The organism is Orrella sp. JC864 (assembly GCF_037026685.1).
Lineage (GTDB): Bacteria > Pseudomonadota > Gammaproteobacteria > Burkholderiales > Burkholderiaceae_B > Orrella.
The window spans coordinates 1-54,799 of the sequence record NZ_JBANET010000002.1; the positions used below are offsets into that span (position 1 = coordinate 1).

Here is a 54,799-nt window from a genome sequence, read left to right on the forward strand (position 1 = left end):
GCGGCAAAAAAAACGCCACCTCGGCGGGTGGCGTTTTGTCCTGCGTCTTGATTCGGCAGGAAAAATTCTTGGTGGCGCATCCCTGATTCGAACAGGGGACCTGCGGATTATGATTCCGTCGCTCTAACCGGCTGAGCTAATGCGCCATGCGGCAGGGCAAGCAAAAGACGCTAAGCTCAAGTTGCCCCAGCAGCAAAGAAAAAAATCATACCATAAATCCCGGCGCCGGTTCAAAACCCGCCTGCGTTCGGCCGGCTGCGGCGAGTGCGCGCGCCGGTCCGCCCCGCTGGCCCGGGCCGGGCGCAGTGTCGTCAGCTTGCAACAAAATTGCTTGGCCGGGCGGCGATGCCTGCCGCGCAGGTCGGCGGCGATACAGGCACTTACGGCTGGTAGCCAAAGCAAAGCCTGCCGGGGCCCGGCGTAGGCACAATGAATCCCGTCGTTTCCACGCCCCGGCTGGGAGCCGGCCCTATTGGCCGAGCTTGGCCGCGGGCACGGTCAACCAGGAGGATAGGTATGTTCAGCCGAAGCAAGAGCAAGTGGGACCAGGGCCGGGACCAGGCCCAGGAAAGCTTCCAGGAACTGGTGGAGCGCGCCGAACGCTTGCTGCGCTCGACCGCCGATTACGGCGGCGAGGAAATGGACAGCGCCCGCAAGACGCTCAAGCGCCAGCTGGCCAGCGCGCGCAGCGCCGCGCGCGAATGGGAGGACGTGGCGCGCGAGCGCACCGGCCGGGCCGCCCGCGTGGCCGATGCCTATGTGCACGAGCATGCCTGGACGTCGCTGGGCGTGGTGGCCGTGGCCGGCGTGGTGATCGGCTGCCTGGCCGCCTGCGCCTGCCTGAGCCGGCGCTGAGCCGCCGGCCGGCCAGGGACGATGACAAGGAGTCGGACATGTCTTTGATCGTGGCAGCACGTTTCGATACTTTCGATGCCGCCGAGGCGGCGGCGGGCCGCTTTTTCGAGAAGGGCTGGCCGCAAGAGGCGTTGAACATCTTTTTCGTCAATCCGCCCGGCGCTCATGCGCGCTATCCGGTAGGCGGGGACCGTGCCGCCGATCCGGACGCGCGCGGCGCGCAAAAGGGCGCCTGGCGCGGCGCCGGCCTGGCCGGCGCCGTGGGGGCGGCGCTGGCCGCCGGCGTGATGATCGCGGTCGGCTACACCGGCTGGCTGGTGGTGGCGGCCGGCGCGGTGGGCGCCTACCTGGGCGCGCTGGCCGGCGCCTTGTCGCTGGCCGGCAGGGCCAAGCGGGCGTTCGCCGATAACGCCGGCCAGTCCGCTTCGCCGCCGGTGCGCCCGTCCGGCGTGCTGCTGGCCGTGCATATCGAGGCGGGGCAGCAGACCGAAGTGGCCGAGATGCTGCGCCAGTGCGGCGGCAAGGACGTCGAGCGCGCCCAGGGGCGCTGGCGCGAAGGCCGCTGGGCCGACTTCGATCCCATCGCGCCTCCGCGGCCGGTCAGCCCCGGCGATGCGCCGGCCCAGGCCGGCGCGCCGGTGCGCCATTGAGCCGCCGCGCAGGCAGCAGCAAAACCCCGGGGCGCGGCCTGCCGTGTGCGGCGCGCCTGCAGCAGGAGAGCACCATGAGCACCTTGAAGAAAACCCCCGCCGAAAAAGACCGCGACGCGCAACGCAAGGAAACCGAAGGCCCGGGCTCCTTCCCCCAGGAGTTCGAGGAAACGGGCGATGTGCAGGACCTGCAGCACGGCGGCTACCAGCGCGGCGAACAGGGCGGCTACCAGGGCAGCTACGACGAAGCCAAGTTCGAGCAGCATCCCCTGGCCGAGTACAAAAAAAAAAGCGATGATGCCCCCAAGGCCGGGGATGCCAGGCTGATCGAGGATGTCCGGGCGCAATTGGCCGAAAACGGTCCCTACCTGGACGCGCACGACCTGTCCGTGGACGTGCGCAACGGCGTGGCCACGCTGCGCGGGCAAGTCCGGAAGGAAAGCACGCGGCAGGACATCGAAGCGGCCGTGGGCTGCTGTGCCGGCCTGACCGGCATCGACAACCGGATCGTGGTGGCCGGGACATGACCGCCGGCCGTTGGGCCGGGGCAGCCGTTGCCTGCCTGGTCCTGGCCTGCTGCGCCACCGTGCCCAGCCCCCGCGAACTCTCCGAACAGCGTGCCCAGGTGCGCGCGGCGCAACAATACGGCAGCCAGGGCTACCGCGAGAGCCGCGACATCGTGGCGCGGGCCGGCCCGGCGCACGGGCAGGATTTCCTGCGCTATCACCTGCAGGTCGAGCAGGCCGTCAGCAAGCAGCCGCTGACCCCCGGCAACCAGGTGCGCCTGCTGACCGACGGGCCCGCCACCTATCGCGCCATGCAGCAGGCCATCGCCCGGGCGCGCCACTACATACGGCTGGAAACCTACATCTTCGACGACGACGAGGTCGGGCAGCTGTTCGCCGACCTGCTGATCGAGCGTGCGCGCCAGGGCGTGGACGTGGCGGTGATGGTCGATGCGGTGGGCACGCTGACGGTGGGGCAGCGCCTGTTCGAGCGCATGCGCCAGGCCGGCATCCCGGTGGTCGTCTTCAATCCCGTGAACCCCTTGCGCGCCCGGGCGGGCTGGTCGCCCAACGAGCGCAGCCACCGCAAGATCCTGGTGGCCGATGGCGAGGTGGGATTCCTGGGGGGCATCAACGTCAGCGGGGTCTACGCCTCATCGGCCCTGGCCGGCGGATCGGCCGGCTCGGGCAGCGCGGGCGGCTCGGGCGGCTCGGGCAGCCTGCATGGCCGCACGCCCTCCAGCGACCAGGCGCCCTGGCGCGATACCCACATCGAGATCCGCGGACCGGCGGTGGCGCGTATCGACGAAGTCTTCATGGACGGCTGGCTGGAGCAGGGCGGCCCGCCGCTGGCGGTGCGCCAGCGCCTGGCACCGCCCGGCGAACAGGGGCCGCTGCATGTGCGCATCCTGGCCAACCAGCCCGGCGAGCAGGACGGCTATTCGGTCTACCTTACGCTCATGTCCGCCATCCAGAGCGCGCAGCGCTCCATCCATGTGACGATGGCCTATTTCGCACCGGATCCGGCCTTCGTGCAGGCGCTCGAGGATGCCGCCCGGCGCGGCGTGGACGTGGTGCTGGTGTTGCCGGGCTTTACCGATTCCGCGCTGGTGCTGCATGCCGGCCGCTCGCACTACGCCGGTTTGCTGCGGGCGGGCGTGAAAATCCACGAAAGGCGCGATGCCCTGCTGCATGCCAAGACGCTGGTGGTCGATGGCGTGTGGTCCACGGTGGGATCGAGCAACCTGGATTGGCGCAGCTTTGCCTTGAACCACGAGATCAATGCCGTGATCCTGGGCGCCGACTTCGGCGCGCAGATGGAGGCGGTGTTCCGTCAGGACGTGCAGGCCGCCGAACCGGTGACGCTCGAGCAGTGGCAAGCGCGCGGCCTGGGCCAGCGTTTCATGGAGGGTTTCTCGCGCCTGTTCGAACGCTGGCTTTGACGGCGTGCGGCGTTCGCCGCGGCGATACACTTTCCCCTTGTTCGATACGAGGAGGAAGGCATGCGGCAGCCGGCAACGGTGAACGTGATCCTGGGCGCCTGGGAAGGCAAGCTGCGCGAGGACGCCAGCGCGGTGCGCGTACAGGTGTTCGTGCGCGAGCAGGCGGTGCCGCCGGCGCTCGAAATGGACGACATGGACGCGGTGTCCGTGCATGCCGTGGCCTATGGCCAGGACGGCCAGGCATTGGGCACCGGCCGCCTGTTGCCCGATGGCCATATCGGCCGCATGGCGGTGCATGCCCATGCGCGCGGCCTGGGCGTGGGCAGCGCCATCCTGCAGGCGCTGGTGGAGCGGGCCCGCGCGCTGGGCTACCGGCGCCTGGCGCTCAACGCGCAATTGCAGGCGCTGGATTTCTATGCGCGGCATGGGTTCGTCGCGCAAGGCCCGCAGTTCATGGAGGCGGGCATCGCCCACCGCGAAATGGCGCTGGCCCTGGACCCGGACTAGCCGGTGCGCCGCAGCAGCTGCGCGTCGATGTCTTGCACCGTGCCCACGCCCAGCAGGCCCATGTCCCGGTGCACCTCGTCGATGATCAGGCGCAGCGCGTGCGCCACGCCGGCTTGTCCGCCGACGGCGGCCGCATAGTTGAACGGCCTGCCGATGAAGGCGCAGCGCGCGCCCAGCGCCAGCGCCTTGAGCACGTCCGTGCCGCGCCGCACGCCGCTATCGAGCATGATCTCCAGGCCATGCGCGGCCTGGGCGATGTCGGGCAGGGCGGCCAGCGATGCGATGCTGCCGTCGAGCTGGCGTCCTCCGTGGTTCGAGACGATGATGCCGTCCATGCCGCGCTGCTTGGCCAGCGCGGCATCGCGCGGGCTGAGGATGCCCTTGATCACCATCGGGCCGCGCCAGCGCCTGCGGATGGCCGCGACGTGTTCCCAGTTCAGGTGGCCGCGGTCCGAGAAATCGCGCAGCACGTTGGCCGACAGGATGGGTGCGCCGCGCTGCGCGTAGTTGTTCTCGAAGTGCGGCATGCCGTGGCGCAGCAGCGTGCGCAGGAAGGTGCCGAACAGCCAGCGCGGGTGCGTCAGGCCCTGCCAGGCCAGGCTGGCGCTGGGGCGCAGCGGTGTGGAAAATCCCGCGCGCACATTGTTCTCCCGGTTGGCCGCCACCGGCGTGTCCACGGTCAGCACCAGGGTTTCCACGCCGGCGGCCTGGACGCGCGCGATCAGGGCATCGATCTGCTCCTGCTGGCCGGGCAGGTAGGCCTGGAACCACGTTTGCGGGGCGGCCTGCATGACTTCCTCGAGGCGGATCAGCGACGAGCCGCTCATGATGCACGGCACGCCGGCCGCCGCCGCGGCGCGGGCCAGCACCAGGTCGCCGCGGTAGCTCGACAGCGCGGTGATGCCCATGGGCGCGATGCCCACCGGCGCCGCGTAGGATTGCCCGAACAGCGTGATGGCGGTGCTGCGGCCCGAGACGTCCACCAGCGTGTTGGGCACGAAGCCGTACTGCGCGAACGCCTGGCGGTTCAGCCGTTCGGACAGGCCGTCCTCGACGGCGCCCGAGACGTAGGCATAGATGGGCCGGGGCAGGATGCGCCGCGCGGCCGCTTCGAAGTCGTGCAGGCAGAGTATGGAGCGCAGGGATTTGGGCACGGCAAGGGGTCCTTCAGGCTATGCATGCGCCGCGCGGCGGGCGCTTGGCGGCACGGGGCGATGGGCAGCACTATAGGGGGAGGGGAACTTGAAATAAAGCGAATTTATCGACACTGCCTCGTTCGATTTTTGTCGCGCGCCGCCGCCAATGGCGCAGCCGCCGCACGCAAGCGGCTGGCCCGGCTATTCGAGAAAGCGCGGGTAAGGCCTACGCCGTGCCTGGGTCGATGCCACGCTCAAGTCCAAGGGAGTGCTGTAGCTTGCGTGCCGGCAGGGTGGTGGGTGCTACAGGGGTCGAACCTGTGACCTACGCCTTGTAAGGGCGCCGCTCTACCAACTGAGCTAAGCACCCCTGCGCGACCGTCCCGGCGCAGGTCCAAGGCTTTGCATCCAAGGCCTTGGCGTTGCATGCCGCAAGCGTGCGGCGCGCCGGGAAAAAGAAAAGCGCCTGCCATAAATGGCAACTGCGCGGCCAGGATTCTACCGGACCGCGCAGCTTCAGGCAAACCGCATGGCATCGAGCCAGCGGCGCTGGCCGTCGATTTAGTTGACGGCGTCTTTCAGGGCCTTGCCCGGGCGGAACTTGGGCACCTTGGCCTTCTTGATCTTGATGGTCTCGCCGGTGCGCGGATTGCGGCCGGTGCGAGCGGCGCGCGCCGACACGGCGAAGGTGCCGAAGCCGACCAGCGTGACGGTGCCGCCCTTTTTGAGCGTAGTCTTGACCGCGCCGATCAGCGCGTCCAGGGCACGACCGGCAGCAGCCTTCGAGATATCCGACTTGCTGGCAATGTGGTCGATGAGTTCGGTTTTGTTCATAAAGGATTACCCCTCAAGGTAAGGAAGGTTTGTCGTTTAGCGTTGCCGGCCCCTTCCGTCGTCCGATGAGGGGGAACAGGCGGAGTCGGGCCGCGTTGTTCGCTGCCAAGCAAAACACCGAAACAAGCTGCGCCGACAGCAGGCTTACCGCGCAAGAAACCGTCGGGCGGCGCAGTTGCGTATTAGGCCTCGCCCCCAAGCGGCTGTCAAGCAAAAAGCACACCATGACCCGCATGATTGCTGGCTTTGCGGGGTGTTGTGCTTTTTCGCGACGTCCTGCATCGAGGCGGATATGAGCGCTTGCGCTGCCGCTTATGACCCTGCCTTGGAAGCCGGCGGGCACGCTTGCAGCGCGGCATCGAAATCGGCGATGAGATCGGCCTCGTCCTCGATGCCGACCGACACCCGGATCAGGCTGTCGGCGATGCCCATCTGTGCGCGCCGCGCCGGACCCATCTCGTGGTAGATGGTGTGCGCGGCCGGCAGCGCCAGCGTGCGGGTGTCGCCCAGGTGCGTGGCCAGCACCACGACCGAGAGCCGGTCCAGGAAATCGAAGCAATCGATGCCTTCGGCCAGTTCGATGCCCATGAGCGCGCCGTAGCGGCCGCGAAACAGCTGGCCGGCGCGCTCGTGCTGCGCATGTCCGGGCAGCCCGGGGTAGTGCACGCGGGCGATGCCGGGATGGCCTTGCAGGTGGCGCGCCAGCGCCAGCGCGTTGGCGCAGGCCCGGTCCATGCGCAGCGCCAGCGTTTCGGCGCCCACGGCGATGCGGTGCGCCGGCTCGGCGGCCAGCGTGCCGCCCATGTCTCGCAAGCCCTTTTTCTTGATCTGCGTCAGGCCCCAGGACGTGGACGGGCCCTTGCGATAGGCCTCGAAGATATTGGGATGGCCCTGCCAGTCGAACAGTCCCGTATCGGTGACCGTGCCGCCCAGCGCATGGCCGTGGCCGCCTATGTACTTGGACAGCGAGTTCATCACCAGGGCCGCGCCGGCGTCGCGGCCCTTGAACAGCCAGGGCGAGGTCAGGGTGTTGTCGATCACGTAGACCAGCCCCGACTGGCGGCACAGCTGGCCGATGCCCATGAGGTCGGCCACCTGGGTGCCGGGGTTGGCGATGGTCTCGGTGAACACCATGCGCGTGTTGCCTTGCACGGCCGCGGCCACGTTGCGCGCGTCGGTCGCGTCCACCAGCGTCACTTCCACGCCCAGTTCCTGGAGCGTGCCCAGCAGGCTGTTGGTGTTGCCGAAGATGTGCTGGCTGCAAAGCAGGTGGTCGCCGCGCCGCAGCAAGGTGGTGAAGATGGCAGCCAGCGCGGCCATGCCGGTGGCGAAGCTGACGGTGGCCACGCCGTCTTCCATGGCCGTGACCTTGGCCTCCAGCGCGGCCGTGGTCGGCGTGCCCTGCCGCGCATAGGTAAAGCCGGCCTTGCCCTGGAATACGGCCGCCAGCTCGCGCGATTGCGCGTAGGCGTATTCCGAGGACGGGTGCATGGGCTTGTGCACGGCGCCATGCTCGACGTCCAGGCGGCGGTCCGAATGCAGGATGGTGGTGGTGAATCCGTTCTTCTTCATTTGTCGTTCCAGGCGATCTACGCGCGGCGCTGCCGCACGGTTTCGTACAGGCACACGGCGCTGGCGACGCTGACGTTCAGGCTCTCGACCGCGCCCAGCATGGGAATCTGCACCAGCGTATCGCAGGTTTCGCGCGTCAGGCGGCGCATGCCTTCGCCTTCGGCGCCCATCACCCAGGCGGTGGGCACGGTGGCGTCGACGTCGTGGATGGTGCGCTCGGCCTGGTCGTCGGTGCCCACCAGCCAGACGCCGCGTTCTTTCAAGGCGCGCAGCGTGCGGGCCAGGTTGGTCACCATCAGGTAGGGCACGGTGTCGGCCGCGCCGCAGGCCACGCGCGCCACCGTGCTGTTCAGCCCTACCGCGCGGTCGCGCGGCGCAATGACCGCGTGCACGCCGGCCGCATCGGCGGTGCGCAGGCAGGCGCCCAGGTTGTGGGGATCGGTCACGCCATCCAGCACCAGGAGCAGGGCGGGGCCGCCGGCCGTCTCCAGCACTTCGTCGATGTCCACGGCCAGGCTGCGCGCCTGCGCCAGCGCCACCACGCCCTGGTGGCGGGTGCCGCGCGCCAGGCCGTCAAGGCGCTGCGCATCGACCGCATGGACCGGGCGGCCTGCGCGCTGGGCCTGCTCGAGCAGCGCCAGCATGCGCTTGTCGCGGCGCTGGCCGTCGTAGTAGATGTCCTTGACCGAATCAGGCGCGTGGCGCAGGCGCGCCAGCACGGCATGGAATCCGGCAAGTACCTGGGATGCCGACATATGGAAAACCTCTAGGCGTGTAGCGGAAGGGCCGGGCCGCATCGCGGGGCGCGCGGCCCGGCCATGCGCGGATCATACTGCCCGCGCCGGCCGGCCGCGCCGCGCCCGCCTTCAGGAACGGCGCTTGCGGGCCGCCTTCTTGCCCGCCGCGCCGGCCGGGCGGGCGGCCTGCTGCGCGCTTTTCTTGGCTTGCGCGCGCCGCTCCTTGGCGGTGGTGCCGCGCAGGGCCGCGGGCTTGGGCGCGGCGGCCTTCTTGGCGCGGCGCGGCGGCGCATCCTCGGGCCGCGCCGCGGCGCGGCGCAAGGACTCGTAGCTAGTGCCCTTGACCAGGCGGAACTCGATCCGGCGCGCTTCCAGGTCCACGCGCGAGACCTGCACCTGCACGGAGTCGGTCAGCCGATAGCGCATGCCCGTGCGCTCGCCGCGCAGCTCGTGCAGGGCCTCGTTGAACTGGAAGTACTCGCCGCCCAGCTCGGAGACGTGGACCAGGCCCTCGACGTGCAGGGTCTCCAGCGTCACGAAGATGCCGAAGCTGGCCACGCCCGAGACGCGGCCGCTGAAGCTCTCGCCCACGCGTTCCTTGACGAACCAGCACTTGAGCCAGGCCTCGACGTCGCGCGAGGCCTCGTCGGCGCGCCGCTCGTTGGAGGACAGCACCAGGCCGAGCTTTTCCCAGATCGCGTGCTCCTGTTCGCGGGCGGTGCTGCCCACCGCCACCACGTGCTGTTCGAGCTGCGGCACGTAGCGCCTGCCTTCGAGCAGCGACTTGATGACGCGGTGCGTCAGCAGGTCGGGATAGCGCCGGATGGGCGAGGTGAAATGTGTATAGGCCTCGTAGGCCAGGCCGAAGTGGCCCACGTTGTCGGGGCTGTACATGGCCTGCTGCATCGAGCGCAGGCACATGGTCTGCAGCAGGGCATAGTCCGGGCGCGAGCGTGCCGACTCCAGCAGCTGCAGGTAGTCCTTGGCGCTGGGATCGTCGCCGCCGCCCAGGCTCAGGCCCGAGGTCTTCAGGAACTCGCGCAAGGCCTGCAGGCGCTCGGCGCTGGGGCCCTCGTGGATGCGGTACAGGCCGGGATGCTTGCTGCGCGCCATGAAATCGGCCGCGCAGGTATTGGCCGCCAGCATGCACTCCTCGATGAGCTTGTGCGCGTCGTTGCGCACATAGGGCGCGATCTGCTCGATGCGGCCCAGTTCGTTGCACACGATCTTGGTCTCGACCGTATCGAAGTCGATGGCCCCGCGGGTACGGCGCGCCTGCGCCAGCAGCTGGTACAGCGTATAGAGATCCTGCACGTGCGGCAGCACGCCGGCCATCGCGCGGGCGGCCGGGCCCTCGGGCTGCTGCAGGGCTTCCCAGACCTGGGTATAGGTGGTGCGCGCGTGCGAATGGATCACGGCGTTGTAGAACTGGTAGGCCGTCACGATACCGGCCTTGGCGCCCGAGGCCGGGATCACCATGTCGCATACCAGCACCAGCCGGTCGACCTCGGGGTTGAGCGAGCACAGGCCGTTCGAGAGCTTCTCGGGCAGCATGGGGATCACGCGCCGCGGGAAGTACACGCTGGTGCCGCGCTCGAGCGCATCGGCGTCCAGCGCGTCGCCCGGCCGCACGTAGTGGCTGACGTCGGCGATGGCCACCAGCAGCCGCCAGCCGGGGCGTTTGCGCGCGCCGGTGCCCAGGTTGACGGCCTCGCAATAGACCGCATCGTCGAAGTCGCGCGCGTCCTCGCCGTCTATCGTGATGAAGGGGATATCGCGCAGGTCGATCCTGCCCTTCAGGTCGCCGCGGCGCACGCTGTCGGGAAGCCGGTCGGCCTGCTTGAAGGCGGCGTCGGAGAACTCCACCGGCACGTCGAACTTGCGCACGGCGATCTCGATCTCCATGCCGGGATCGTCGATCTCGCCCAGCACCTCGGCCACGCGGCCCAGCGGCTGGGTGTGCCGGCTGGGCTGCTCGATGATCTCGACGGCCACGACCTGGCCATGCTGCGCCTGGCCCGTTTCGCTGGGGGGGATCAGGATGTCGTGCTTGATGCGCTGGTCTTCGGGCACCACGATCGAGAGCCCGCGCTCGTTCAGGAAGCGGCCCACCAGCTTGTTGGTGCGTCGCTCGATGACCTCGACGATCACGCCGTCGGGCTTGCCGCGGTATTCGCCGGTGGGCTTGACCAGCACGCGGTCGCCGTGCAGCACTTTCTGCATTTCGCGCGGCGACAGGAAGATGTCCGGGCCGCCGTCGTCGCGGATCAGAAAGCCGAAGCCGTCGCGATGTCCCTGGACCTTGCCGGCGACGAAATCGAGCTTGGTGGCCAGCAGCAGCACGCCCTTGCGGTTGGGCAGCAGCTGCCCGTCGCGCTCCATGGCCGCCAGCCGGCGTTCGAAGCCCTTGAGCGTCTCGGGGCGGGTCAGGTTGAGCCGGGCGGCCAGCTCGGCCGGCTCCAGCGGCGCTGCTGCCTCGCGCAACGCGGCCAGCAGGGTTTCCCGGCTCGGGACGTCCGGATCAAAATCGGGCGGCGGGTCCGACGCCACCGGGGCGGATCTATTCTTGTTGACTTCTTTGTTCGATCGATTTGCCAAAATTGAAAGTTCTCTTATATAATGCGCAGCTTCGGAAGTTTAGCGCGAGAAGTTAAAGCGCGACGTTACACACCGGACTGACGCTACCGAATTGATGCCACCGAACGCGACGCGGGGCAGGTTTTTGCCTGGTTCTTGTTGCGGGTTGCGGTTTTTGGCGGCGGTTTTGCCGGTGTCTGTCTCGGTCTCATGTCTGGCCTTTTGCTTTGGCTGGCACGAGGCCTGACATGTTCAAGCGCAGTGCTTACTATACAAGGTACTGCTGTTCTTTACATGTCAGAGGCGGCCTGTTCCATCAGGCGACGTTGCGGCGGCTTTCGAACCGGCCTTCGGGCCGGCTGGTAGACGGTCCGGTTCAGGCTAGCCTGGCGGGATCCAAGCCGGGACCCAAGCTTTAGAGCCCAGGTGGCGGAATTGGTAGACGCGCATGGTTCAGGTCCATGTGCCGCAAGGTGTGGAGGTTCGAGTCCTCTCCTGGGCACCAAGTTCTAAGGCTGGCCGGTCCCCGGGAATGCAGCGTGCTGCATGCAGTGCCCAGGTGGCGGAATTGGTAGACGCGCATGGTTCAGGTCCATGTGCCGCAAGGTGTGGAGGTTCGAGTCCTCTCCTGGGCACCACCAGATATCCGGCTTTGGCCCACGCAAGGGCCAGGGCCCGGCGGCAAGAGCAAAAAACGGTCTGCGCAGGCAGGCCGTTTTTTTTTCGCCCGCGCATTCGCCAAGTCCTCCCCGGGAAGCGCAGTAACTTGTTTGCGAATAATTCGTATTTAAATTACTATGGCTGGCTCGATACATAGGCCTTCGGCAAGGCGTCTTGCCGCAGCCGCTTTGATCTTCAGCTTGCATGCCTCATTCCCCTAACGCCTGGGCGACGACGCAGTCTTCTACCGCGCTGCGCATCGGCGCGGGTATCGCAGTCGTTGCCTTGCACGCCGCGGTGGTGGGTGCCCTGTTCATGGCTCCCGAACCCCCGGAGATGGAAGAACCCGAAGCGGTGATGGTCCGGTTCGTCGAGATCGGGCCCGAACCCCAGCAAGCCGAGGGCGAACCCTTGCCCGAGCCGCCGTCGCAAGCCGAGCCCGAGCCGGAGCCCGAACCGGTGGTCGCGCCCGAGCCGGAGCCCGAACCCGAGCCGGTGGTCGAACCCGAACCCGAGCCCGAGCCGGTGGTCGAACCCGAGCCGGAACCGGAGATCGTGCCTCCCCCCGAGCCCGAGGCGCCCAAGCCCGAGCCCAAGCCGAAACCCAAGCCCAAGCCCAAGCCTGAACCCAAGCCTGAACCCAAGCCCAAGCCTGAACCCAAGCCCAGGCCCGAGCCCAAGCCGCAACCCAAGCCCGCGCCCCAGCCGCCCGCGCCTGCCCCGGCGCCCACGCCGCCCAGCGGCACGCCGCAGGGTACGGGCAAGCCGCAGGGGCCGCAGCAAGGCCCGCCGCCGGACCAGCCGCGCCTGATCGGGCAGGTCGATTTTGCCGGCAACCGCCCGCTGCCCGTGTATTCGCGCGCCTCGCAGCTGCGCCGGGAAGAAGGGCGGGTGGTGGTGCGGGTGCTGATCAACACCCAGGGCGGGGTCGACCGCGCCACCATACAGCGCTCCTCGGGCTACGAGCGCCTGGACCAGTCCGCGCTCGAGGCCGCGCGCAAGACCCGCTTCAAACCGTATACCGAGAACGGGGTGCCTTATCCGGCGATGGCCGATCTCCCCTTCGATTTCGTCATGAGGAACTGAGATGTCCAATATCGTGCTCGATGCCTTCCAGCTGTTGCAGGCGACGCTGGCGCAGGCCGCGTCCCCGGCGGGCGCGCCGGCCGCCGGCGGTCCCGCCGACCCGGCTGCGCCGCAGGCCGCGGCCGAATCGGCCGCGCCTGCGGCCAACGCGGCGCAGCAGGCCGCAGGCGCCGCCACGCAGGCCGCCGACGCCCTGGGCGGGGCAGGGCCCGCCATGCTGGGTCCGACCGGCGACGCCGGCGCGGCCCAGGCCATGGGTTTCATGCACTTCATCGCCCAGAGCGATTTCGTCGGCAAGGCCCTGTTCGTCGTGCTGATCCTCATGTCGCTGGTGACCTGGTACCTCATCGTGGTCAAGGCCATCACCAACATGCGCGTGCGCCGCCGCTCGGAGAAGTTCCTGGCCACCTTCTGGAACGCCACTTCGCTCGAGAGCGTCGAGAACGAGATCCGCACCCACGGCGCCAACGACCCGTTCTCGCACCTGACCAGCCACGCCGTGCACGCGCGCACGCACCACGCCAAGTACGGCGCCACGCGCCTGGAGGAGATCGGCTCGAACGGCGAATTCGTCACCCGCACCATGCGCAAGGTGATCGACGAGGAGACCGCCAAGCTGGAGAACGGCCTGACGGTGCTGGCCTCGGTGGGCTCGACCGCGCCCTTCGTGGGCCTGTTCGGCACGGTGTGGGGCGTCTATCATGCCCTGGTGGGCATCGGCATGTCCGATGGCATGACCATCAACCGCATCGCCGGGCCGGTGGGCGAGGCCCTGATCATGACCGGCCTGGGCCTGGCCGTGGCCATCCCGGCCGTGCTGGCCTACAACACCTTCGTGCGCAGCAACCGCGTGCTGCTGGCGCGCCTGGACGCCTTCGCGCATGACCTGTTCGCCTTCCTGTCCACCGGCCAGCAGGTGGTCATTCCCGACGGCAAGGTCCGCGCGCTGCGCCGGGCCCAGGCCGACTTCAAAGGGAGCGAGTGATGGCTTTCGGCAGCTTCGACAGCAAGTCGAGCGGCGGGGGCGCCATGTCCGAGATCAACATGGTGCCGCTTATCGACGTGATGCTGGTGCTTCTGGTGATCTTCATGATCACCGCGCCCCTGATGGCGCACTCGATCCGCATCAACCTGCCGCAGGCCAGCGCCGAGCAGGTCGACGAGAAGCCGGTCACCATCGACCTGGCCATCGACGCCAACGGCCAGCTGTTCTGGGACGAGCAGCCGGTCGCCATCGAAGGGCTGCCGGCCCGCTTTGCCGGCGTGGCGGGCAACAAGCCGCAGCCCGAGCTGCGCATCCGTGCCGACCTGAACACGCGCTACGAAGTGCTGGCACAGGTCATGGGGGCGGCCCGCCGCGCGGGCATGGCGCGCATCGGCTTCATTACCCAGCCCGCGCCCAGCCAGGCCGGCGCGGCGGCAGCGGGCGCGCCGGCGCCGCAAAGCCCGGCCGGCGCGCCGCTGCGCACGCCGGCCACGCCCTGAGCCGGCGCCGCCATGCTGGGCGAGCCGGGGCGATCGCGCTAGAATCCCGTCGATGCGAGTACTGGTAATCGAAGACGACACCACCCTGGGCCATGCGCTGCAGGAATTCCTCAGCGACCAGGGCTATGCGGTCGACTGGCTGACCGAGGGCGAGCCCGCCCTGGGCGCGCTGTCGGGCCAGCCCTACGACCTGCTGGTGCTCGACCTGAACCTGCCTGGCATGGGCGGCCTGGAGATCCTGCGCCGGCTGCGCGCCGACGGCAACAGCCTGCCCGTGCTGATCCTGACCGCGCGCGACGGCCTGGAAGACCGCGTCGCCGGCCTGGATGCGGGCGCCGACGACTACGTCACCAAGCCCTTCGACCTGCCCGAGCTGGCCGCCCGCGTGCGGGCCCTGGCGCGGCGGCGCGCCGGCCAGGTCCAGCCCCTGCTCGAGATCGGCCCGCTCACCTTCGATACGGTCGGGCGCGAAGTGCGCGTCAACGGCGAGCGCCTGGCCTTGTCCGTGCGCGAGCTCTCCGTGCTCGAGATGCTGATGGCGCGCGCCGGCCGCGTGGTCACCAAGCGCCAGATCGTCAATTCGCTGTCGGCCTGGGACGCCGATTTCAGCGAGAATGCGGTCGAAGTCTACGTCTACCGCCTGCGCAAGCGCCTGGAAGGCACCGGCGCGGGCATCCAGACGGTACGCGGCTTCGGCTACCTGCTCGACGTCGAATCGGCGGCCTGAGCCGGTGCGCGCGCCGCAAGGAGGCCGCATGCCGACACGATCCTATCGTTCGTCCGGGGCCGCCGAGGGCACGGCCCAGGAAGCGGCGCCGCGCGGCCGCATCCCCTGGCTGCCGCCCGGCTCGCTGGCCCGCCATCTGGTGGTGCGGCTGCTGCCGGCCATCCTGCTGCTGGTGGTGCTGGACCTGGGCGCGACCTGGGTCATCACCCACAAGCTCGATATCGCGAGCTGGATGCTCGAGGACATCTTCTGGATGATGGTGCTGGGGCAGGTGCTGCTGCTGGCGCTGTTCGCATGGGTGGTGGTCTCGGGCGTGCGCTCGGGCCTGCGCGGCGTCAACCACCTGTCCGAGGCCATCCGCCAGCGGTCGGCCGACGACCTGCAGCCGCTGGAGGCCGCCGGCCTGCCCACCGAGATGACCCCGCTGGTCGCGCGCACCAACGAGCTGCTGTCGCGCCTGGAAGCCTCGATGGCCGCGCAACGCCGTTTCGTCGGCCATGCCGCGCACCAGCTGCGCACCCCGCTCAGCGGCCTGAAGCTCGAATCCGAGCTGATGCTGGCCCGCCCCTTGCCCGAGGACGTGCGCATCCGCGCCGAGCGCATCAAGTCCGTCACCGACCGGATGATCCGCCTGGGCCAGCAGCTGCTGGTGCTGGCGCGCGCCGATCCCGGCGTGCGGCCGCAAGACAGCTTCGAGCGCATCGACCTGTGCGAATGGGTCAGGCTGGCCGGCGCAGAATGGCTGGCCCGGACCCGCGCGGCCGGCATCGAACTGGAGCTGAACGCCCCGGACGAGGCTGTGCTCATCGATGCCGACGTGCTGCTGCTGGGCGAGCTGCTGGGCAACCTCATCGACAACGCCTTGCGTTATGGCACGGGCGCCACCCGCATCGGCCTGCAGGTCGGCGCCAACCCGCCCTCGCTCAGCGTCGAGGACAACGGCGCGGGCATCGACGAGCAGGAGCAGCAGCGGGTGTTCGAGGCGTTCTACCGCGCGCCGGGCGCGACCGCCGGCGGCTCGGGCCTGGGCCTGGCCATCGTGCGCGAGATCGCGCACGCGCACGGCGCATGGTGGAAGCTGGCCAGCCGCCCGGACTTCGCCGGCACGCGGGTGACGGTGGTGTTTCCCGGGCCGCGCATCGGCGCGCAGCTGACGCGGGAGCGGGGAGGCTGAGGCCATGCCCGGCGCACAGTCCCCGGCCGCGCCGGATGCCGGCGCGCATCGGCCAGCGCCCGCATGCCGGGCCAGCCTGACCTTCGTCAACCACGCCTCGGTCCTGCTCTCGGACGGACAGGTGGGCGTGCTGACCGATCCCTGGTATTTCGGCGAGGCCTTCCATCGCGGCTGGTCGCTGCTGGCCGAAAACGGCGATGCCCAGGTGCGCGAAGTGCTGGCGCGCACGCATTACATCTGGATCAGCCACGAGCACCCGGACCATTTTTCGCCGCCGTTCTTTGTGCGCTATGGCGAGCTGCTGCGCGAGGCGGGCGTGCGCATCCTGTTCCAGCGCACGCGCGATGGGCGCGTGGCCGCCTACCTGCGCAGCCGAGGGTTCCAAGTGACCGAAATGCGGCCCGGGCGGCAGTATCGGCTGGGCGCGCGTTTTTCCGTCAGCGTGGCCAAAAGCGATCTCTACGACTCGGCCTTGCTGGCGCAGATCGACGGCTTGCGCATCTTTAACCTGAACGATTGCCCGATCGGTTCGCACGCCAAGCTGGCGCGGTTCGTCGCGCGCCACGGCCGCTGCGACCTGCTGCTGGCGCAGTTCAGCTACGCGGCGTGGAAGGGCGGGCGCGCCGACAAGGCCTGGCGCGAACGCGCTGCCCGGGCCAAGCTCGATGCCCTGCGCCGCCAGATCTCCCATTTGCGGCCCGCCGCCTGCCTGGCCTTTGCCAGCTTCGTGCGTTTCTCCAACCAGGACAACGCCTATATGAACGATGCCGTCAACACGCCAGACGCGGTCTTGCAGGCGCTGCAGGACGCCGGCGCGCCGGTGGTGTTCATGCAGCCGGGCGAGACGCAGGATGCGGCGCGGCTGTGCCAGCGGCCCGAGAGCCTGCGGTTCTGGCGCGACCGCTACGCGGCTATCGCCGCGCTGCCGCTGGCGCGCTACGGCGAAAGCTGGGACGTGCCCGCCCTGGCGCAGGCCTTGCGCCAATACCGGGAACGCATGCTGCGGCGCAACGGGTCCGTGCTGATGCGGCTGGCGCGACGGGTGCTGCCGCAACGCCCGTTCGCGCCGGCCCGCGTGCGGCTGACGGACCTGGGCCTGACGGTGAAGGTGGACGTGCTGGCGCGGCACGGCATGGAGCAGGTGCCCGATGCGCAGGCCGACGTGGCCATGCATTCGGCCTCGCTGGCCTACGTGCTGCGGCACGACTTCGGGCTGGATACGCTGGTGGTCAACGGCTGCTTCGAGGCCGCGCACCCGCAGGGCTTTGCCCGTTTCGCCAAGTGCATGGCGCTGGGCAGCCTGAACGCCATGGGCGTTTACGTCGGGCCGGCCATCCTGGGCCAGCGCCAGGCGCTTGCCCTGCTGTGGGACAAGCTGCGCTCGGTGCGGCGCAATGCCGCCGCCACGCGCGATGCCGGGGCCGGGGACTGAAGCGTCCGCCGATCCCCGGTTGCGGGCTTACTTGTCCGAGCCGTCCTTGAGCTGCGGCAGGGCGGTGCCGCTGCCGGCCGCCAGCAGGCCGGTCTGCACGTAGGTGACCAGCTTTTCGCGGGTGTCGGCGATGTCCAGGTTGCGCATGGTCAGCTGGCCGATGCGGTCCTGGGGCGAGAAGGTGGACTCGCCCTTTTCCATGGTCAGGCGCTCGGGCTTGTAGGTGAGGTTGGGCGAGCTGGTGTCCAGCAGCGAATAATCGTTGCCGCGGCGCAGCTCGATGGCGACCTCGCCGGTGACCGCGCGCGCCACCCAGCGCTGGGCCGTCTCGCGCAGCATGATGGCCTGCGGATCGAACCAGCGGCCCTGGTAGAGCAGGCGGCCCAGCTTGCGGCCGTTTTCGCGGTACTGCTCGATGGTGTCCTCGTTGTGGATGCCGGTCACCAGGCGCTCGTAGGCGATGAACAGCAGCGCCAGCCCGGGGGCTTCGTAGATGCCGCGGCTCTTGGCTTCGATGATGCGGTTCTCGATCTGGTCGCTCATGCCCAGGCCGTGGCGACCGCCGATGCGGTTGGCCTCGAGCATCAGCTCGACCGGATCGGCGTATTCCACGCCGTTCAGGGCCACCGGGCGGCCTTGCTCGAAGCGCACGCTGACGGTTTCGGGCTTGACCACCACGTCTTCGCGCCAGAACGCCACGCCCATGATGGGCTGCACGATCTTGATGCCCGTGTTCAGGTGCTCCAGGTCCTTGGCCTCGTGCGTGGCGCCCAGCATGTTCGAGTCGGTGGAGTAGGCTTTCTCGGCCGACATCTTGTAGTCGAAGCCGGCCGCGCGCATGTATTCGGACATCTCGGCCCGGCCGCCCAGCTCGTCGATGAAGGCCTGGTCCAGCCAGGGCTTGTAGATCTTGAGCTCGGGGTTGGTCAGCAGGCCGTAGCGGTAGAAGCGCTCGATGTCGTTGCCCTTGAAGGTGCTGCCGTCGCCCCAGATGTTGACGTCGTCTTCCTTCATGGCCGCCACCAGCATGGTGCCGGTGACCGCGCGGCCGATGGGCGTGGTGTTGAAGTAGGTGATGCCGGCGGTGGAAACGTGGAAGGCGCCGCTTTGCAGCGCGGCGATGCCTTCGGCCACCAGCTGCTTGCGGCAATCGATCAGGCGGGCTTTTTCCGCCCCGTATTCCTTGGCGCGTCGGGGGATCGCTTCGTAGTCCGGCTCGTCGGGCTGGCCCAGGTTGGCCGTGTAGGCATAGGGGATCGCCCCCTTGTTGCGCATCCACAGCAGCGCGGCGCTGGTATCCAGGCCGCCGGAAAAAGCGATGCCGACCTTCTGGCCGGAAGGAAGATGGGGAAGAATGGTGGTCATGAGCGATGCCTGGCGCAAGAAAAAAATGCGCCGCGGCCGGCTGCCGGGCAAGCCCGGACCCAGGACGCGGGCGCGTGGTCCAACCTTCTATTCTAGCGTCTTTGGGCAGGCTTTGAGCGCCGGCGCGCCAGACCGGCCGCCGTGTTCCTCAATCGGCGCGTGCCCCCGACATCTCCACCAGCCGCCGCCACAGCACCACCTCGTCATCCAGGAAGGCCCGGAACTGCGCCGGCGTGCTGCCCACGGCCGCCGAGCCCTGTTCCTCGATCTGCCGGCGCGTCTCGGGCAGGGCCACGGCCTTGACGATGGCCTGCGAGAGGATGCCGATGCGCTCGGGCGGCGTGTCGGCAGGGGCGAAGACGCCGTTCCAGGTAGCCACCTCGAAGCCGGGCAGCAGATCGGCGATGGGCGCCACATCCGGCACCTGCGGGGCGCGCCGCGTCGTGGTCAGGCCCAGCGCCTTGACCTTGCCGGCGCGGATGAAGCTGAGCGCGTCGATCAGCGGGGCGAACATCACCTGGATGCTGCCGCCCATCAGGTCGGTGACCGCGGGGGCCGCGCCCTTGTAGGGCACATGCGTCATCTTGACCTGGGCCAGGTGCTCGAACATCACGCCGGCCAGGTGCTGGGAGGTGCCGGCGCCGCCCGAGCCGTAGTTCACCCGGCCGGGGTTGGCCCGGGCGTAGTCGATCAGCTCGCGCACCGTGGCCGCCGGGAAATCGAGGTTGGTGATCAGCACCAGGGGCGTGTGCACGATCTGCGAGACTGGCACGAAGTCCTTCTCGATATCGAAGGGCAGCTTGCTGAACAGCGCGATGTTGGCGATCGAGGTGCTGGTGCCCATGAACAGCGTGTAGCCGTCGGGCTTGGAGCGCGCCACGTAGTCGCCGGCGATATTGCCGCTGGCGCCGGCCTTGTTCTCCACGATCACCGGCTGGCCCAGTTCGCCGGTCAGGGCGTTGGCAAGCAGCCGGGCCACGATGTCCGTGCTGCCGCCGGGCGAGAACGGCACGACGATGCTCAGCCGCCGGTCCGGATAGTCCTGGGCGCCGGCATGGCCGGCCACGAGCGCCAGCAGCAGGGCCGGCGCGGCGAGGTACCGCTTCAATGAGCGTTTCATGGTGTCTCCTCCTTCTTGCTGTGCGGGTCTTTAGCGCAATACCGCCACCTGCTTGCGCTTGATGAGGTCGAAATCGATGGCCGCGCCCAGGCCCGGCCCGGTGGGGGCGTACACATAGCCCTGCGCGTCGGCGGCAATGTCCTGTTGCAGGCCGTACTTCTGCGCGCCGTCGGGCAGGAGCACCTCGAAGAATTCGGTGTTCTTCAGCGCCATGATGACGTGCAGGCCGGCCACGTTGTTCAGCGAGTTGCCGCCATGGTGCACCTCGTAGTTCATCCGGAAACTCTCGGCCAGGTGGGCGGCCTTCATCATGTTGGTGATCCCGCCCTTGAGCGCCACGTCGCCGCGCAGGAAGTCCGTGGCGCTCTGGCGTACCCACTGGGCGTAGCCGTCCAGGCCGACGGCGGGAAACTCGGTGGCCATCAGCGGGATGTGCAGCTGCTGCTTGAGCTTGACGTAGTTGTAGATGTCGGCGTCGTGCAGCGGGTCCTCGTACCAGTAGTAGTCCAGCTCCTGGATGGCCCGGCCCACGCGCACCGCTTCGGGATACTGGTAGCTCCAGGCCGCGTCCAGCATCACCAGGTAATCGTCGCCCACGGCCTTGCGCACCGCCTCGCATACCTTGATGTCCTCTTGCCAGGGGTGGGGCGGATGGATCTTGTAGGCGGCCCAGTTCAGCGACTGGTAATGCTGCGCCTCCTCGGCATAGGCCTGCGGCGAGTCCAGGATCATCGAACTGGCATAGGCCTTGACCTTGTCGCGGTAAGAACCGAGCAGGCGATGGATGGGCAGGTTGGCGACCTTGCCCGCGATGTCCCACAGGGCCACGTCGCAGGCGCCGATGGTACGCACCGTGGTGGTGCGCGCGCGCCGCCACAGCGCCTGGAACAGCCGCTCGCGGTCCAGCGGGTTCTGTCCCACCAGCAGGGGCTTGAGATACTTCACCAGGTTGGGCCCGTCCAGGTCGGCGCCGTAGTAGGCCGAACCCAGGAAGGCATGGCCGGTCACGCCCTGGTCGGTCTCGACGGCCAGCAGGCCGATCTTGCTCGAGCCCGAGAACTTGCCGGTGTGGGCGGCATAGCTGGTCGGGGGAATGTCGTCCCAGGCGAACAGGGTCAGGGACACGTCGGTGATCTTCATTTTTTCTCCTTGGAGCAGCGTCGCCGCGAAAGCGCGGCGCTAAACGTAAGCGGGGCCGTCGATGACCGGGTGGGCGGCCAGGAAGTCCTCGTCCACCTGCACGCCCAGGCCGGGCGCCTCGGGCGCATGGACCTTGCCTTCGGCGTCCAGGCCGTCCACCCGCGTGGTCAACGCGTCGCGAAACAGGTTCTCCCTGGCCACGTCCGCCTCGAAGTACCCGCCGCTGTCGATGGCGGACAGCAGGTGCAGGCTGGCGGCCATGTTCAGCCCGCTGGCGGATGTGTGCGGGCAGATCGGCAGCTTCCAGGCCGAAGCCAGCGCGGCGATGCGCAGGGCTTCGGTGATGCCGCCCGCCTTGGACAGGTCCGGTTGCAGGATGCCGACGGCGCCGTCTTCGATCAGGCGGTTGAATTCATAGCGGGTGTAGTGGTTCTCGCCCGCGGCCAGGGGCACGCCCAGGCAGGCCGCCGCATCGCGATAGCTGCGGTGGTCGTGCGGCGCGAAAGGCTCTTCGAGCCAGAGCACGCGATGCTCGGCCAGGGCCGGCGCCACGGCGCGCACGTCGGCCGGCGTATAGCCGACGTTCGCATCGACCATGATTTCCACCGTATCGCCCAAGGCGCGCCGCACCGCGGCCAGCCGGGCGATGTCGCGCGCGGGCGTGTCGCCAACGCGCAGCTTGAGCGCGCGATAGCCCTGGCCGCGCAGGGCCGCCGCTTCTTCGGCCAGCGCGCCGGGCTCCTGAAAGCCCAGCGAGATGCCGCCGGCATAGGCGGGGATGGCGCGGCGCGTGCCGCCCAGCAGGCGGTACAGCGGCCAGCCTACCGCCTTGCCGCGGATGTCCCACAGCGCCTGGTCCAGGCCGCTGATGGCCAGGGCGGCGGCGGTGCCCATGCCGTGGCTGGCAAGCTGGCGCTGGTACAGGCGCGACCAGACGCCGACCACATCGGCGGCCGACATGCCGCAGGCCAGCTGCCGAATGGTGGTGTTGAGCAACTGCCCGATCGCGCCGGGGCAGCGTCCGTGGTGCGCTTCGCCCCAGCCGACCAGGCCCTGCTCGGTGGTGACCTTGACGATGACGCAATCGCGCTTGACGGCCCGCCCTATGCCCAGGGTGACGCCGTCGCGCACCGGGACCGAGGTGGGATAGGCCCGCACGTCAACGATGCGCAAGGGATCGTGCTCAGGCATGGTGCCCTCCTTGCGGGGCAGGCCGGTTCCAGACCTGCGGATTGACGAGGTTGTCGGGGCGCTGGCCCGCAATCATCTGCAAAAGGCGCTGGGCGGTGCCCACGCTCATGGCTGCCGTGCTGTCCTCGGTCAGCCCGGCCACGTGAGGCGTGAGCAGCAGGCCGCGCGCCTGCAGATAGGGGTGGCCGGCCTGCAGCGGCTGGCGCTCGAACACGTCCAGGGCGGCGCCGGCCAGGTGGCCGCTGCGCAGGGCGGCAAGCAGGTCCTGCTCGACCACGATCGGACCGCGGGCCGCGTTGATCAGGATGGCGCCGCGGCGCAGGCGGGCCAGCGTGGCCGCATTGACCAGCCCGCGGGTGGCCTCGGTCAGCGGGCAGCACAGCACCAGCACATCGGCGCCGGCCAGCAGCGCGTCCAGCGCGACGCGCCGCACCACGTCCGGGGCCGGGCGCTCGTCGGGCTGGTAGCCCAGCACCTGCATGCCCAGGCCGTGGTGGCAGGCCAGCGCCAGGGCGCTGCCTATGGTGCCCAGGCCCACCACGCCCAGCGTCTTGCCGCGCAGCTCGCCGCAGCCGGCAGCCAAGGTCCGGGCCGCCGGCCAGCCTTCGCTGCGTAGCATGCGGTCCATCGCGGCCAGCGGGCGGCGCAGCTGCAGCATGGCGCTCAGGCAGTACTCCACCACCGCCTGGGCGTTGGCGCCGGGCACGTTGGCCACCGCGATGCCATGCGCGGTGGCCCGCTCGAGCGGGATGAAGTCCAGCCCGGTTCCGTGGCGCACCACGCCGCGCAGGCGGTTGGGATGCTCGAACACGTCCGGCGGCAGCATCGAGCGCACCACCAGGTAGTCCGCCTCGGCCAGGGCTTCATAGAGGGTGCGGGGCTGCTCATCGGCCAGGACCAGCACCTGGTGGCCCTCCAGCAGCGCGAGCCCGGCGTGGTGCATGGGCTGGGTGCACACGATCTTCATGCCTGCCGCTCCGCGCCGTAGGCCGGCCCGTCGGCCCAGGGAGAGAAGGGCGCGGGCACGAGGATCTTGTTCTGCTGGGTCAGGACCAGCGGCTGCACCTTGGCGGCATATTGCCGCCAGGCCGGATCGGCATGCAGGCGGGCCCGCCGGCGGGCCCGGTCGGCCAGGTCCTGGTAGGCCCACATATGCACGACCTGGTTCAACTCGCCGATCTCGGAAGTGAAGTAGCCCACGAGGTGGCCGAGGATGGGGCGCTGGATGGCCAGGCCCTCCTGCTCGTACATGGCCACGTACTGTGCCGCCTTGGCGCAATGGCAGGTGTAGATGCGTTCCTCCACGATCACGGTCGTCTCCTTCTGTTGTGGTTTATATTCCTAAATAACTATAGTCCTATATAGGTATTTGTGCAAGCGACGACGTGCGCACCCACCCCGGCGATTGCCTGCCAGGACTCACGGATAAACTAACGCCCATGACGCCCCCCACCCCTGTTTCCCGCCTGGAACTGGCCGGACCGCCCGGTTTGCCGAAGTACCTGATGCTGCGCAACGCGCTGGCCGAACAGATCGACAAGGGCCGCTGGGCGCCGGGAGAAAGATTGCCCGCCGAGGACGTGCTGGTGTCCATGTCGGGCCTGAGCCTGGGCACGGTGCAGCGCTCGCTGCGCCTGCTGGTTCAAGAGGGCAGGCTGATGCGGCGCCACGGCTCGGGCACCTTCGTGACCGAGCAGCCCGCCCGGCTGGGCGGGCCCTTCCAGCACTTCCGCTTCCTGGATGACGCAGGCACGGGGCTGCTGCCGATCTATACCAAGGCGCTGCGGCGCTTTGCCGTGCAGGCGCCGGGGCCCTGGGATCAATGGCTGCCGCGCGAGCAGCTATGGTGCATAGACCGGCTGTTCTCGATCAACCGGGAGTTCGACGTGTTCGTGCAGGTTTATTTCTGCGGCGAGCGCTTCGCGGAACTGCGCGAGATCGACCTGGAGCAGTTAAACGGCGTCAGCTTCAAGGACCTGATCGCGCGGCGCTATCACCAGCCCACCGCCAGCTATACCGAGAAGATGCGCCTGGCGCCGCTGCCCGATCCGGTCGCCGAGGCGGTCGGCGTCGCGCCCGGCACCCCGGGTGCGCAGATGGAGATCATCGCCCACGACGATCTGGGCAAGGCGATCTACCTGCAGCATGCCTACTTTCCGCCCAATGGCCGGCAACTGCTGATCCAGCCGTGAACCGCGGGCCGGGCCGGGCCAGGCCCGGCACGTGCCCGTGGGCGCCCGGCCTGTCCTACGCGGCCTGCTCCGCGCGGCGCGAGGCGGGCGCGGGCGGCTGGCCCGATTCCAGCGATTCGGGAAAGCGCCGGGACAGGAAGCCGTGGAACATCTCCTGCTTCTCGCGCGAGACGGGCTTGCCCAGCAGCGATACCGTGTAGAACACCGCGGCGCTGGCGATCAGCGCCCACATGGCCGGGCCGATGGAGCCCGGCAGGTAGGCGCGCAGGCCGAATTGCGCGCCCAGCATCACGACGGTGCCGGCCAGCATGGCCCAGAAGGCCCCCGCTTCGCTGGCGCGCGGCCAGAACAGGGCGCCGATCAAGGGCATGAGGAAAACCAGCGCCAGGCCCACGCCGATGGAGGCCAGCGGCACCAGCAGCTGGCGGCCGGCATCGGACAGCGCGAACAGGATCAGCAGCACGATGAAGGCCGATTCGAAGCGCCGGCTCACGCGCAGCACGGCCTGGTCGTCCACCGGCGCCTTGCGATGGCTGTAGTAGTCGCGCGCGAATACCGACGCGGCCGAGATCACCTGGCTGTCCAGCGTGGACATGCCCGCGGCGAATACCGCCACCACGATGGCCGCGCCCGCCAGCGGCATGAAGTTGGCGTACAGGAAGGGCACCAGCGCATCGGAGGTGAAGCCGCCGGGCAGCGGCAGGTCCATGCCCATGGCCAGAAAGCCGATCACCGCGCCGGAGAAGGTCACCACGAACAAGGCCAGGAAGGAGGCGATGACCGAGCTGGTGACCAGCGTCTTGGCCGAGCGGGCCATGTACAGGCGCTGCCACAGGTGCGGGGTGAGGATCCAGCCGAACGTCCACAGCAGCATCAGCGTCATGTAGTTGCCCGCGTTGGCGTCGGCGCCGAAGGCGAATTTCTGCGGCTGGGCGGCCACGGCGCGGCTCCACCCCTCGGTCCAGCCGCCGCTCCAGGACACCACCAGCATGGCGGTGGCCACCAGGAACAGGGCGAAGATGACGCCCTGTATGGCATCGGTCCAGACGATGGCGCGGCTGCCGCCCAGCAGGGCATAGATGGCCACGCAGACCGACAGTCCCACGATGCACATCTCGTAGGTGATCAAGCCGCCCGAGATGCTGGCCACGGCGATCGAGATGCCCGAGAGCTGGATGGATGCGTAGGGAAACAGCACGATGATGCATACCGCCGCGGTCAGCCAGCGCAGCCGGCGGCTGTCGTCGTAATAGGCGGCCAGCAGGTCGGCCGGCGTGATGAAGCCGTATTGCTTGCCGAGCTTCCAGATGCGCGGGCCCACCAGCATGACCAGCACCGGGCCCATCGAATTGAAGAAGCCGAACAGCAGCCAGTTCACGCCGGTCAGGTAGTAGGTGCCGGGCCCGCCCAGGAAGGCGAAGGTGCTGAACCAGGTGGCGAACAGCGTGCCCACCAGCATGAAGAGATTGGTGTCCCGGCCCATGAGGTACCAGTCGGTGGCGTCGCCGCCGCGGTTGCGCCGATAGGCGCGCCAGGCGATGAAAAAGACCAGGAGCATGTAGACGGCGATGCCGCCCAGCGTCAGCAAGGTGGCGGCGCTCATTGGGACGCCTCCGCACGGTCGAGCCCAGGCGCCTGGACGGCGCCGCGGTCCTCGCGTTCGGCCCAGCCGCGCGCGCGGCACAGGTAGAAGGCCAAGCCCAGCAGGCAGTTCGAGCAGAACACCGCATACGAATAAAGAATGGTCAGCGGCAGGATGCCGGCCACCATGCGGCTGCCGTTGCCGATGCCGGCCAACAGCGGCAGCACCGTCAGGACGATGTTGAGCGCGGCCCAGGCCAGGACGATCCGGCCCAGGCGGCTGCGCGGGATGATGCCCAGCATGGGCTGGCATGGCGTGTAGTCGGTTTGCATGAGTTTTTCCCCTTGGTTTTGATATGCGTGGGCAGGTGCGGCAGTGTCATTCCGATAGGCGGGCCTCCTCGCAGTCGGGCGCCGCGGCATCGGCATGGCCGGCCGGCGCCGCGCCGCCGGTCCAGGTCACCGGCGCGGTGCGCTGGCGATGGACCTTCAGGTCGAAGATGTCGAAGCGGTTGTAGTAGCCGACGATGTCGTGGAACTGCTTGGGTTCTATGCAGGCCGACAGGTCGAAGGTGGCGTAGGCGATGCCTTCCTCGTCGCGCAGCACGTCGCCGATCTGCGCGCCGGCCGGGTCGATGAACATCGAGGCCGCGCGCGGCGAGCCGTCCAGCACGTCGGCGATGGAAGGATCGCGCGCGACCAGGAACTCGCGCATGGCCGCGTCCATGTAGCCGGCGCAGACGATGCCGAACAGCTTGCCCTCGAAGGAGTGGGCGGCGGCGCGGATCCGGTTGGCGTTCAGGTTGTCGTAGTTGCTGCCGCTATCGGGCGCATGGGTCGGCCAAAGCGGTGGCCAACTCGAGACGTGGATCTGTTCGCCTTGGGCGATCAGGGCGAAGCGGGCCAGCGGATTGGTGTTCTCGCCGCAGATCAGCCCGCCCAGCCGCCCTATGCCGGTGGATACCACGCGCAGGCCGTCGCCGTCGCCCGGGGCCCAGACCAGCTTTTCGAAGAAGGTGGGCACCAGCTTGCGGTGGTGGTTCAGCAGGTGGCCGTCGTCGCTGAACAGCGCGTAGGCGTTCCAGAGGCAGCCCGCGCTGGCCGGGCTGCTTTCGCTGAAACCCATCATCACGTAGACCTGGTGCTTGCGCGCGGCCTGGGCGATGCGCCGCATTTCCTCGCCGTCCACCCGTATGCTTTGCTCGGCCATGGCGCGGAACAGGTCGTGGTTGTGCATGGGCGCCCATAGCGCGGCCCAGACGGGAAAGGCGGGTATGTACGATTCGGGAAAGACCACGTAGCGCGCGCCGTGGGCGGCGGCCTCGGCGATGAGGGCGACGGCCTTGTCCGTGGTGGCGCGGGCGTCGAGAAATACCGGGGCCGCGTGGACGGCGGCGACGGGAACGATGGGATGTCCGGTCATGGCTGGTGGCGATCGGGTGGATGACGCCAGCCAGCTTACGTGAGCCCCCCGCGCGCAGGAACTGCAAAAAAATGCACGGGCGCTTGCAAAAATGCCCAGCCCTTGCGCCGTGGTCCAGGCTTGCGCCGCGCCGGCACAGGCCTAAAATGGGTGGGCGCAGGCGGCCGGCCATAAGGCCGCGCGCAAGGGGAAACGGGCATCGGGCCCGAGGGTGGCGTCATACAAGAGCAAGATCCCGCCATGATTCCGTTCAACCATCTCGACTGGGACGACCTGCGCTACCTGCTGGAGGTCGCGCGCGCCGGCAGCCTGGCCGGCGCGGCCAAGCGGCTGCGCGTCGATCACTCCACCGTCAGCCGGCGCATCGCCCAGCTCGAGTTCCATACCGGCGCCAGCCTGTTCGAACGGCGCCCGCAAGGGCTGCGCGCCACCGAGCGCGGGCTGATCCTGTTGCAGTGCGCCGAGGCGGTCGAGGCCAAGCTGCTGCTGGCGCGCGAGCGCTTCGAGTCGCCGCGCGACGATCCCTGCCCGAGGGTGCGGCTGGCCAGCATGGAAGGCATCGCCTCGCTCTACCTGGCCCGCCGGCTCGAGCGCCTGCGCCAGCACAGCCCCGACGTGACGCTGGAGCTGGTGACGTCCACCCAGCTGGTCAGCGTGGCCCGGCGCGAGGCCGATCTGTTCCTGAGTTTTTTCCAGCCCGAAGGCAAGGGATGGGTGTCGCGCAAGCTGGGCGAGTTCAAGCTGGCGCTATACGGTTCGCCCGGGTATTTCGCCCGGCATGGCGTGCCGGGCAGCGTGCGCGAGCTGGGCCGGCATCGCTACGTTACCTACGTGGACGACCTGATCAACCTGGACGCGGTGCGCTGGCTCGACGAGGTGCTGACGCAGCGCCGGGTGGGCTTTCACAGCACCAGCATGATCGCGCAGATGAATGCCGCCGCCAGCGGCGAGGGGCTGGTGCTGCTGCCGGTTTTCGCCGACGAGCAGACGCCGCTGGTGCCGGTGCTGTGGCCGCAGGTGCAGGCCACCCGGGAGGTATGGCTGAGCGTGCATGCCGAGCTGCAGTTCGCCCCGCGCATCAAGTCGATGAGCGAGGCGCTGGCGGCCTTGTTCGCCGCCGACGGGCAGTACCTGGCGGCGCCGCATGCCGAGCCGGCCCGGCGCAGCCGGGGCCTGCGCGCCGACGCTGCCTAGTCCTGGTCGAGCCGGCCCAGCAGCAGGAACTCCATCAGCGCCTTTTGGGCATGCATGCGGTTCTCGGCCTCGTCCCACACCACGCTTTGCGGCCCGTCGATGACCTCGCCGGTGACTTCCTCGCCGCGATGGGCGGGCAGGCAATGCATGAACAGGGCCTGCGGGTCGGCCCGGGACATCATGTCCGCGTCCACGCACCAGTTGGCGAAGGCCTTGCGCCGCGCCTCGTTTTCGGACTCGTAGCCCATGCTGGTCCAGACGTCGGTGGTGACCAGGTGCGCGCCTTCGCAGGCCTGGCGCGGATCGTCGAACTGGCTGAGCACCGAGGCGGCCGTGCCGATGCGCTCCTGTTCGAGCTCGTAGCCCTTGGGCGTGGACACATGCAGCTTGAAGCCCAGCAGTTCGGCGGCCTGCAGCCAGGTGTAGGCCATGTTGTTGGCGTCGCCGATCCAGGCCACTGTCTTGCCGGCGATGTCGCCGCGATGCTCGATGTAGGTCAGGATGTCGGCCAGGATCTGGCAGGGATGGAATTCGTTGGTCAGGCCGTTGATCACCGGCACCCGAGAATGCGCGGCGAAACGCTCGATGCGCGTCTGTTCGAAGGTGCGGATCATGATCACGTCGACCATGCGCGAGACCACCCGGGCGGTGTCCTCGATGGGCTCGGATCGGCCCAGCTGCGAATCGGAGGTGGTCAGGTTGATGACCGAGCCGCCCAGCTGGTACATGCCGGCCTCGAACGAGACGCGCGTGCGGGTGCTGGCCTTCTCGAACACCATCGCCAGCGTGCGGTCGTGCAGCGTCATGTGCGGCTGGTATCGCTTGAACTTGTCCTTGATGAGCGCCGCGCGGCGCAGCACGTAGTCGATCTCGTCGCGGTTCAGGTCGCGCAATTGCAGGAAGTGGCGCAGCGGGCCGGGCTGATTCGAAGCTTGGGTCATCGTGGATCCGTTGTTGCGGGTCGGCGGCCGCGGGTGGCGGCCGCCGGTGGGGCGGGTCAGGCCTGTTCGGCCAGGAATTGCTTGATGAGCGGCACGAGGATGTCGGCCAGCTGGTCGGCCTCGGCCTGGGTAATGACCAGGGGCGGCAGCAGGCGCACCACTTTCTCGCGCGTGACGTTGATCAGCAGGCCGGCATCCAGCGCCTGGCGCGCCAGCACGCCGCAGGGGCGCGCCAGCTCGATGCCCAGCATCAGGCCGCGGCCGCGCACTTCCTGCACGCCTTGCACGCCTTGCAGGTCGTTGGCCAGGCGCTGCTTGAGGTATTGGCCCACGGTGTGCGCGTTCTCGAGCAGCTTTTCTTCTTCGAGGGCATTGAGCGTGGCCAGCGCAGCCGCGCAGACCAGCGGGCCGCCGCCGAAGGTGGTGCCGTGGTTGCCCGGGCCGAACACGCCGGCCGCGCGGCCGGCGAAGGCCGCCGCGCCGATGGGCACGCCGCCGCCCAGGCCCTTGGCCAGGGTGATGACGTCCGGCCGGACATCGGCCCATTGGTGGGCCAGCCACTTGCCGGTGCGGCCGATGCCCGATTGCACCTCGTCGATCATGAGCAGCCAGCCGCGCTCGTCGCACAGCGCGCGCAGGCCCTGGATGTAGGCCGCGTCCGAAGGCCGGATGCCGCCTTCGCCCTGCAGCACTTCCAGCAGCACGGCCACCACGCGCGGCTCGGCGTCGCCGGCGCGGCGCACCGCGTCCAGGTCGTTGTACGGCACTTGCGGAAAGCCGCCGGGCAGGGGGCCGAAGCCGGCGCGCGCCTTGTCGCTGCCCGTGGCCGCCAGCGTGCCCAGCGTGCGGCCGTGCCAGGACGATTCCATGACGATGATGTGGGGAAACTCGTTGCCCTGCTTGTGTCCGAAGTAGCGCGCGGCCTTGATGGCGGCCTCGTTGGCTTCCGAGCCGCTGTTGGCGAACAGCACCTCCTGCATGCCCGAGATCTGCACGATGCGCTCGGCCAGCGCGGCCTGCTCGGGCACTTCATAGAGGTTGGAAGTGTGGATCAGCCTGGCGGCCTGCTCGGCGATGGCCTTGACCAGCTTGGGGTGCCCGTGGCCCAGGCACGAGACGCCGATGCCGGCCATGCCGTCCAGGACCTTTCGGCCCTGGCTGTCCCAGAGCCAGACGCCCTGGCCATGAGTGAAGGAAACCGGCAGGCGGGCATAGATGTTGGCCAAGGGCGAGGACATGCGAGGGCTCCTGAAAAAACGGGCGCCGCACCCGGGTGCGCTCAGGGGGGCGGCATGACGAAAGGATCAATCATATACAATCCGCGACTAGGCAGCGGCCCGCTCCGTTACGGTATTTCATGACACAGAAAGTCAGGCAGATCATCATCCACGGCGTCACAGAAGAAGGCGGCCGCTTTCGCCCCAGCGACTGGGCCGAACGGCTGGCGGGCGTGATGGCGTCTTTCCGTCCGCCCGGCGCCGCTGGCAATCACCTGACCTATTCGCCCTATGTGGTGCCGGTGCTGCTCGAGGGCGAGCGCTGCGTGGTGGTGGACGAGCGGCTGCGCGAGCTCGAGCCGCTGGCCTGGAAGTTCGTCTTGGACTTTGCCCGGGACAACCGCCTGAAGACCAGCGAGCGCCAGGCCTAGGGCCTGCCCTCAGACCGGGGTGACGACCTTGCCCGTCTCGAAGAAGCTGCGCAGGTTGTCGAACACCACGTTGGCCATTTCCTCGCGCGTCTCATAGGTGGCGCTGCCGATGTGCGGCAGCAGCACGACGTTGTCCATCTGCTTGAGCGCGTCCGGCACCTTGGGTTCGAACTCGAACACGTCCAGGCCGGCGCCGCCCAGCTTGCCGTCGGACAGGGCCTGTACCAGGGCCGTTTCGTCGATGACCGGCCCGCGCGCGATGTTCACGATCATGCCCTCGGGCCCCAGGGCCTCGATGACCTCGCGCGAGACCAGGTGGCGCGTGGCCGGGCCGCCCACGGTGGCCACCACCAGGTAGTCGGCCCATCGAGCCAGGGACACCAGGCTGGCTTCGTAGCCGTAGTCCACGTCCTGGCGCTGGCGCCGGTTGTGGTAGCGCACCTGCATGTCAAAACCCAGGCCGCGCCGGGCGATGGCCTCGCCGATGCGGCCCAGGCCCACGATGCCCAGCTTCTTGCCGCTGACCCGCGTGCCCAGCGGGAAGATCCCATGCACCTGTCCCCACTGGTTGGCGCGCACGTAGCGATCGCCCTGGGCGATGCGCCGGGCGGTGGCCAGCATCAGGCCCCAGGCCAGGTCGGCCACGCAGTCGGTGAGCACGTCGGGGGTGTTGCTGACCAGCACGTTGCGGGCGCGGGCCGCCTCCACGTCGATGGTTTCGTAGCCCACGCCCCAGCTGCAGATGGCTTGCAGGTCCGGCAGGGCGTTGATGATCTCGGCCGAGCAGCCGGCCGTGGCCGTGGTGACCACGGCGCGCACGCCCTTGCCTTCGCGCGCGAGGAAAGCGGCCTTGTCCTGTTCTTTCCAGAGCTCCAGCGGCGTGTATTCGGCGTTGAGCCTGTCTTGGGCGGTGGGGGAGCCGGCCAGCGGGCCGACTTGCAGGACGCGCGGTTTGGTAGTCATGGCGTGTATCTGTCTCGCTCGGGGTGGATGAAGCTCGATACTTTAACCGAGCCATCCCGCCCGGGCGCAAGCCGGCGGGGAAATACCCTGCCGCGCGCGAGCCCGCGGCGCGGGCGGGGCCGCCACAAAAACGTCGACACGACGCCAAACGGCGCCAGAACAAAAAAGTGCCGGTGTCAAGTCTTTCGCGCAAATCACGCAGGGCTTGAAACCGTATATGGGGCAGTAGGTTAGCTCTTTTCGGGGCCGCTTTGCAGAACCGCGGCTTCGTCGGCTAGGAGCCACATAAGAGCGTCGGGAGAGAAAGCCGCATCGCACTGTGTCGTGCTGGATTGCCGAGGAACGGCGGGCCTGTCGCGTCATCATAGCCCAAGAGGCTTGGCGGCCTCCAGAATGAAGAACGCGCAGCTGAGGGCTGCGCGTTCGATGGATGCCGTTGGAATGCGATGCCATCATGTAGGCTTTGATGGCGCGCTCCGGGTCGTCGTGCCCTTCCTGAATCCCCGATCCCCCGCCATGAACGCCTCCAGCATGTGCGGGATCAACTTCTCTGCATCGACTGCTTCGCCATATGCCTGCGCGTGCAGCGCGGCGTAGCGGTCGAGGTCGGCTTTCAGGCTGGCCGGGCAGGCAAAGGTCAGCTTGACGTTCTCGGTCTTGGGCAGCGGCCCGAGCCGCAGCTTCTTGGTCGCGCTCATTGCGAAGCTCCCCGATTGAAGAACAGCGGCTGGTAGGGCCGCAGCACTAGATCCCGGTTGACGATGATCCGCACCGGCAGGCCCGGCCGCTCGGTCAGCGTCGGCTGGATGTTCATGTTGCGCCGGGTGATCTCCTGGCCGACCTGATTGATGCCGTCCTGGGCGCTGTCGCGCCCGGCGATGACGATGCGGTTGCCGTCCTGGCGGTTCTCCGGCGCGGCCAGCTCGGCTCCGACGCCCAGCAGCGTCGTCAGCACCGCGCCCGCGACGATGCGATTCCAATGCCAATCCACGTCATCCTCTAGACCGGAATAGCCGGCTGGATCGGTGCCGACAAGGTTGTCGAGCGTCAGCGAGGACGTGTCGGGCAGGATGATCCGGTTCCACACCACCTGCACGCGGCTCTGCCCGTAGCTGACCTGGCTGTTGTAGCGCCCGAGGATGCGCGACCCCTGCGGGATCAGCAGGTACTTGCCTGTAGCCGTGTCATAGACCGGCTCCGTCACCGTGGCGATCACGTCGCCCGGCAAGTCCGACTTGATGCCCGTCACCAGCGCGCCCGCGATCACGGTTCCAGCCATCACCTGATAGGGCGACGCCGGCAGCGCCAGATTGCCGGAATTGCGGGTTTCCGTAGAACCGGCTTTCAGGAACGCCTCCTTCTGGTCTTGCCGGTTCTGCACGGCGGTCGGGTCGCCAGGCTGCGCCGCCGTCGAGGCCGACCCGGCTGCGAGCGGGTCGAAGGCCGCGAGCGCGCTTGCACCACCAGGCGCACCCGGCGTCGCCTGCGCCACCGCGGCGGTGGGGCCTTGGCCGCCCGAACGGAAGAACACCGACGAAGCCGCAGCGGCTTCTTCCTCCTTGCGCAAGGCATCGTTGGGATGGTGGCCGGGGGCCGCGTAAGCGGCCACGGCCGGCTGCTGCGAGTTCACGATGGCCGGGCCAAGATCGCCCGGCAGCGGCGGCCCCAACTCGGGCACCTTCGGCTGCAGCTTCGAGTAGTCGGCCGGCAGGCCGTCCAGCCCTTCGGACTTCGAGACGCGATCGACGTTGTAAAGCTCGGGCTGCTCGCCCGCGCTGCGCCGCTGCGGTTGCAACGACCAGATCGTGGCTCCGAGCACGGCGACCGACAGGCCGCCGACGAGGATGGCCAGCGTGCGCCGGTTCAGGCGCGTGACCGGGCGCGGCTGGGCGCGCAGCGCCAACGCCTCGGGCGCGACCTTGCCCGCTTGCGGCCTGGCGAGGTCGGGGGTGTCGTCCTGGATCATGGTCAGTTCCTCCGTGCCACGCCATCCGTGCGCTCGATCCGCACCATGGCGCCCTTGTCGCCGCCCAGGCGCAGCTCTGCCGCGCCAAAGAGGCGATCCACGATGTAGTACGGCGAGCGGAAGCGGTAGTTCACCAGTTGCCCGTCGCCTTCCGGCCCTATCACGAACAGCGGCGGCAGCTCGCCTTGCGCGATGCCAGCGGGGAACTGGATATAGACCTTCTGCCCGTCGTCGAAGGCGCGCAACGGCTTCCACGGCGGATTGCTGCCGCTGATTGCGTAGCGGAAGCGCAGGTTCTCTAGCGCCAGCCCGGCATCGACCGGCGCGGCGGCATTGGCCGCCTGCGCTTGGCGCTGTAGCGCCAGCATCCGGTCGCGCGGGTACTCCCAGGACACCGACGCCATCCACGTCTTTTCCGTCGAAGCCAGCTCCAGCAGGTACGTCCTGCGGCTGGTGGTGATGACGAGATTGGTCTTGAGGCCTGAGCGAATCGGCTTGACCAGCACGTTCACGCGCAGATCGGCACCGCTGCCGCTGGACGTGTCGCCCACGATCCAGCGCACGGTATCGCCAGCGGCCACCGTCACCAGTTCCTCGCCCGGCTGGAGCGAAACCACGGTCACGCGGCCCACGGCCGCATAGACCTGATAGAGCGCCCCGTCCGTGAAGGGCCAAACCTGAATCGCATTGACGTAGCCCTCGCGCGTGGGGGCTACGCGGGCCTCGGCATTGGCGCGCGAGACGCGCACCTTCTCGTCAGCCGGCTCCGGCGCAGGTTTGGCGTCCTCAGCTTCGGGCAACGGCTTCAACTGCGCCGGCATCGGTAGAACCTCGGGCACGGCCACCACCTCCACCGGCGCGGGCGGCTCCGGCAGCGGCTGGGCCTGCACCGGCTCATCGAGCGAGATGGTCGGCGGTGGCTTGCCCTGCGAGGCGCAGCCCACGAGGGCAAGCAGGATCACCGGCAAAGCGGATTTACGGAAAAGATCATTCATGGCTTGGCTCCTTCGGAAGAATCCAGTTCGCGGCTCCACGACAGGCCGTTGACGTAGATGCCCAGGGGGTTCTTGCGCAGGCGTTCTTCGGTGCGCGGCGGCTGGAGCACGATGGACACCACGGCCGTCCACCGCTCCAGGCCCGCCGCGGCGCCGTTGACGTAGCGGCGTTCCGTCCAGCGCACGTTGAAAGACGTGTCGCTGGCGCGCACGACGCTGGTGATCTGCACCGTCACCGACTCCTTGCCGATGCGCGCGAACGGGTCGTTGACTCGCGCGTAGTCGTTGAGCACGGCCGCGCCCTTGTCGGTCGTGTAATCGTAGGCGTCCAGCCAGTTCTGGCGGACGACGATGGGGTCGATGGACAGCGAGCGCACCAGCGTCACGAAGCGCGCGATGTGGTGCGCCGTCTGTGCATCGTTGGGCCGGTACGGCGTGGCGGCTTCGCCCACGGCGCGCACCTGGCCCGCGTTGTCCACCTCCACGACGTAGGGCGTCACGAAGGACTGCGCCGAGCGCCACACCAGGCCGCCGGCCATCAACAGCGCGAGCGTCAGACAGCCGAAGGCCATCAGGCGCCAGTTCTTCGCCTGCACGCGCGGCGAGCCGATACGGTCGTCCCACACCTGGCCGGCAGCTTGGTACGGCGTGGCAGGCTGCGGCGTGTCGGCATAGCGCACCTGCGGTTTTCTGAATCGCATGGTCAGTTCTCCTTGTGAATCGCTTTACTCGTCGGAGCCGCGCAGGCTCGGGCCTTGCCCCGAGCCGCCACCGTCACCGCCGCGCAGCGTGTGCGCGGCGGTGGTCGCGGCGTGGGTGAGTTGCTGGCGGCGATGCAGCCGCTTGGCCCAGGCGGGTTGTTCCGGCTTCTGTGCAGCGGCGTCGCCTGCGGGGGCTTCTCCTGCGGAGGCTTGGCCGGCTGACGCGCCAGCGTCGGCCATCGAGCCATTCCAGCCAGCACGGAACGGAGCGGCCATCCGCTGCCCGGCAGCGGAAGCACGGGATGCAGCCGCGTATCCGGCGGCCTGCGCGCCGGTCTTGGCGACGTTGCCCAGGCCCGCCATCGCGCCCTTTGCGCCGCCGCCAGCGGCGGCGGAACCGGCCTGGAACGCCGACTTCGCACTGCCGGCCGCCGTCGTGGCGGCGCGCGCACCGCTTCCGGCCAGCTTGGCGGCAGCCGGGGCCATGCGCGCGCCAGCAGCCACGGCGCCACCCACGCCCGTCGCGGCGGCGCCGATGGCGACAGCCGTGCCGGCAGCGCCGACAGCAGCACCGGCCATTGCGCCAGCGCCGAGCTGCGGCGCACCGGACACGAGGCCCGTGGCGACGCCGGGGCCGAAGATCCCCAGCGCCAGCAAGGTGAGCGAGGCCAGCATGATGACCAGCGCGTGGTCGATGGACGGTTCGGCGGGATGGACTTGAAACTGCGCGAACAGGCCCGAGCCGATGCCCACGATCACGGCCAGCACCAGTACCTTGACGCCGGACGACACCACGTTGCCCAGCACCTTCTCGGCGAGGAAGCTGGTCTTGTTCCACAGCGCGAACGGCACCAACACGAAGCCCGCGAGTGTGGTCAGCTTGAACTCGATCAGCGTGATGAAAAGCTGGATCGCCAGCACGAAGAAGCACAGGACCACGACCAACCAAGCGAGGAACATCACCACGATGGGATCGAGGTTCACGAACACCTCGGGAAACCCGGCCATCTCGCCGATCTGTTCCAGAATTGGCGCCCCGGCGTCGATGCCGGTCTTGGCCAGCCGGCCCGGCTGGAGGAAGTTCTCCATCGTGATGGCCGAGCCGGTGGCGGTGATGCCCAACCCGGCGAACGAGCGGAACACGATGCTGGCCAGCCAGTTGAAGTTGTTGAGGATATAGGCGAAGGCACCGACGTAGAGCACCTTGCGCAGCAGCTTGGCGATCACGTCCTCGCCCTGGCCGGTGGCATGGCTCATGGCCCAATACAGGCCGGCGATCGTCATGTCGATGACGATCAGCGTGGCCGTGAGGAACGCCACTTCGCCCCGCAGCAGTCCGAAACCCGAGTCGATGTAGGTGGCGAAGGTGTTGAGGAACTGGTCGATGATGGTCACGTCATTCATGGCGTGTCCTCCGGTTCGACGGGAACGGCCGGCGCCATGCCATCGGCCGATTCCTCGAAGCTCGGCGGGATCGGCGGCAGGTCGGGCAGCGTCAGGTATTCATCAGGCCCGGCCTGGCCAGAAAAGAAGCGCCGCCGGAAGGCTTCGGTAGCGGCGCGGCAGGCGTCCTCGCCCGTAGCCTGTCGGTCGGCCGCGCATTGCGCGCGCAATGCCTTGAGCCGCACGGGATCGGCGGCCAAGGCATCGGCAAGATTGTCGGCCGGCTGCTCGCTGCAAGCGGCCAGCAGCACAGCACACAGGACGAGGACACATCGCATGGCGGCCTCCCGTCAGTCGCGGTAGAAGTTCACGGTCTGCGGCGTGTACGGCGTGCCTTCGCCCAGGAAGCGCCGCCGCACTTCGCGGGCACGTTCCGTGGCCGCCGCCTGTCGCGCCAGCTCCAGCGAGGCGGCCCGGTCTTGTGTGATCTGGAGCCGTTGCGCCTGTATCGATTGCTTGGCCTGCAAGGCGAGCAACTGATTCATGGCCTGCATGGCCTGCAATGCACCGTGGGCCGACTGGCTCTTGCTCACAAGGTCGGCCAGCACGCTTTCGTCTTCGCCCAGGTTCTGCGACACCTGCGCCTGCATCTGCATGGTGGTCTGCAAGCCGTTGAGCGTGTTCCGCCAACGCTCCTGCGCGTCGCGGTACATCTGGTCGCCGCTGACGGTGGCGGCGTACTGCTCGGGATACAGGCGCGCGAACTCCCGATCGAGGTTCGTCACGTCGTAGGCCAAGCCGCGAGCCTGAGCGATCAGCCGCTCGGTCGTCGCCAGATTGGCGCGCAACTGGTTCACCACGCTGGACGGCAGGCTGGCGAGGTTGCGCGCCTGGTTCATCAGCATCTGCGCTTCGTTCTGAAGCTGCTGGATCTGGTTGTTGATCTGCTCCAGCGTGCGAATCGCGGTCAGCGTGTTCTGCACGAAGTTGGACGGATCGAACACCGTGATGGCAGATGCCGGTTGTACGGCCAGCAGCGATACCGACAGCGCGGCGGCGAGAGAAATGGAAAGCGCACGGATCTTCATAGCTGGTTCTCCAATAGGTGGTCAGCGGTACGGAGGGAACCCGGCGCGAGGCCGGGGAACGAGGGCAGCAGATCGGCCGCCCAATCGAGGCCGCAATGGCGCAGCCAGCCGCCTGCGAAGCCGGGCGTGCCGGCGTCCAGCAGCACGCGGTCCATGTCGCGCTGGTCTTGCGGCGTGGAAGCGCCCGCAAAGGCCAGCGTCGCCGGCCCCAGGTCGAGGTCGAATAGGCGGTTGCCGAAGCGGGATTGGTAGTAGTAGTCGCGCTTGGGCTGCGCGGTGGCGACGATTTCGATCTGCCGTGAGTTCAGGCCGAAGCCCTCGTAGATCGTACGAATCTGCGGCTCGGTCGCCTGCGGGTTCGGCAGGAAGATGCGGCTTGCGCAGCTCTCGATGATCGCGGGTGCGATGCTCGAATCCTTGATGTCCGCCAGCGATTGCGTGGCGAAGATGACACTGACGTTCTTTTTCCTGAGCGTCTTGAGCCATTGCCGGATACGCGCGGCAAACACCGGGTCATCGAGGAACAGCCACGCTTCATCGAGGATCAGCAGCGTGGGCGCACCGTCGAAGCGTTCATCGAAGCGCGCAAAGAGGTAATGCAGCACGGCCATGACGGCGGCCTTGTTGTGCATCAGTTCCTCCATCTCGAAGCACTGCACGTCGGCCATGCCTAGCCGGTCATGGTCGGCGTCCAGCAGCTTGCCGTGGGCACCGCCGAGCACATAGGGCGACAGCGCCTGACGCAGCGTGTTCGATTGCAGCAGCACGGAAAGCCCCGTCATCGTGCGCTGCTCCAACGGCGCACCGGCGAGGCTTCCCAGCGCCGACCAGATAGCCGCTTTCTCGTCGGGACCGACCGCCACGCCTTCATGCAGCAAGCGGCCTTCGATCCATTCGGCCGCCCAGGTGCGGTAGCCCTCGCGGTCGATGTGTGCCAAGGGCTGGAAGGCGATTTCGCCGTCCGTCCCGAGGTCGTAGTGCTCGCCGCCCAGCCCGAGAACCGTGGCGCGCATCGAGCGGCCCATGTCGAACGCGAAGATGCGCGAGCCGCGATAGCGGCGGAACTGCATTGCCAGCGTGGCGAGCAAAACCGACTTGCCCATGCCGGTCGGCCCCGCGACCAGCGTGTGGCCCACGTCGCCGATGTGAGTGACCAAGCGAAAAGGCGTGGCGCCATCGGTGCGCGTGACGATCAGCGGCGGGCCGTCCAGGTGCTCGTCCTTTTCCGGCCCGGCCCATACCGCCGACACCGGCATCATGTGAGCCAGGTTCAGCGTCGAGACGATGGGCTGCCGCACGTTGGCGTAGGCGTTGCCCGGAATGGACGACAGCCACGCATCCACGGCGTTGAGCGTTTCCGGGATGGTGATGAAGCCGCGTCCCTGAATGACGCGCTCAACCATGCGCAGCTTCTCGTCGGCCACGGCCGGGTCGGCATCGAGCACCGTCACCGTCGCGGTGAGGTAGCCGAAGGCGACTTGATCGCTGCCCAGCTCCTGCAAGGCCGCGTCTGCATCCGCCGCCTTGTTGCTGGCGTCGGTATCCACCAGCGGGCTTTCTTGCTGGAAGATCGTTTCGCGCAGCAGCGCGATGACGTTCTTGCGCTTGGCGAACCACTGGCGGCGCAGGCGCCCCAACTCCCGTTCCGCCTCGGCTTTGTCGAGGCACAGGAAGCGCGTGCTCCAGCGGTAGGCAAAGCCGAGGCGGTTGAGGTCGTCCAGAATCCCCGGCCAGGTCGAGGTCGGGAAGCCCCGCACCGACACCACGCGCAGGTGCTGGTCGCCCAGCATCGGTGCCAGGCCACCGACCAGCGCGGAATCGGTCAGCAGCGCGTCGATGTGGAACGGCACTTCGGGCACGCCGACGCGATAGCGCCGCGTCGAGATGGTGGCGTGTAGGTAGGTCAGCGTCTGGCTGTCATCGAGCCAGGTGATTTCCGGCATCACGCCATCGAGCAGGTCAAAGACGCGATCCGTCTCCGCGACGAAGGCTTGCAGGCGCTCGCGCCAGTCCACGCCATTCGTCGGCGTGTTCTCGTAGAGCATCTTGGCGGCACGGGCGCGCGATTCCTCGGGCGGCAGGTACACCAGCGTCAGGTGATAGCCGCTCTCGAAGTGGTTGCCCGAGTCCTCGAAGGTGGCGCGGCGTTCCTCGTCCACCAGCCACGACAGTGGCTCGGGAAACTCCGAGTGCGGATAGTCGGCGGCGGGTCGGCGCTCTGCTTCAATGAACAGCGCCCAGCCCGAACCCATGCGGCGCAGGGCGTTGTTCAGGCGTGCCGACGTGGCGATCAACTCGCCTTGCGTCGCGCTGTCGAGGTCAGGCCCGCGAAACCGGGCCGTGCGCTGGAAACTGCCGTCCTTGTTCAAGACGACGCCCGGCGCAACCAATCCAGCCCACGGCAGCCAGTCGGCGAGCAATGCGGGTCGCTGGCGGTATTCGGCAAGGTTCAGCATGGCGGCGTCCCCTCACACGTCCAGCAGCGGGCGGTGCTTGATGTGCCGGGCGAACACGGCCATGAACTGCGGATCGACGCGCGCGCCCCATACCGCCAGCGAATGGCCGACGATCCAGAGCACGACGCCAGGAATCCACAGTTGCAGGCCTAGCCCGACGGCGGCGGCCAGCGTGCCGTTGGCGATTGCCACGGTGCGCGGCGCACCGCCCAGCAGGATCGGCTCGGTCAGCGAGCGATGCAGCGGCACCTCGAACCCAGCCGCGAAGGTATCCGGGCCGCTCATACGACGGCCCCGCCGGAGAAGCTGAAGAACGACAGGAAGAAGCTCGAAGCCGCGAACGCGATGGACAGGCCGAACACGATCTGGATCAGCTTGCGGAAACCACCCGACGTGTCGCCGAAGGCCAGCGCGAGGCCGGTTGCGATGATGATGATGACCGCGACGATGCGCGCCACCGGCCCCTGGATGGATTCGAGGATGGATTGCAGCGGGCCTTCCCACGGCATCGAGGAACCGGCGGCCTGCGCGGTGCCGGCCAGGAACAGCAGCAGCGCGGCCAGCAGCAGCCCTTGCCCAGCAGGGCGGGCCAGGCTACGCAGCCGTGCAAGGCGCAAAGCCGGATTTACGGAAACACGGAAAGCAGAAATGGTCATCTGCGTCATGGCAGTTCTCCAGGTTGGTCAGGGGACGGGGAAGTCGCCGCAGCGGATGCGGCATCGGGGATCGGCAGTAGCTCGGGAAACGACGTTTCCAGCGCGTCCGCCAGTTGGTAGCCCACGCCGTCGAAGCCGACGACGCGGGCGATGCTCTCGATGCGGCGCTTGCGCCCGCGCCCGACGATGTGGATCACCACGTTGACCGCCTCGGCGATCAGCGCACGGGGCGGATTCACGGCCACTTCGAGAATCAGTTGTTCCAGGCGCAGCAGCGCGCCCAGCGCGGAGCCGGCATGGATCGTGGCGATGCCGCCGGGGTGGCCCGTGCCCCACACCTTGATGAGATCCAGCGCCTCGGCGCCGCGCACCTCGCCGACGACGACGCGATCCGGCCGCAGGCGCATGGACGAGCGCACCAGTTCCGTCATGGACACCACGCCTGCGCGCGTGCGCAGTGGAACGTGGTCGCGCGCCGCGCATTGCAGTTCCACCGTGTCTTCGAGCACCAGTACGCGGTCGCCGGTGGCGGCGATCTCGGCCAGCAGTGCATTGGCCAAGGTCGTCTTGCCGCTGCTGGTAGCGCCGGCGATCAGCACGTTCTGACGCTCGCGCACGGCGCGAACGAGAAAGCCCGCTTGGGCGCTGGTCATCATCCCGTCGATGACGTACCGCTCCAGCGGAATCACGCCGATGGCGCGCTTGCGCAGCGCGAAGGCCGGCCCCGGTGCAGCAGGCGGCAAGATGCCCTCGAAGCGTTCGCCCGTCTCGGGCAGCTCCGCCGACAAGAGCGGCTGGCCGCGATGGACTTCCGCGCCGACATGGGCCGCGACCAGGCGGATGATTCGCTCGCCATCAGCCTCGGGCATCTCAACGCCCATCGGCGCGCGGCCCGACGACAGGCGATCCACCCAAAGGGTGCGATCCGGGTTGAGCATGATTTCCACCACGTCGGGGTCTTCGAGCGCAGCGGCGATCAGCGGCCCCATTGCCGTGCGCAGCATCTGGATGCGGCGGTCGAGCGACGTGGCACTCATGGACTGCGGAACGGCGCTCATGACGCACGCTCCTGCGCTTGCGCGGCTGCCGCCGCGTCCTCCATCTGCATCGGGTCGGCATGCAGTTCCTCCACCACGTCGCGCACCAGGCTGCGGCCCCGCAGCAGGTTGCGGCCAAGCTGCTCGGTGAACTGCTCGAAGCGCGCCTTGCCCTGGGCGCGCGCCGCCTCCTGATGGGCCTCCGGCACCGGCGTGCTGACGGTCAGGTAGTAGCGGATGAACAGTGCCAGCGTCTCGATGGCGATGTTCTGGTCGCGCTCCATGCGCTCGGCCTGACGCGACAGGCGATCAAGCCGCTTGGCGATGGCCGCCTCGCGCTGGTCGGCGGCATCGGGCGACAGCCACGATGCGAGCGCCGCCGCGACGATGGACGACTTGGACACGCCTTTCTTGGCGGCCAGCTCGTCCAGGCGCTTGGCGTGCTCCGGCTGGATAAAGAGATTCAGGCGGTAGTGGCTCATAGCTCGATTCCGTCGTTGGGGTCGAGGGAAGCCAGCCGGGCCGTGCGCTGCATGGCCGGATTAAGCTGGCGAGGAAGGGGAAGCGGCAGGTCGTCGTCGTCATCGAGCAGGTCGAGGTCGGCGGTGCTCGCGGCCAGCTCGGGGGCGTAGGCGACGGTTTCGGAGAGTTCGGGTTGACGGCGTGGGCCACCGTCGTCGGTCGAAGCGCCGAAGCCTTCGGCGGCATCGGCCGCAGGCGCGGCGGGTACAGCAGGAATCGCCAGGCCGCTCCAGTCGTCCGGGCGCACCGGCGGCGCGTCGGCGTATCGGCCGTCCGCCAGCACAGGAGGCGGCAGCACGCGCCGCTTGAAATTGGCGTCCGCGTAGTAGCGCAGCTTCTTCGCCTTGATCGGCGCCACGCTCGACACCATCACCACCGCCACGTCAGGCGGAAGCTGCATGACTTCGCCGGGCGTCAGCAGCGGGCGCGCGGTTTCCTGACGCGACACCATGAGGTGGCCCAGCCACGGAGCCAGCCGGTGGCCTGCGTAATTGCGCTGGGCGCGCAGTTCGGTCGCAGTGCCCAACGTCTCGGAAATGCGCTTGGCGGTGCGCTCGTCATTCGTCGCAAACGTCACGCGCACATGGCAGTTGTCCAGAATCGAATGGTTCTGGCCGTAGGCTTTGTCGATCTGGTTGAGCGACTGCGCGATGAGGAAGCTGCGGATGCCATAGCCCGCCATGAAGGCTAGGGCCGTCTCGAAGAAGTCCAGACGCCCCAGCGCTGGGAACTCATCGAGCATCAGCAGCAGCTTGTGGCGGCGTGCGATGCCGTCGGAGCCATCGAGCGACTCGGTGAGGCGCCGGCCGATCTGGTTGAGGATCAGGCGGATGAGCGGCTTTGTCCGCGAAATGTCCGAAGGCGGCACCACCAGATATAGCGATACCGGATGCTCGGCCGCGATCAGATCGGCGATGCGCCAGTCGCAACGCGAGGTGACTTCGGCCACCGTGGGATCGCGGTACAGGCCGAGGAACGACATGGCAGTGCTCAACACGCCGGAACGCTCGTTGTCCGACTTGTTGAGCACTTCGCGCGCCGCCGATGCGACGACCGGATGCGGCCCATCGCCGAGGTGCGGCGTGGTCATCATCCGATGCAAGGTCAGCTCGAACGGGCTGGCCGGATCGGAGAGGAAGTTGGCGACGCCGCGCAGCGTCTTGTCTTCGCCCGCGTAGAGGACATGCAAGATGGCCCCGACCAGCAGCGCGTGGCTGGTCTTCTCCCAATGGTTGCGCTTCTCCAGCGCACCTTCGGGATCAACCAGAATGTCCGCGATGTTCTGCACATCGCGCACCTCATGCGCGCCGCGCCGCACCTCCAGCAGCGGGTTGTAGGCCGCCGACTTCGCATCGGTCGGGTTGAACAGCAGGCAATGCGAGAAGCGCGAGCGCCAGCCCGCAGTGATCTGCCAGTTCTCGCCTTTGATGTCGTGGATGACGGCGGATGCAGGCCAGGACAGCAGCGTCGGCACCACGAGGCCGACGCCCTTGCCCGAGCGCGTAGGCGCGAAGGTCAGGACGTGTTCCGGGCCTTCATGCCGCAGGTACTGGCGGTCGTGCTGGCCGAGGAAGACGCCGGCTGGATGCGTGAGGCCCGCCATGCGAATGTCCTGCGCGTTAGCCCAACGCGCCGAGCCGTAGGTGGTGACGAGGCGAGCTTGGCGCGAGCGCCAGACCGACATGGCGATGGCAACGCCCACGGCGACCATGCCACTGGCGCCGGCGATGGCGCCGCCGGTGTCGAATACTTCCGGCGCATAGGCGCCGAAGAAGAACCACCACTCAAACAGCTTCCACGGGTGGTAGATCGGCGTGCCAAGAAGATCGAACCAGGGAGAGCCAAGGCGTACTTGATAGCCAAGGGCCGCTGCTGTCCATTGTGTGGCGCCCCACACGCCGGCGATCACGATGCCGAACACCACGGCGATCTGACCGAACAGCACGTTCGTCCCTTGCATGACCTGGCCTCCGATTTCTCCTGCGCTGATTCCTCATGGAAATCGCGGCACAGGAACGTGCCGCATGCGTCAGGATCGGTGCCGGGTCAGTGCCGGTCAAAGACCGTTTTCAGCAGAATGGTCGAGCAAAAAGAAAGAATTAGTGTGACGGCGAGCCGAAGAAAAGCGCCGCAAGCGAAGGCGCATCGCGGCGTGTCGGACAAGAATATGAAGCCGATGCGGCGCGTCACCGACGATCAGAACTTGGGCGATTGTTTCGGTGGCGTGTACGGAGTATCACGGTCGCCATAGAACCGTTTGCGCGTGGCTTCGGCGACCCGATCGCATATCGTATCGCCCAACTTGGGGCGGTCGGTCTTGCATTGCAGACGCAGTTCTTTGAGGTGCTCTGGGTTAGCCGCCAGTTCTTCTACTGTCGGAATCCTTGCCTTTGAATTGGTGGCGTTCAGAGGTGTCTCGGACTGACCGCAGGCGGTCAAGGCAGCCACCAGCAAGAACGGAATGATCTTCTTCATGGCATCAGTTCCTCCGGGTGATCGGGATTGCGGCCTCGTGCGGGTCTGGGAGTTTCTGGCAGATCGATGGCCTTTACGCGCTCAATGAACCGCGCCAGTTCATCGGACGGATCACTGTCAAGACGAAGCAAATAGGTCGTCAGCGGTGGCACGCGTGACGCCAAAGGTCGTGCCACCACACCTGATTCACGACTGGCGGCAATGTGAGCTGCACCCGCCAACCCAAGTGCGAAGCCCGCTGACACCAACGCCATCATCAAATCGCTTGTGGCAACTCGCTCCGCGACCAGCGGCTCCATGTCCACTCGGCGAAGCACCCGCTCAACATGCTTCGCGAGGCCTTCACAGACTTGCGGATCGCACAGTACCAATGGGTAGCGCAGTAACTCATCCAAGGGGATGCGCTTGTGGATCAGCAGCGGATGCCGGGCGGGCACCGCCACCATCAACGCATCGCTCCAGGCGGGCAAAGCGACGATGCCGTCGCCCACTTCATCGGATTGGGCAAATCCCACGTCGTACAGGTCATCATGCAGCCCTTTGATCTGCTGCGACAGCGGCACCTCGAAGAAGCGAATTTCGACCTCGGGCTCCTCTTGTCGGCATAGCGCCAGCAAGGCCGGTAAGCGCGAAGGCGTGATGCCATCCGACAAGGCCACACGCAATTGCCCGTGGAAACCATTGGCGACCGCTTTCACGCTGTCACGCGCCTGCTGCAAGGCAGTAAAGATGCGTGGCACGTGTTCCAGGAAGAGCTGGCCCGCGCGGGTGAGGCGGGTACTGCGGGTGGTGCGTTCGAATAATTGCACACCCAAGTCCTCCTCCAATTCCTTGATGGCCCGCGACAATGGCGACTGCTCGATATGTAGCCGCTCGGCGGCGCGCGCGAAGTGGAGTTCTTCCGCGACAGCGATGAAGCATCGAAGGTGGCGCAACTCCACTGTGCCCTTCCTATTCAAGCCGCCGTATAACCGCCATCTACCACCATGGCGCTGCCGCACATGAAGCTGGCACCTTCGGACAGCAGGAAGCAGGCTGCGTGGGCGATCTCCTCGGGCCGGCCCAGGCGCCCGATGGCGTGCAGCCCCTTCAGCGCTGCCAGTGTGGCCTCGTCGAGCGCCTTGAGCAGCGGAGTTTCGATATAGCCCGGATGGAGCGAGTTGATGCGGACGCCCTGTGCCGAATAGGCCAACGCCGCCGAGCGCGTGAGACCTGTCACCCCGTGCTTGGCCGCGACGTAGGCCGGTGCGTCCGCGCTGCCGACTAATCCCAGGACCGACGACATGTTGACGATGGCGCCGCCGCCGGCGGCCAGGATGGCCGGGATCTGCGCGCGCATGGCATGCTGCACACCCGAGAGGTTGGTATCGATGACACGTTGCCATTCCTCGGCCGCCAGTTCGCCTGCAGGCTTGAGTTCTCCGGCAATGCCAGCGTTGTTGAAAGCCAGGTGCAGAGAACCGAAATGCTTGAGTGCGCACTGCACCGCCGCACCGGCGTCCTCGGGTTTGGCCGCATTGCCCTCGTGTGCCACGGCGCGGCCGCCGGCGGCGATGATGGCCTGTGTCACACGTCGGGCGGCCTCGAAGTCGATGTCGGAGGCAACCACCTGCACACCATTTATGGCGAGCAGGTGTGCCGTTGCCTCGCCGATACCCGAGCCGGCGCCACTGACCAGCGCGCTGTCACCTTTGAAGATGTATTTCATAGTGAATCGTCCTCCTTCGGGATTTGATTGATTCATAGTTCGGACGGTGACTCTCCGCGCTCAACTAGCACGAGTGCGATGGCACAGCACGCCAGAGCGCGTCGCAAAGATGCGCCGCCGCAGTGCGTACCGGCGCCATGGTTTTGAAATGGGCGACGAGGCGCTCGACACCGCTTTGAGCACCTGCGCGAGCGCCTCCACGGGCTGTTGATTCATGTGATCTCTTTTCTGCGCGACTGGCGCACCAGCATCACGGGAACAGGTGCGATACGCGCCACCTGTTCCGCATCGCTTCCCAGCAGCAGCCGGTCCACCCCACGGCGTCCATGGGTGCCCAGGATGACCAGGTCGCAATCGTTCTCCTTGGCCTGCCGGGCAATTTGCTCTGATACCCGCTCTGCAGTGCTTTCAAGCAGTACTGTCTCTGTTGCAATTCCGTCCTGACGCAGCCGGTTTGCGGCCTCGTCCAACAAGGCATGCCCGGCTGCCAGGAAGTGAGGGCGGACGTCCTCGATGTAGACCTTGGGGCGCTCGAAACCCGTGCTGTGCCGGGTCGGCTCGATGACATGCAGCAGGACCACGGTGGCGCCGTTCAGGCGTGCCATGTCCGCCGCATGATCGAGGGCCAGAAGGGATGTGGGACTGCCATCAAGCGGCACCAGAAATCGTGAATACATGGAACTCCTCCAAGAGCTGCGGATTGCCGCGTCGGAAGTCAGCCGCTCGCGCAGTGGGCTCAAGACATGTGCTGACCGCCGTTCATCGCCACGTTGCTGCCGGTCATGAAGGCGGCGGCTTCGCTGGCGATGAAGGCGACAAGAGCTGCAATCTCGGCCGGCTGGCCGAGACGGCCAACCGGAATCGCATCGATGATCTTCTGGCGCATGTCCTCTCGCACCGCCATCACCATCTCGGTGGCCAGATAGCCCGGCGAGACGGTGTTGACCGTCACGCCCTTGCGCGCCACCTCCTGTGCGAGCGCCTTGGTGAATCCATGTACCCCGGCCTTGGCCGCCGAATAATTGGTCTGCCCGAACTGGCCCTTGCTGCCGTTGATCGAAGAGATGTTGACGATGCGGCCCCAGCCGCGCTCGGCCATCGGGTCGATGAACGGCTTGGTGACGTTGAACATGGAGTCCAGGTTGGTGCGCAGTACGGCATCCCAACCGGCCTTGTCGAGCTTGCGCAGCGTTGCATCGCGGGTGATGCCGGCGTTGTTCACCAGGATGTCGATCCGATGACCGTCGGCGTGGATGCGCCGCGCCAGTTCCTGCGTTGATTCGTAGTCCGATACATCCACCCCGTAGGCGGCAAATGAGTAGCCCTGTGTCGCTTGCGCTTGCTGCCACTGGCCAATCGTGGTGTTGCCGGGGGTATGCGTGACGATCACGCGGTGGCCGGCATCGTGCAGGGCACGGGCGATCGCAGCGCCCAACCCCCGGTTGCCTCCCGTCACGAGCGCCGTCCGTTGCGTCGTATTCATTGCCGTCCCCTCATTTCTTGGTCTTGCCCTGGGGTACGGCGCTTGGGGCGGTCCAGGGCTGCGCCAAGCGCTGGCAAAGCTGCGTGAAAGAGGCTGCGTCGCCACTGGCGCCGAATGCCTCGGAGACAGATTCCTGCCAAGTCGTGAGCGCTTGGCGCAGACCATTGGCAAAGGCCGCCTGGCTTTGGGCTGCTACTTGCCCGACCGCTTGGGCATCGCCCATGCGGCCTTGGCACAGGCGCCAGAACACCTCGGACGGCAAGGTCGCGAGCGCCTGCCAGTCGGCTGCCTGTTGGAGGCCCTGGATGCGCGAGGTGGTCTCCAGCACGCCGCCAGCGCTGAGCTGTTGCATGGCTTAACAGAACCGACAGGGGCTCTGTCAATTTGATGACGACGGCAGGGAAACGGTGACCGTGATAAAGCGATTTCGTTTTCTTCACCACTTCATTCTACCGCTGCCTCGCCATCAAATTGACAGAGCCTTGCTGGGGTGTGCATTTCAGAAATTTCTGATCTAAGCGACCTGCGCCCCTTTCCTAGTTCGCGAATTTTATGACAGCACCCCAGAGATTTTTCGATGTGCGATTGCACAATGAGCTTGACCTCGTTCGCTGGCACCTCCGTAGATACCCTGTGTTGTATCGATTCTGTGTGACGGTTGTGCTGACCTGCGTCCTTCGGTTTGTGCCTGGCAGAAGGCGGCGCCCAAACGCAGGAAGCATCTGGCCGTTTAACGCAGGATGCTTGGGCCGAATTGCGACAGATGACGATCCCGCAGCAGCTCACCTGTAAATGCATTGCTGCAAAGCAGCAATAAAGGCTCATTTCTGCCGATGGCACGCGACTTGCTTTGAGATATCAAAACACAGAATCGGAGACACAGGCGATGCACAAGCAAGCAGCCCTTGAGGCGGAACCCAGGTTCGATCCGAACCTCAGGTTTGTCAGCGTTACCGCCATCAACACACAGGGATTCGTCCAGTTCGAATTTTCAGTCGGCACCCCCGAGCTCTGTGTCGAGCTCATGCTGCCTATTGCTGCGTTCGAAGAATTTTGCCTCGCGCAGAAGGTGACGCGATTGGATGCCTTCGGCGAGATTGTGCGGCATTGATTTTCTTGTGAGCAGCGCCGAGCAGCCTGATGAAGCGCGCCTAGTCTGATCGCATCCCATCCCGGTTCACAACCACAGGAGCAGTTAATGACCATCGATTTGAAGACGCGGGAAATCAAACCACTGCGTCACACCTACACGCACGTGGCTCAATACATCGGAGCCGATAAAGCCGCTTCGCGCTATCAGGAAGGCACTGTAGGTGCTCAACCGGCAGCGAATTTTCATTACCGGCCCACGTGGGATCCCGAGCATGAACTGTTCGACACGTCGCGCACCGCGATCCAAATGAAGGACTGGTATGCGCTGAAAGACCCGCGTCAGTTCTACTACGCGTCGTGGACGATGACCCGAGCGCGGCAGCAAGACGCGATGGAATCCAACTTCGAGTTTGTCGAGTCGCGCGGCATGATCGATCTCGTTTCCGATGAGGTTCGACAACAGGCGCTTTCCGTTCTCGTGCCTTTGCGCCACGCGGCCTGGGGCGCGAACATGAACAACTCCCAGATCTGTGCCTTGGGTTATGGCACGACCTTCACTGCGCCGGCTATGTTCCACGCAATGGACAATCTGGGTGTAGCGCAGTATCTCACACGACTGGCGCTGGTAATGTCCGGGCCCGATCTTCTTGACGAAGCCAAGCAAGCCTGGATGACGAGTCCCGATTGGCAACCGTTGCGTCGTTATGTGGAAAACACTCTGGTGCTGCAAGACCCGGTGGAACTGTTCGTCGCCCAAAATCTGGCGCTCGACGGTCTTCTTTATCCCATGATCTACGGCGCTTTCGTCGACGATTACATCGCACTCAACGGTGGTAGCGCAGTGGCAATGCTAACCACTTTCATGCCCGCGTGGCATGACGAATCCAGTCGCTGGGTCGATGCGGTAGTGAAGACCATGGCGACGGAATCGGAGGATAACAAAGCGCTGCTCATTCACTGGTTGCGTACCTGGGAAGATCAGGCGGCGTCAGCGTTGTTGCCTGTCGCTGAAATGGCTTTGGCGGAAAACGGCCACGACGCCTTGGAAGAAGTAAGGCAGCGACTTCGTGCCCGCGTTGCGAAGGCCGGGATTGTTCTGTAACCGCTAATTTATATTCCTGACCGTCATAGAGGAATGTTCATGTCTAACGTATTTATCGCGTTTCAGGCTAACGAGGAGTCTCGATCGGTGGTGGAGGCGATTCTCGCTGATAACCCTAATGCGGTCGCCACAGAGTCGCCTGGCATGGTGAAGATCGATGCGCCCGGGCATCTCACAATAAACCGTCGAAGCATCGAAGACAGGATCGGCATGAAGTTCGATCTCCAGCAAATCCACATCAACCTAATCACCTTGTCCGGATATATCGACGAGGATGACGAACAGTTCACGCTGAGCTGGAAACACTGAACACGGCAAAGAGGAAATTGAAATGGACACTTCTGTGCAGAAGAAGAAACTCGGTTTAAAGGATCGCTACGCAGCGATGACCCGCGGTCTTGGCTGGCAGACCAGCTACCAGCCGATGGAAAAAGTGTTTCCGTACGACAAGTACGAAAGCATAAAGATCCACGATTGGGATAAATGGGAAGACCCCTTCCGCCTGACCATGGACGCCTACTGGAAATATCAGGGCGAGAAGGAAAAAAAGCTTTACGCCGTCATCGACGCTTTCGCGCAGAACAACGGGCAGTTGAGCATTTCCGACGCGCGCTATGTCAACGCACTCAAGGTGTTTATCCAGGGTGTGACACCGCTGGAGTATATGGCACACCGAGGTTTTGCCCACGTTGGTCGGCATTTTACGGGTGAAGGGGCGCGTGTTGCTTGCCAGATGCAGTCCATCGACGAGCTGCGTCACTTCCAGACCGAAATGCATGCTCTCTCGCACTACAACAAGTATTTTAACGGCCTGCACAACTCCATCCATTGGTACGACCGGGTCTGGTATTTGTCGGTGCCCAAGTCATTTTTTGAAGACGCGGCCACCGGTGGACCGTTCGAGTTTCTTACCGCGGTGAGCTTTTCGTTCGAATATGTGTTGACCAACCTGCTGTTTGTCCCCTTCATGTCGGGTGCTGCTTACAACGGGGACATGTCGACGGTCACCTTCGGTTTTTCGGCGCAAAGTGACGAATCGCGCCACATGACACTCGGCATCGAATGCATCAAGTTCATGCTGGAACAGGATCCGGACAACGTGCCCATCGTGCAGCGCTGGATCGACAAGTGGTTCTGGCGCGGCTATCGGCTGTTGAGCATCGTGGCCATGATGCAGGACTACATGCTGCCCAACCGGGTGATGAGCTGGCGCGAGAGCTGGGAGATGTACGTCGAGCAGAACGGCGGCGCGCTGTTCAAGGATCTGGCGCGTTACGGCATCCGCAAGCCCAAGGGCTGGGACCAGGCTTGCGAAGGCAAGGACCACATCAGCCATCAGACCTTCGCCGTGTTCTATAACTATAACGCCGCGGCCCCCATCCACACCTGGGTTCCCACAGAAGAAGAAATGGGGTGGCTGTCGGAGAAGTACCCCGAGACGTTCGACAAGTATTACCGTCCGCGTTGGGACTACTGGCGCGAGCAGGCCGCCAAGGGCAACCGTTTCTACAACAAGACGCTGCCGATGCTCTGCACTACCTGCCAGATTCCGATGATATTCACCGAGCCTGGCGACGCAACCAAGATCTGCTATCGCGAGTCGGACTACCTCGGCGACAAGTATCACTTCTGCAGCGACCACTGCAAGGAGATTTTTGACAACGAACCCGAGAAGTTCGTGCAGTCATGGCTTCCGCCGCAGCAAGTGTATCAAGGAAACTGTTTCAAGCCGGATGCCGATCCGACCAAGGAAGGTTTCGATCCCTTGATGGCCTTGCTCGACTACTACAACCTGAATGTAGGCCGGGACAACTTCGATTTCGAGGGGTCGGAAGACCAAAAGAACTTTGCTGCCTGGCGTGGAGAGGTCTTGCAAGGAGAAGCCAAATGAGCGTTGTTGCCCTCAAACCCTACAAGTTCCCGGCACGAGACGCGCGCGAAAACTTTCCGGCGCCGTTGCTGTTTATCGGCTGGGAAGACCATCTGTTGTTTGCGGCACCTGTTGCCTTGCCCCTGCCGTCGGACACGTTGTTCGGTGCGCTGTGCACCCAGGTGTTGCCCGGCACTTATGGCTATCACCCCGATTTCTCAAAAATCGACTGGAGCCAGGTGCAGTGGTTTAAGTCCGGCCAGCCGTGGCATCCCGACCCAGCGAAGTCGCTGGCTGAAAACGGTCTGACGCACAAAGACGTGATCCGCTTTCGCACGCCTGGCTTGAACGGTCTGAGCGGTTCCTGCAATTGAGATTGCGTCATGGCAGCGCAATCACACTGCAGCCGAAGTTACAGGCCGCGGTGTGATTGGCCTCCGGCGATTTGAACAATGACCTACCAACTCAACATTCAGCCCCTGGGTGCCACCATTGAGGTGGAGGAAGGGCAAACTATACTCGACGCGGCCTTGCGCCAAGGCATTTACATTCCGCACGCGTGTGGTCACGGGCTATGTGGAACCTGCAAGGTGCAGGTGTGTGACGGAGAAGTCGATCTCGGCGATGCGAATCTCTTCGCGCTGATGGACTTCGAGCGCGAGGAGCGCAAGGCGTTGGCCTGCTGTGCCACCTTGCTCGATGACACGACCATCGAGGCCGACATCGAGGAAGACCCGGACGCCGAAGTCATCCCGGTCGAGGATTTCAATGCCGAGGTGACACGCATCGAGCAACTCACACCGACGATCAAAGCCGTCTTCCTGAGACTCGATCAACCGATTCATTTTCAGGCGGGTCAGTACGTGCAACTTGAAATTCCCGAGTTGCGCCAGACACGGGCGTTTTCCATCGCCAATTCACCTGCGGACGTCGCAGCAACGGGAGAGATCGAGCTCAATATTCGCCGGGTTCCGGGAGGACAGGGCACGGGTTACATCCATGAACAACTGGCGGTGGGGAACATTCTGCACGTGACGGGTCCCTATGGCCGGTTTTTCGTGCGCAGGTCAGCCGACCAGCCCATGGTTTTCATGGCAGGTGGTTCAGGCCTGTCGAGCCCTCGGTCGATGATTCTCGACTTGTTGCAAAGCGGATGGAGCAAGCCTATCACTCTGGTCTATGGCCAGCGCAATGAGGCAGAACTGTATTACGACGACGAGTTCCGCGAGCTCAGCCAGCGGTATTCGAACTTCAGCTACGTGCCGGCGCTATCGGAAAAAGCAGAAGGTGCGACGCATCCCTTGGCGCAGGGTTTCGTTCACGAGGTCGCCAAGGCTCATTTCCAGAACAACTTTTCCGGCCACCAAGCCTATTTGTGCGGGCCGCCGGCGATGATCGACGCCTGCGTCACGACCCTGATCCAGGGCCGGTTGTTCGAACGCGACATCTATTTTGAGAAGTTCATTTCCGCAGCCGACGCCCAACAAGTACGCAGTCCGCTTTTCAAGAGGGTGTGATCGTGACTACTCAGGACGGGAAGGTCTACGTGACCGTCAAGCAGACCGGCGAGCGTTTCAGCTGCGCTCTCGGTGAGTCTCTGCTTGCCGGCATGGCACGCCTTGGGCGTCGCGGCATACCAGTTGGTTGCCTTAGCGGCGGGTGCGGGGTGTGTAAGGTCGCAGTGTGCAGAGGCAGCGTGCGCAAAACAGGAGCAATGAGCCGTGCGCACATTTCCGAGGCGGAAGAAGCGCAAGGTGTGGTGCTGGCGTGCCGGGTGGCGCCCACTGATGATGTAGAACTGGAGGTGGTCGGCAAGATGCAAAAGCCCTTTTTCAAAGGGTTGAGCTTTCAGGTAGCCCAAGATTCAACGAAATAAGCCGAAGGAGATAGACCATGGGTGTGATGCGAATCGGCCATGCCAGTCTGAAAGTGATGGACATGGCGTTGGCAATCAAGCACTACGAAAACGTCCTGGGAATGAAAAGGACGATGGAGGACGAACATGGAAACGTGTACCTCAAGTGCTGGGACGAATGGGACAAGTACTCCGTTATTCTGACGCCGTCCGATCAAGCAGGGCTCAACCATGTCGCCTACAAGGTTGAGCACGACGCCGACCTAGACGCG

At 66.6% G+C, this 54,799-nt stretch carries 58 protein-coding genes and 4 tRNA genes (1 of these 62 cut by a window edge); 24 read left to right on the forward strand and 38 right to left on the reverse strand.

The features are described from left to right. Positions 1-69 precede the first annotated feature (69 nt). Positions 70-146 (reverse strand) — tRNA-Met (locus V8Z80_RS01710). 370 nt (positions 147-516) lie between these two features. On the opposite strand from V8Z80_RS01710, the gene V8Z80_RS01715 reads away from it, so the two are divergent. From V8Z80_RS01715 to V8Z80_RS01735, 5 genes are all read left to right on the forward strand, one after another. Beyond that, complete coding sequence (locus V8Z80_RS01715) at positions 517-855, forward strand: DUF883 family protein (protein ID WP_155195774.1); 339 nt, start codon at positions 517-519, stop codon at positions 853-855. 38 nt (positions 856-893) lie between these two features. Further along, positions 894-1,505, forward strand: a complete 612-nt coding sequence (locus tag V8Z80_RS01720) for a hypothetical protein (protein ID WP_155195776.1) — start codon at positions 894-896, stop codon at positions 1,503-1,505. Positions 1,506-1,579: 74 nt separating this feature from the next. Beyond that, positions 1,580-2,032 (forward strand): BON domain-containing protein, encoded by a 453-nt coding sequence (locus V8Z80_RS01725; protein ID WP_155195778.1) that lies wholly within the window; start codon positions 1,580-1,582, stop codon positions 2,030-2,032. Next, positions 2,029-3,453, forward strand: a complete 1,425-nt coding sequence (locus tag V8Z80_RS01730) for a phospholipase D-like domain-containing protein (protein WP_336060840.1) — start codon at positions 2,029-2,031, stop codon at positions 3,451-3,453. Before V8Z80_RS01725 ends, V8Z80_RS01730 begins: the two co-directional genes overlap by 4 nt. A 60-nt stretch (positions 3,454-3,513) precedes the next feature. After that, positions 3,514-3,960, forward strand: coding sequence for a GNAT family N-acetyltransferase (locus V8Z80_RS01735; RefSeq protein ID WP_155195780.1), 447 nt, complete (start codon positions 3,514-3,516; stop codon positions 3,958-3,960). Here the strand turns inward: V8Z80_RS01735 and V8Z80_RS01740 are convergent. From V8Z80_RS01740 to rnr, 6 genes are all read right to left on the reverse strand, one after another. Next, positions 3,957-5,114: an alpha-hydroxy acid oxidase gene (locus V8Z80_RS01740; RefSeq protein ID WP_336060841.1), complete on the reverse strand. Its 1,158-nt coding sequence runs from the start codon at positions 5,112-5,114 to the stop codon at positions 3,957-3,959. The genes V8Z80_RS01735 and V8Z80_RS01740 overlap by 4 nt on opposite strands. A 276-nt stretch (positions 5,115-5,390) precedes the next feature. Beyond that, positions 5,391-5,466 (reverse strand) — tRNA-Val (locus V8Z80_RS01745). A 191-nt stretch (positions 5,467-5,657) separates the two neighbouring features. Continuing rightward, on the reverse strand, positions 5,658-5,930 hold the full coding sequence (locus V8Z80_RS01750) for an HU family DNA-binding protein (RefSeq protein ID WP_155195781.1): 273 nt from the start codon (positions 5,928-5,930) through the stop codon (positions 5,658-5,660). A 312-nt stretch (positions 5,931-6,242) separates the two neighbouring features. Next, a complete protein-coding gene (locus V8Z80_RS01755; RefSeq protein WP_155195782.1) occupies positions 6,243-7,502 on the reverse strand; it encodes a cystathionine gamma-synthase family protein in 1,260 nt (419 codons plus the stop codon). Positions 7,503-7,519: 17 nt separating this feature from the next. After that, positions 7,520-8,257: a 23S rRNA (guanosine(2251)-2'-O)-methyltransferase RlmB gene (gene rlmB / locus V8Z80_RS01760; RefSeq protein WP_155195783.1), complete on the reverse strand. Its 738-nt coding sequence runs from the start codon at positions 8,255-8,257 to the stop codon at positions 7,520-7,522. 111 nt (positions 8,258-8,368) lie between these two features. Then, positions 8,369-10,837 (reverse strand): ribonuclease R, encoded by a 2,469-nt coding sequence (rnr, locus tag V8Z80_RS01765; RefSeq protein WP_336060842.1) that lies wholly within the window; start codon positions 10,835-10,837, stop codon positions 8,369-8,371. Positions 10,838-11,236: 399 nt separating this feature from the next. Here rnr and V8Z80_RS01770 point away from each other — a divergent pair. From V8Z80_RS01770 to V8Z80_RS01805, 8 genes are all read left to right on the forward strand, one after another. Continuing rightward, a tRNA-Leu gene (locus V8Z80_RS01770) sits at positions 11,237-11,321 on the forward strand. Between the two features lie 48 nt (positions 11,322-11,369). Further along, a tRNA-Leu gene (locus tag V8Z80_RS01775) sits at positions 11,370-11,454 on the forward strand. A 226-nt stretch (positions 11,455-11,680) separates the two neighbouring features. Beyond that, entirely contained in the window at positions 11,681-12,562 is an 882-nt protein-coding gene (locus V8Z80_RS01780; protein WP_336060843.1) for an energy transducer TonB, read from the forward strand. 1 nt (position 12,563) lies between these two features. Next, positions 12,564-13,547 carry a MotA/TolQ/ExbB proton channel family protein gene (locus V8Z80_RS01785; RefSeq protein WP_336060844.1) on the forward strand — a complete coding sequence of 328 codons (984 nt, stop codon included), beginning with the start codon at positions 12,564-12,566 and terminating at the stop codon, positions 13,545-13,547. Next, the gene (locus tag V8Z80_RS01790; RefSeq protein ID WP_155196935.1) at positions 13,547-14,047 is read left to right on the forward strand and encodes an ExbD/TolR family protein; all 501 of its coding nucleotides are present in this window, start codon (positions 13,547-13,549) and stop codon (positions 14,045-14,047) included. The genes V8Z80_RS01785 and V8Z80_RS01790 overlap by 1 nt, the downstream gene beginning before the upstream one ends. A gap of 52 nt (positions 14,048-14,099) precedes the next feature. Further along, entirely contained in the window at positions 14,100-14,774 is a 675-nt protein-coding gene (locus V8Z80_RS01795; protein ID WP_155196936.1) for a response regulator transcription factor, read from the forward strand. A 151-nt stretch (positions 14,775-14,925) separates the two neighbouring features. Next, positions 14,926-15,948, forward strand: a complete 1,023-nt coding sequence (locus tag V8Z80_RS01800; protein WP_336060998.1) for a sensor histidine kinase — start codon at positions 14,926-14,928, stop codon at positions 15,946-15,948. 4 nt (positions 15,949-15,952) lie between these two features. Beyond that, positions 15,953-17,380 carry an MBL fold metallo-hydrolase gene (locus V8Z80_RS01805; protein WP_336060845.1) on the forward strand — a complete coding sequence of 476 codons (1,428 nt, stop codon included), beginning with the start codon at positions 15,953-15,955 and terminating at the stop codon, positions 17,378-17,380. Positions 17,381-17,407: 27 nt separating this feature from the next. On the opposite strand, the gene argG is transcribed toward V8Z80_RS01805, so the two are convergent. The 6 genes from argG to V8Z80_RS01835 all read right to left on the reverse strand — a co-directional run bounded on the left by argG (position 17,408) and on the right by V8Z80_RS01835 (position 23,507). Then, entirely contained in the window at positions 17,408-18,745 is a 1,338-nt protein-coding gene (gene argG, locus V8Z80_RS01810; protein WP_336060846.1) for an argininosuccinate synthase, read from the reverse strand. A 148-nt stretch (positions 18,746-18,893) separates the two neighbouring features. Further along, positions 18,894-19,865, reverse strand: a complete 972-nt coding sequence (locus V8Z80_RS01815) for a Bug family tripartite tricarboxylate transporter substrate binding protein (protein WP_336060847.1) — start codon at positions 19,863-19,865, stop codon at positions 18,894-18,896. 30 nt (positions 19,866-19,895) lie between these two features. Further along, positions 19,896-21,005, reverse strand: a complete 1,110-nt coding sequence (locus V8Z80_RS01820; protein ID WP_155196941.1) for an enolase C-terminal domain-like protein — start codon at positions 21,003-21,005, stop codon at positions 19,896-19,898. A gap of 39 nt (positions 21,006-21,044) precedes the next feature. Beyond that, positions 21,045-22,196: a mandelate racemase/muconate lactonizing enzyme family protein gene (locus V8Z80_RS01825; RefSeq protein ID WP_155196942.1), complete on the reverse strand. Its 1,152-nt coding sequence runs from the start codon at positions 22,194-22,196 to the stop codon at positions 21,045-21,047. Beyond that, entirely contained in the window at positions 22,189-23,163 is a 975-nt protein-coding gene (locus tag V8Z80_RS01830; protein WP_336060848.1) for a hydroxyacid dehydrogenase, read from the reverse strand. Before V8Z80_RS01830 ends, V8Z80_RS01825 begins: the two co-directional genes overlap by 8 nt. After that, positions 23,160-23,507: an NIPSNAP family protein gene (locus V8Z80_RS01835; protein WP_336060849.1), complete on the reverse strand. Its 348-nt coding sequence runs from the start codon at positions 23,505-23,507 to the stop codon at positions 23,160-23,162. The genes V8Z80_RS01830 and V8Z80_RS01835 overlap by 4 nt, the downstream gene beginning before the upstream one ends. A gap of 128 nt (positions 23,508-23,635) precedes the next feature. Between V8Z80_RS01835 and V8Z80_RS01840 the strand changes: the two genes are divergently transcribed. Then, on the forward strand, positions 23,636-24,388 hold the full coding sequence (locus tag V8Z80_RS01840) for a GntR family transcriptional regulator (protein ID WP_155196943.1): 753 nt from the start codon (positions 23,636-23,638) through the stop codon (positions 24,386-24,388). A gap of 55 nt (positions 24,389-24,443) precedes the next feature. Here the strand turns inward: V8Z80_RS01840 and V8Z80_RS01845 are convergent, their stop codons facing one another. From V8Z80_RS01845 to V8Z80_RS01855, 3 genes are read right to left on the reverse strand one after another with little or no spacing between them, the layout of a single operon-like run. After that, on the reverse strand, positions 24,444-25,991 hold the full coding sequence (locus tag V8Z80_RS01845; protein WP_336060850.1) for a sodium:solute symporter family protein: 1,548 nt from the start codon (positions 25,989-25,991) through the stop codon (positions 24,444-24,446). After that, positions 25,988-26,302 (reverse strand): hypothetical protein, encoded by a 315-nt coding sequence (locus V8Z80_RS01850; RefSeq protein ID WP_336060851.1) that lies wholly within the window; start codon positions 26,300-26,302, stop codon positions 25,988-25,990. The genes V8Z80_RS01845 and V8Z80_RS01850 overlap by 4 nt, the downstream gene beginning before the upstream one ends. 46 nt (positions 26,303-26,348) lie before the next feature. Then, on the reverse strand, positions 26,349-27,392 hold the full coding sequence (locus V8Z80_RS01855) for a carbon-nitrogen hydrolase family protein (protein ID WP_336060852.1): 1,044 nt from the start codon (positions 27,390-27,392) through the stop codon (positions 26,349-26,351). Positions 27,393-27,632: 240 nt separating this feature from the next. On the opposite strand from V8Z80_RS01855, the gene V8Z80_RS01860 reads away from it, so the two are divergent. Beyond that, entirely contained in the window at positions 27,633-28,586 is a 954-nt protein-coding gene (locus V8Z80_RS01860) for a LysR family transcriptional regulator (RefSeq protein ID WP_155196947.1), read from the forward strand. On the opposite strand, the gene argF is transcribed toward V8Z80_RS01860, so the two are convergent. Together argF and V8Z80_RS01870 are read right to left on the reverse strand one after the other, a co-directional pair. Next, on the reverse strand, positions 28,583-29,527 hold the full coding sequence (gene argF / locus V8Z80_RS01865; protein WP_155196948.1) for an ornithine carbamoyltransferase: 945 nt from the start codon (positions 29,525-29,527) through the stop codon (positions 28,583-28,585). The genes V8Z80_RS01860 and argF overlap by 4 nt on opposite strands. A gap of 56 nt (positions 29,528-29,583) precedes the next feature. After that, the gene (locus V8Z80_RS01870; protein ID WP_155196949.1) at positions 29,584-30,765 is read right to left on the reverse strand and encodes an aspartate aminotransferase family protein; all 1,182 of its coding nucleotides are present in this window, start codon (positions 30,763-30,765) and stop codon (positions 29,584-29,586) included. A gap of 119 nt (positions 30,766-30,884) precedes the next feature. Here V8Z80_RS01870 and V8Z80_RS01875 point away from each other — a divergent pair, with 119 nt between their 5' ends. Continuing rightward, complete coding sequence (locus V8Z80_RS01875) at positions 30,885-31,175, forward strand: DUF3579 domain-containing protein (protein WP_155196950.1); 291 nt, start codon at positions 30,885-30,887, stop codon at positions 31,173-31,175. A 9-nt stretch (positions 31,176-31,184) separates the two neighbouring features. Here V8Z80_RS01875 and V8Z80_RS01880 read toward each other — a convergent pair whose 3' ends face one another. The 20 genes from V8Z80_RS01880 to V8Z80_RS01975 form a co-directional block, all read right to left on the reverse strand. Further along, positions 31,185-32,138, reverse strand: a complete 954-nt coding sequence (locus V8Z80_RS01880) for a 2-hydroxyacid dehydrogenase (RefSeq protein ID WP_336060853.1) — start codon at positions 32,136-32,138, stop codon at positions 31,185-31,187. Positions 32,139-32,590: 452 nt separating this feature from the next. Continuing rightward, positions 32,591-32,836: a DUF2274 domain-containing protein gene (locus V8Z80_RS01885; RefSeq protein WP_011516115.1), complete on the reverse strand. Its 246-nt coding sequence runs from the start codon at positions 32,834-32,836 to the stop codon at positions 32,591-32,593. Then, positions 32,833-34,104 (reverse strand): TrbI/VirB10 family protein, encoded by a 1,272-nt coding sequence (locus tag V8Z80_RS01890; RefSeq protein ID WP_011516114.1) that lies wholly within the window; start codon positions 34,102-34,104, stop codon positions 32,833-32,835. Before V8Z80_RS01890 ends, V8Z80_RS01885 begins: the two co-directional genes overlap by 4 nt. A gap of 2 nt (positions 34,105-34,106) precedes the next feature. Beyond that, entirely contained in the window at positions 34,107-35,099 is a 993-nt protein-coding gene (gene trbG, locus V8Z80_RS01895) for a P-type conjugative transfer protein TrbG (protein ID WP_011516113.1), read from the reverse strand. Continuing rightward, positions 35,096-35,800, reverse strand: a complete 705-nt coding sequence (trbF, locus tag V8Z80_RS01900) for a conjugal transfer protein TrbF (RefSeq protein ID WP_011516112.1) — start codon at positions 35,798-35,800, stop codon at positions 35,096-35,098. The genes trbG and trbF overlap by 4 nt, the downstream gene beginning before the upstream one ends. Before the next feature lie 24 nt (positions 35,801-35,824). Continuing rightward, a complete protein-coding gene (trbL, locus tag V8Z80_RS01905) occupies positions 35,825-37,204 on the reverse strand; it encodes a P-type conjugative transfer protein TrbL (protein ID WP_011516111.1) in 1,380 nt (459 codons plus the stop codon). Beyond that, positions 37,201-37,521, reverse strand: coding sequence for a hypothetical protein (locus tag V8Z80_RS01910; RefSeq protein ID WP_011516110.1), 321 nt, complete (start codon positions 37,519-37,521; stop codon positions 37,201-37,203). The genes trbL and V8Z80_RS01910 overlap by 4 nt, the downstream gene beginning before the upstream one ends. Before the next feature lie 12 nt (positions 37,522-37,533). Then, positions 37,534-38,271: a P-type conjugative transfer protein TrbJ gene (trbJ, locus tag V8Z80_RS01915; RefSeq protein ID WP_011516109.1), complete on the reverse strand. Its 738-nt coding sequence runs from the start codon at positions 38,269-38,271 to the stop codon at positions 37,534-37,536. Beyond that, on the reverse strand, positions 38,268-40,727 hold the full coding sequence (gene trbE / locus V8Z80_RS01920) for a conjugal transfer protein TrbE (protein ID WP_011516108.1): 2,460 nt from the start codon (positions 40,725-40,727) through the stop codon (positions 38,268-38,270). The genes trbJ and trbE overlap by 4 nt, the downstream gene beginning before the upstream one ends. A gap of 12 nt (positions 40,728-40,739) precedes the next feature. After that, positions 40,740-41,012, reverse strand: coding sequence for a VirB3 family type IV secretion system protein (locus V8Z80_RS01925; protein WP_003138984.1), 273 nt, complete (start codon positions 41,010-41,012; stop codon positions 40,740-40,742). Continuing rightward, on the reverse strand, positions 41,009-41,392 hold the full coding sequence (locus tag V8Z80_RS01930; protein ID WP_011516107.1) for a TrbC/VirB2 family protein: 384 nt from the start codon (positions 41,390-41,392) through the stop codon (positions 41,009-41,011). The genes V8Z80_RS01925 and V8Z80_RS01930 overlap by 4 nt, the downstream gene beginning before the upstream one ends. Continuing rightward, entirely contained in the window at positions 41,389-42,441 is a 1,053-nt protein-coding gene (gene trbB / locus V8Z80_RS01935) for a P-type conjugative transfer ATPase TrbB (protein ID WP_066132405.1), read from the reverse strand. The genes V8Z80_RS01930 and trbB overlap by 4 nt, the downstream gene beginning before the upstream one ends. Beyond that, complete coding sequence (locus V8Z80_RS01940; protein WP_021159346.1) at positions 42,438-42,902, reverse strand: ribbon-helix-helix protein, CopG family; 465 nt, start codon at positions 42,900-42,902, stop codon at positions 42,438-42,440. Before V8Z80_RS01940 ends, trbB begins: the two co-directional genes overlap by 4 nt. Further along, complete coding sequence (locus V8Z80_RS01945) at positions 42,899-44,902, reverse strand: conjugal transfer protein TraG (RefSeq protein WP_021159345.1); 2,004 nt, start codon at positions 44,900-44,902, stop codon at positions 42,899-42,901. The genes V8Z80_RS01940 and V8Z80_RS01945 overlap by 4 nt, the downstream gene beginning before the upstream one ends. A gap of 236 nt (positions 44,903-45,138) precedes the next feature. Next, complete coding sequence (locus V8Z80_RS01950; RefSeq protein ID WP_011516102.1) at positions 45,139-45,417, reverse strand: EexN family lipoprotein; 279 nt, start codon at positions 45,415-45,417, stop codon at positions 45,139-45,141. Further along, complete coding sequence (locus V8Z80_RS01955) at positions 45,414-46,358, reverse strand: LysR family transcriptional regulator (RefSeq protein WP_021159343.1); 945 nt, start codon at positions 46,356-46,358, stop codon at positions 45,414-45,416. Before V8Z80_RS01955 ends, V8Z80_RS01950 begins: the two co-directional genes overlap by 4 nt. Before the next feature lie 14 nt (positions 46,359-46,372). Further along, positions 46,373-47,125, reverse strand: coding sequence for an SDR family NAD(P)-dependent oxidoreductase (locus tag V8Z80_RS01960; protein WP_021159342.1), 753 nt, complete (start codon positions 47,123-47,125; stop codon positions 46,373-46,375). Positions 47,126-47,337: 212 nt separating this feature from the next. Beyond that, complete coding sequence (locus V8Z80_RS01965) at positions 47,338-47,802, reverse strand: universal stress protein (RefSeq protein ID WP_011516099.1); 465 nt, start codon at positions 47,800-47,802, stop codon at positions 47,338-47,340. A gap of 59 nt (positions 47,803-47,861) precedes the next feature. Continuing rightward, the gene (gene phbB / locus V8Z80_RS01970) at positions 47,862-48,608 is read right to left on the reverse strand and encodes an acetoacetyl-CoA reductase (RefSeq protein WP_011516098.1); all 747 of its coding nucleotides are present in this window, start codon (positions 48,606-48,608) and stop codon (positions 47,862-47,864) included. Positions 48,609-48,618: 10 nt separating this feature from the next. After that, complete coding sequence (locus V8Z80_RS01975; protein WP_035822233.1) at positions 48,619-48,960, reverse strand: hypothetical protein; 342 nt, start codon at positions 48,958-48,960, stop codon at positions 48,619-48,621. 534 nt (positions 48,961-49,494) lie between these two features. On the opposite strand from V8Z80_RS01975, the gene V8Z80_RS01980 reads away from it, so the two are divergent. The 8 genes from V8Z80_RS01980 to V8Z80_RS02015 all read left to right on the forward strand — a co-directional run. Next, positions 49,495-49,719 carry a phenol hydroxylase subunit gene (locus V8Z80_RS01980; RefSeq protein ID WP_011516097.1) on the forward strand — a complete coding sequence of 75 codons (225 nt, stop codon included), beginning with the start codon at positions 49,495-49,497 and terminating at the stop codon, positions 49,717-49,719. An 87-nt stretch (positions 49,720-49,806) separates the two neighbouring features. Beyond that, a complete protein-coding gene (locus tag V8Z80_RS01985) occupies positions 49,807-50,802 on the forward strand; it encodes an aromatic/alkene monooxygenase hydroxylase subunit beta (RefSeq protein ID WP_011516096.1) in 996 nt (331 codons plus the stop codon). 39 nt (positions 50,803-50,841) lie between these two features. After that, on the forward strand, positions 50,842-51,111 hold the full coding sequence (locus V8Z80_RS01990) for an MmoB/DmpM family protein (protein WP_011516095.1): 270 nt from the start codon (positions 50,842-50,844) through the stop codon (positions 51,109-51,111). Positions 51,112-51,133: 22 nt separating this feature from the next. After that, entirely contained in the window at positions 51,134-52,693 is a 1,560-nt protein-coding gene (locus V8Z80_RS01995; protein WP_011516094.1) for an aromatic/alkene/methane monooxygenase hydroxylase/oxygenase subunit alpha, read from the forward strand. After that, complete coding sequence (locus tag V8Z80_RS02000) at positions 52,690-53,046, forward strand: phenol hydroxylase subunit P4 (RefSeq protein ID WP_011516093.1); 357 nt, start codon at positions 52,690-52,692, stop codon at positions 53,044-53,046. The genes V8Z80_RS01995 and V8Z80_RS02000 overlap by 4 nt, the downstream gene beginning before the upstream one ends. Before the next feature lie 78 nt (positions 53,047-53,124). Then, the gene (locus tag V8Z80_RS02005; protein ID WP_011516092.1) at positions 53,125-54,189 is read left to right on the forward strand and encodes an NADH:ubiquinone reductase (Na(+)-transporting) subunit F; all 1,065 of its coding nucleotides are present in this window, start codon (positions 53,125-53,127) and stop codon (positions 54,187-54,189) included. Positions 54,190-54,191: 2 nt separating this feature from the next. Continuing rightward, positions 54,192-54,548, forward strand: a complete 357-nt coding sequence (locus tag V8Z80_RS02010; protein ID WP_011516091.1) for a 2Fe-2S iron-sulfur cluster-binding protein — start codon at positions 54,192-54,194, stop codon at positions 54,546-54,548. 17 nt (positions 54,549-54,565) lie between these two features. After that, positions 54,566-54,799, forward strand: partial view of a catechol 2,3-dioxygenase gene (locus tag V8Z80_RS02015; RefSeq protein WP_011516090.1) — the start only. 711 nt of this gene lie beyond the right edge of the window; 234 of the gene's 945 nt are visible here — the first part of the coding sequence; its start codon is at positions 54,566-54,568; its stop codon lies beyond the right edge, outside the window.

Bases quoted from the DNA above. Each gene is read 5' to 3' on its own strand.
- V8Z80_RS01750 (WP_155195781.1), bottom strand. From the start codon at position 5,930: ATGAACAAAACCGAACTCATCGACCACATTGCCAGCAAGTCGGATATC.
- V8Z80_RS01850 (WP_336060851.1), bottom strand. From the start codon at position 26,302: ATGCAAACCGACTACACGCCATGCCAGCCCATGCTGGGCATCATCCCG.
- trbL (WP_011516111.1), bottom strand. From the start codon at position 37,204: ATGAATGACGTGACCATCATCGACCAGTTCCTCAACACCTTCGCCACC.
- V8Z80_RS01840 (WP_155196943.1), top strand. From the start codon at position 23,636: ATGACGCCCCCCACCCCTGTTTCCCGCCTGGAACTGGCCGGACCGCCC.
- V8Z80_RS01985 (WP_011516096.1), top strand. From the start codon at position 49,807: ATGACCATCGATTTGAAGACGCGGGAAATCAAACCACTGCGTCACACC.
- V8Z80_RS01790 (WP_155196935.1), top strand. From the start codon at position 13,547: ATGGCTTTCGGCAGCTTCGACAGCAAGTCGAGCGGCGGGGGCGCCATG.
- V8Z80_RS01715 (WP_155195774.1), top strand. From the start codon at position 517: ATGTTCAGCCGAAGCAAGAGCAAGTGGGACCAGGGCCGGGACCAGGCC.
- V8Z80_RS01960 (WP_021159342.1), bottom strand. From the start codon at position 47,125: ATGAAATACATCTTCAAAGGTGACAGCGCGCTGGTCAGTGGCGCCGGC.
- V8Z80_RS01755 (WP_155195782.1), bottom strand. From the start codon at position 7,502: ATGAAGAAGAACGGATTCACCACCACCATCCTGCATTCGGACCGCCGC.
- V8Z80_RS01730 (WP_336060840.1), top strand. From the start codon at position 2,029: ATGACCGCCGGCCGTTGGGCCGGGGCAGCCGTTGCCTGCCTGGTCCTG.
- V8Z80_RS01925 (WP_003138984.1), bottom strand. From the start codon at position 41,012: ATGAGCGGCCCGGATACCTTCGCGGCTGGGTTCGAGGTGCCGCTGCAT.
- V8Z80_RS01735 (WP_155195780.1), top strand. From the start codon at position 3,514: ATGCGGCAGCCGGCAACGGTGAACGTGATCCTGGGCGCCTGGGAAGGC.
- V8Z80_RS01890 (WP_011516114.1), bottom strand. From the start codon at position 34,104: ATGATCCAGGACGACACCCCCGACCTCGCCAGGCCGCAAGCGGGCAAG.
- trbJ (WP_011516109.1), bottom strand. From the start codon at position 38,271: ATGAAGATCCGTGCGCTTTCCATTTCTCTCGCCGCCGCGCTGTCGGTA.
- V8Z80_RS01815 (WP_336060847.1), bottom strand. From the start codon at position 19,865: ATGAAACGCTCATTGAAGCGGTACCTCGCCGCGCCGGCCCTGCTGCTG.
- V8Z80_RS01825 (WP_155196942.1), bottom strand. From the start codon at position 22,196: ATGCCTGAGCACGATCCCTTGCGCATCGTTGACGTGCGGGCCTATCCC.
- V8Z80_RS01975 (WP_035822233.1), bottom strand. From the start codon at position 48,960: ATGCAACAGCTCAGCGCTGGCGGCGTGCTGGAGACCACCTCGCGCATC.
- V8Z80_RS01940 (WP_021159346.1), bottom strand. From the start codon at position 42,902: ATGAGCCACTACCGCCTGAATCTCTTTATCCAGCCGGAGCACGCCAAG.
- V8Z80_RS01785 (WP_336060844.1), top strand. From the start codon at position 12,564: ATGTCCAATATCGTGCTCGATGCCTTCCAGCTGTTGCAGGCGACGCTG.
- trbG (WP_011516113.1), bottom strand. From the start codon at position 35,099: ATGAATGATCTTTTCCGTAAATCCGCTTTGCCGGTGATCCTGCTTGCC.
- V8Z80_RS01875 (WP_155196950.1), top strand. From the start codon at position 30,885: ATGACACAGAAAGTCAGGCAGATCATCATCCACGGCGTCACAGAAGAA.
- V8Z80_RS01855 (WP_336060852.1), bottom strand. From the start codon at position 27,392: ATGACCGGACATCCCATCGTTCCCGTCGCCGCCGTCCACGCGGCCCCG.
- V8Z80_RS01860 (WP_155196947.1), top strand. From the start codon at position 27,633: ATGATTCCGTTCAACCATCTCGACTGGGACGACCTGCGCTACCTGCTG.
- V8Z80_RS01995 (WP_011516094.1), top strand. From the start codon at position 51,134: ATGGACACTTCTGTGCAGAAGAAGAAACTCGGTTTAAAGGATCGCTAC.
- V8Z80_RS01795 (WP_155196936.1), top strand. From the start codon at position 14,100: ATGCGAGTACTGGTAATCGAAGACGACACCACCCTGGGCCATGCGCTG.
- V8Z80_RS01720 (WP_155195776.1), top strand. From the start codon at position 894: ATGTCTTTGATCGTGGCAGCACGTTTCGATACTTTCGATGCCGCCGAG.
- V8Z80_RS01870 (WP_155196949.1), bottom strand. From the start codon at position 30,765: ATGTCCTCGCCCTTGGCCAACATCTATGCCCGCCTGCCGGTTTCCTTC.
- rlmB (WP_155195783.1), bottom strand. From the start codon at position 8,257: ATGTCGGCATCCCAGGTACTTGCCGGATTCCATGCCGTGCTGGCGCGC.
- V8Z80_RS01830 (WP_336060848.1), bottom strand. From the start codon at position 23,163: ATGAAGATCGTGTGCACCCAGCCCATGCACCACGCCGGGCTCGCGCTG.
- V8Z80_RS01780 (WP_336060843.1), top strand. From the start codon at position 11,681: ATGCCTCATTCCCCTAACGCCTGGGCGACGACGCAGTCTTCTACCGCG.
- V8Z80_RS01930 (WP_011516107.1), bottom strand. From the start codon at position 41,392: ATGACGCAGATGACCATTTCTGCTTTCCGTGTTTCCGTAAATCCGGCT.
- V8Z80_RS01845 (WP_336060850.1), bottom strand. From the start codon at position 25,991: ATGAGCGCCGCCACCTTGCTGACGCTGGGCGGCATCGCCGTCTACATG.
- V8Z80_RS01880 (WP_336060853.1), bottom strand. From the start codon at position 32,138: ATGACTACCAAACCGCGCGTCCTGCAAGTCGGCCCGCTGGCCGGCTCC.
- V8Z80_RS01910 (WP_011516110.1), bottom strand. From the start codon at position 37,521: ATGCGATGTGTCCTCGTCCTGTGTGCTGTGCTGCTGGCCGCTTGCAGC.
- V8Z80_RS01980 (WP_011516097.1), top strand. From the start codon at position 49,495: ATGCACAAGCAAGCAGCCCTTGAGGCGGAACCCAGGTTCGATCCGAAC.
- trbF (WP_011516112.1), bottom strand. From the start codon at position 35,800: ATGCGATTCAGAAAACCGCAGGTGCGCTATGCCGACACGCCGCAGCCT.
- V8Z80_RS01990 (WP_011516095.1), top strand. From the start codon at position 50,842: ATGTCTAACGTATTTATCGCGTTTCAGGCTAACGAGGAGTCTCGATCG.
- V8Z80_RS01885 (WP_011516115.1), bottom strand. From the start codon at position 32,836: ATGAGCGCGACCAAGAAGCTGCGGCTCGGGCCGCTGCCCAAGACCGAG.
- argF (WP_155196948.1), bottom strand. From the start codon at position 29,527: ATGACCCAAGCTTCGAATCAGCCCGGCCCGCTGCGCCACTTCCTGCAA.
- trbE (WP_011516108.1), bottom strand. From the start codon at position 40,727: ATGCTGAACCTTGCCGAATACCGCCAGCGACCCGCATTGCTCGCCGAC.
- V8Z80_RS01820 (WP_155196941.1), bottom strand. From the start codon at position 21,005: ATGAAGATCACCGACGTGTCCCTGACCCTGTTCGCCTGGGACGACATT.
- V8Z80_RS01950 (WP_011516102.1), bottom strand. From the start codon at position 45,417: ATGAAGAAGATCATTCCGTTCTTGCTGGTGGCTGCCTTGACCGCCTGC.
- trbB (WP_066132405.1), bottom strand. From the start codon at position 42,441: ATGAGCGCCGTTCCGCAGTCCATGAGTGCCACGTCGCTCGACCGCCGC.
- V8Z80_RS02000 (WP_011516093.1), top strand. From the start codon at position 52,690: ATGAGCGTTGTTGCCCTCAAACCCTACAAGTTCCCGGCACGAGACGCG.
- V8Z80_RS01945 (WP_021159345.1), bottom strand. From the start codon at position 44,902: ATGCAAGGGACGAACGTGCTGTTCGGTCAGATCGCCGTGGTGTTCGGC.
- phbB (WP_011516098.1), bottom strand. From the start codon at position 48,608: ATGAATACGACGCAACGGACGGCGCTCGTGACGGGAGGCAACCGGGGG.
- V8Z80_RS02005 (WP_011516092.1), top strand. From the start codon at position 53,125: ATGACCTACCAACTCAACATTCAGCCCCTGGGTGCCACCATTGAGGTG.
- V8Z80_RS01965 (WP_011516099.1), bottom strand. From the start codon at position 47,802: ATGTATTCACGATTTCTGGTGCCGCTTGATGGCAGTCCCACATCCCTT.
- V8Z80_RS01725 (WP_155195778.1), top strand. From the start codon at position 1,580: ATGAGCACCTTGAAGAAAACCCCCGCCGAAAAAGACCGCGACGCGCAA.
- V8Z80_RS01805 (WP_336060845.1), top strand. From the start codon at position 15,953: ATGCCCGGCGCACAGTCCCCGGCCGCGCCGGATGCCGGCGCGCATCGG.
- argG (WP_336060846.1), bottom strand. From the start codon at position 18,745: ATGACCACCATTCTTCCCCATCTTCCTTCCGGCCAGAAGGTCGGCATC.